The following is a 56,674-nucleotide window of genomic DNA, read 5'->3' as shown; positions in this document are numbered from 1 at the left end:
CACTGGTTATAGCTTCCAACTGGTACTTAATTTCAAGCACCCGCTCATCATCAGACACATCTTCCACCCAGACACCACGGCGACCTGGGACAGAGCTTGTCTTGACTGATTGACCAAGCAAACCCCTACCTGTTACCGTCAAATGGCGGTAGCCCTCAACCAGTTGATTGAGGGGCACACCGTTGATGGACATGTTGTCGGAAGGGATTGATTGAACTAGCTGATTGCCTGTTGTTGTGTCTGTATAATCGTACATATCCCCTCCTAATAATTATCTAAAATCAATTCAAGATTTTGAGTGTTAGTAATATCTTCCGTAAAAGTACGGAAATTATTCGCCCCAAGTCTGAAATGGAACTCCATCGGCTGTTTTGGTCTCGTTGATTGTTCGTTATTCAAACTCAATTGACTAGCAATAGTATGCTTCATCGCACTGAACTGCTCCCTGATATTCAAAGGTTGGATGTCTGGTATAGCAGAAACTGCCAATTTGTCAGCTACCTTGCTAACAGCTGGAATCATCCCTTCCATACCGACTGCCAAGCCCTCACCAGTGTATCCTCCAAGTTTCGCCATTACCCTTGACGGCGAGTGGATACTCAAGGCCCGACGGATTGTAGCAGCAACATTGCTCGCAATCGAATTGGCGACACTGTAGATATAGCCAGCTTGACCGGCTAAGCCATTCGCAAAACCTGCACCTGCAAAACTACCTGCTGATGCCATTTGACCTGCTAACCCTCTAAAAATCGACACAATCTGATTACCAGATGACTGCGAAACACTCACAGATTTACTCATTCCGTTTGAAATAGCGCTAACCAAAGCACTCATGGAACTTGTTGTTTGCGATCTAATTCCATTGAATGTAGTATTGAAAGTATTTTTTAGATTATTCAAGCCATTTTGCGATGTAGACACAATCTTACTAAAACCACTCTGCACGTTCGTAGCCAAGCCTTGCATGGCAGTTGAAGCCGCTGTCTTAGCTTGGTCAAAACCTGTTCGGATAGCATTGGTAATCGCCGTCGACTGAGATTGTGCAGTTGAAGCCGCTTGTGATAATTGGCTAGAAATGTCACTGCTCAAACCTGCAACCGCATTTGAACCAGCTCCCTGCATAGTTTGCAAGTTACTGGAAACATTGCTATTGATAGCCTGTGCCTGACTTGTCGCATTAGCCGAAGCTGTGGCTATATTGGTTCCGATACCGTTCGCTAGTTGCAAAGTCTGATTCACACCATCCAGGTTCATACCGCTGACTGCCCCGGTCACACCCGAAGCCATAGCCTGTGCCTGAGCTGTGGCATCGGTATTGGCAGTAACTAAGTTAGCACCAATAGATGCAGCCAGAGACTGTACATCCGCCGTAGCTTGCATATTGGTCTGGCCTGTTGCGGTTGTTACGCCAAGTTGGAAGTTTTGCATATTCAAGCTTGCGCTTGTTGCCATCTCAGCCGTCTTGGCAGAAACAGTAGCAGCTGTCATATCAGTGTCGGCAGTAACTTGACTGTTGCTCTCTTTGGATTTGCCAGTGATCCAATCAAATGCGGAAGTAAATCCATTTTTAATACCTTCCCAGACACCTGTAAGAGCCTGAGGAATAGCTTCTAACATGGCTTGACCAAGACCGAGTATCAACTGAATACCTGCTACGATAATTTGTGGCAAACCTTGAATCAAAGCACCAGCAAGCTGAACAATCATCTCTATCCCTGTTGAGATAATCGTCGGTAAGGCACTGACTAAACCTTGTATCAAGGACTGGACAATAGAAATAGCCGTTTGTACAATCTGCGGTAGATTTGTGATAATCCCTTGTGCCAAAGTTACGATAATCTGCAAACCACTCTGTAAAATAGTTGGCAGATTCGTAGCTACAGAACTGATAAAACCTGTCACAATGCTCTGAGCAGTTGTTAACAAAGTCGGGATATTCTGCACAACTCCCTGTGCCAACTGAACCAAGAACTGCATACCGACGGACAACAATTGAGGCAGACTGGTCAAAAGCCCATTAACCAATACCCCCACAATCTGAATGGCGGAGTTAATCAACTGACCTGCATTGGCACCGACACCCTGCACCAAGGAAGAAATCAAAGCGACTGCCCCTTGGAATACCGCAGGAGCATTGGCAACAATGACCTGTGTGAATTGTTGGATTAACTGCGTCCCTTGGTTGATTAGCTGAGGGATTTGGCTAACTATCCCATTGACCAGATTGGTGATGATGGTTGGACCTTTTGTGACCGCTACATTGACCAATTCATTGATTTTATCTCCGAATTGCCCCTGCAACAAACCAAGACCAGCTAGAAAGACACCGAAAATCGCCGCTGGCATCAGGGCGTTCATGGCTATTCCAGCAAAAGTTGTCATAATCGAACTCATGCCTGAAAATGCAGTTCCGAAAGTCCCTAAAACACCACTCAAAGCGCCAGAAAAACGAGGGAACAAGGCAGTTACCCCAGATAGTTTGGCAGTTAAGGCTGCAAATGGAGCTGTTAGTTTGGCACCAAGAGGAGCAAATTTTGCACTAAGAGCATCTCCTAAGTACATCCCTTTAATCGCAACAGTTTCCAAGCCACTTCTTACCGTTGCCACTGCAGGTCCAAACGGAGCAAACACCTTACCCAAATGTCCACCAAACGTTGACAAACCAGTTTTGACCTTCGAAAAACCACCCTGCAGAGTATCTAAACCAATTCCTAATTCACCAAACTTAGCATGTAAGCCAGCGATTCCTGCCAAAACACTTGCCCCACCAATAAATGATAAAGCTTGTTTCAAGACAGGGAATTTTTGAGCGATAAAGTCCACCTTTTCACCCAAAGAATCAAATTGATTTAACTCTGTACCAAATGCACGAATTTTTTCGGCTGCATTGTTCGCCCAGGTTGTGATTTGTTTCATCCCTGAAATAGCATCGTCGAAGAAAATACTACCTATAGCAGAGGCAAGGTCTGTCCCACTTTGTTTCAAATTCCCAAGGACATTCTCAAAGCCGTCCGCCTCACGACTAGCTTGCCCAAGAGCACCAGACAACTCGTTCCCTTCTTCCACCATGCGAAGCAAGGTTAGTTGTTTCTGGGCTTCATCCAACTCTTTGAAGGATTTACCATAAAGTTTGTTAGCAGCGGCATTCCGAGTGGTTTCTGTTGCAGAAATACCCAAAGCCGCATCATTCTCATAATTTCCTTTCAAGAAAGACTGCAAACTCTCCGTCACATCCTCGATAGAACGGTCATAAAAAGCTGCACTGTCTGCTGCAACCCTAGTCGCCCGACTGGTCAAATCTAGCGACTGAGCAGTATCCATACCCGCCGTCTTACCAAACGCCGCAATCTTCGTGAACGAATCCTTTAGTCGATTGGAGCTAATATTGGTTTCAGACGAGATAGCCTTCAAAGCACTCGTCGCATCGCTCTCCATTGTGTCAAAGACCTGGCTAAACTGAGCCTGCATAGCTCGGTAAGACCCTTCCGACTTGGTCGCAAAACCAACCAAGGCAGTAGCCGAAGCCCCTGCTGCCGCAATCGCAATCTTAGCCGCATTAGCAAATCCACTGGCGTAAGCACTGGAAGCCTTGGTCGACACCGAACCAAAGTTAGCAATCTGATTCTCTGCATATTTCAGTGTGCTTGTAAATCCCTTATCCACAGCCCTGAGGACTGCTTCAACAGTATATGATTTTGACACTAATTCCCTCCTTCTCTAAATTCACGAAGCCTGTTGACCCGTTGGATAAGCCGTTTGTCTACCGTCTTGGTTCGCTTACCAAACAATTCTTCGTACCGTTTTTGGCGATCATAGAAATCTGACATCTCTTTATACACGTACTCACCTTTTTTATTTGTCGCCTTGGCATTTCGGTTAGCCATTGCCTGCAAGTGAATAAAGTACTCCTTGTCTAAATATGACAAAAAATACCCCCTCATCCTGAGAGAGTATTCTTTCAATGTCATTCTTCTAGCCACATCGTAGTCCGTCACGCCCAACAATCCGAAAATATCCGCCAACAAACTCTCATACTGTTCTTCAGAGCTAGGGGAAGAGATTACTGTTCGACTCCGGCTTTCAACTTGTCGACTTGGAGCTTGGTAGCTGGTGCAGTCTCTAAGCTCTTTAAAAAATCTGTAAACACCGCATCCAAATCAGGCTGTTCAAAAATCCACTTTTCGATGTCCTTCTTGCTAGGAATAGACTTCAAGGTGTGGGTAGCAGATAAGATAATATCCTGCAAAATTACAGGGTTATAGGTCCCAAGATAGTACAAAGCAGACTGGACACCTGCACCAAAATGAATCCCATTGCCTGAAATACCGTATCGCTTATCCATTTCACGAATAAAATCAAGACCATAATGCAATTCATAGGTCTTCTTGCCAATCGTAATCTCTTTCATTTCCTACTCCTTAATCTGTAATTGCAGTCACATCTTGGAAAGCATAAGCAATTTCTTCGGCCTGTTCAGCCGTCAAAGTTGCATAGCCTTCCTGAGGTTTTCCGTCCACCTTGAACTCTGTTGACAAGGTTTCTAAGTCGTTAACGTTCGAAGGTACTTCCCAAGTTGCCAAACTTCCTTGCATATAGAGAGCTGGGTATTTGCTACCATTCTTCTCGCCAGCAAGGTCAATCTCCCACACTTCCAATTTAAAACCTTCAACTACCGAATCCTTCAACATCTTGTTCAATGGGTCGCGAGTTGTCACCGCTTCAATTTCCATTGTAACTTCCAAACCACCGACAGCGTTTACTACACCATCTTTGGTCTTCTTAGCGTCTGATTCACGCTCGTACTTGATTTTATGTTCGATTTGTAGAGCTAATTTTGCAGCTGCAGTCTTATCTCCTAATTTACGAAACATCAGAATCTTATCTTTACCATAGGCTGCCGCCAATTCTTTCAAATCTGTTGTAATTCCTGACATATTTTCTTTCCTTTCTTACAAAAAACGAAATGTGACATCTGCCACACCGTGATAAAGCACCTCAGGGGTACTATTGTCTTTCAAAAGCTGAGTATCACTGGTCAAGTCCATAGACCATTGCCTGCTATCTAGTCGCTTGATACGACTACATACTTCCATCACCCTCGCCAAGGTATCCGATACAAGCCGACGGTCCTTGAAAGACCCCCAGACATGAATATCTACAGCCACCGAACCAATCATTCGCGACTTGGTCGGTCTGGGCAACAAATGTGTATCCCCCATGACAATAAAGGGGTAAGCCGTCCCCAAATCAGGCAAGGTTAGGTAGATTTTCAAACCCAGCTTACTCACTTCTTCCATAATTGCATCATGGATTTGTTGATCTGGTTGCTTCATTCCAACACCTCTCCAAGCGCTTCAATAAACTCTGGCTCTACTTTTTCAAGAGCTGGCTTCATAAACGGCTGAGCTTCCATGAAACGCGTTCCCTTCTCCGGATAGCCTGAATAGTCTGTTTTAGCTTCGACTGCCCCTTCAAGCCCTATTGCTCGAATTTCAGGCGTGATACTTCTCTTGGTCGCTCCTGTGGAATATCCCTTGCTAAAGAATGCTTTTCGCTTAGCAACTGTGTCTAATCGAGCCGTATAGTCCTTCACGACTCCTTTAACAGCCGTTAAATTTGCCAAAGCCTTCAAATCCTGAGCCATTTTCTTATTACCCTTGATTTCAATCAATGCCCTAGCCATATGGATACACCTCGCTAACGTACAAGACAAAGCCCTGTAGACCATGGTTGATTTTCTTCAACACCTTAAAACGTCGCCCATTCACAAAGACCTCCTGTCCATTGGGGAGTTCTCTCTGTACATGAACAGTATGCGTCGCCTCTGCAAGCTTATCCGACACCCGATTAAGCGAACGAACACTAATTGGACCCAAATGACAAGGGATAACGACCTTCTCGCTATCCCCTACCATGCGCCCCAATTCAGTGTCGTATCGTTCCCCAGACACCGTCACAACGGTCATTCTATCCGCGTATCTCATAGCATTTTAAACCCCGCTTGGAAGTCGCTGGCAAACTGACGGTGAATAACCTTGTCGTAGCTAGCAAAATCATCAAGGTCAAACGACATAGACAGCCCTTCGACCCCGTGACTTGACATTCCTTCAGATCCCAGTTTGTTGAAACGCTTCACCATCACTTCAACGATGATAAATTCCAGAGAACTAGGCACAAATGCTTGATTAGTATAAGCCATGAAATGAGCTTCCGTGAGCTCCTGAATTACTTTCAAGAGATCATCTTGCAAGTTATCAGAAATCCCCAACAGAGCCTTTACTTGCTCAATAATCTCCATATCGTTACTCCTTTAAGGCTTCAATCAAGGCTTCTTTGTCAAGGGCAGAATAGCCCTCAACACCTTTTTCTTTCGCTATCGCCTTCAACTCCTTAACGGTCTTATCAGTCAAGTCAACAGACTCTTCTTTGGTATAGTGGCGACGTAACATCATCCCCATTATTCACCTCCGAATTTAACAATCTTAGTAGGGTCGTAGAGGTAAACTCCGTAATGTTCGTCCCCAGTGATAACAGTTGTTTTCTTCAAGATGTCACGGTCTGTTTCAATCGCAACATCACGCTTGAGATTGATTACGAACGCTCCATATTTTGCCACATCTGTTGTATCAGTTGAGTCAGCAGATACTTTCACAAGGTAGCCTTTGCCTTTTTCGACTTTCTTGGAACGCACAATTTGAACTCCGTGTGTCTCGCCAAAAGTACCAGATACAACGATGTTAGCGCCGATTTCTGACCCAGAAATCCATTCTTTTACTGTGTCAGCTCGCAAATCGATAGCATCAGCCGGGTTAATCAATGCTACATAACGAGCGTCCTCTTCATCGTCAAAGATAGCAAGCGCCTTGTCAATCGCTGCGCCAGTTGTCGGGGCATCTGTAATATATTGGGTCGCTTTTTTTGCTTCCGCAATAATGTCGTTGTCAATTTTGTTTGCAATAGCCAAAGCAATCTGATGAGTTGCTTGTCCAAGTGGGTCTCCATAACCAGATAGGACGGCCTCGTCTGTCAATTCAATACCTTTACCGGCTTTCTTGATAGTCATAATTGACTTGTCTGTGGTCAGTTGGTCTGGCTCAATTGCAACACCTTCGGCAATATCTTTAGCGTCACCAGAGTATACCCACTTCGGTACTGTGATTGTGTTACCGGGAAGGCCAACGAGTTTTCGTTCAACGTATGCAAGTGGTGTAAATTTAATCATTTTTGGAAGTTTAGCTGATACCATATCAGCCATAACTTCTGGATTGATCATGGTTGCTAGTTTTGTTTGGGTCATAAAAAATTATCCTTTCAATTTTGCGTAAAGTTCTGGGTCATTTTGGAGCAATTCATTGCGGTCCTTATAGCCCATACGGTTAAATTGCTCTTTGGTAATGCCACCAGATGTTGACTGTTCAACTTTTTTCGGAGTCTTACCTTTGAGCATTTCACTGACTTTCTTGTCAGCGAGGTCATTCACTAGAGCAGAAAAGCTATCTACAGCCTCTTGAGTGGCCTCTGCGGTGTCTTTGACGACAAAACCTAGGATTTTATCATCAACAACCAGACCGCTCTCGGAAAGCATTTTGGACGCTTCTTTTTCGAGACCGCTACGGTTGATTTTAGCTTCAAGTTCAGCGATGTAGTCAGCTTGTTTCTTTGCTTCGTACTCAGCTTTTTGCTCAGCGTTCATCTGACGTAGCTTTTCGGCCTCATCCAGCTTTTCCTGAATACGTTTGTTAAATGATTTTTCTTGTTTAGCCAAACGCTTTTCAATCAATGCGTTCACTTCTTCTTGAGTGAATGATTTTTCAGCAGTTTCTTCCTGTTTCGGAGTGTCGACTGTCTCGTTTTCGGTATCAACTACTGTGTCTTTAATATCTTCTGCCATACGGCACCTCCTTTTTAAGTCCAGAGTGGACTGATTGACCTTGGCTTTTAAAGTCTTCAAAGTTCGGACAAAAAGAAAACCGTATGAAAATCCATACGGTTAGGTTATGCGATTGGTGCAGTCTTTTCCTGCTGTCAAGATGTGGGATTACATCCTAATCTTTGATTGCTCGGTTTGAAACTTTAGCATAGACATCTACATAGGTTTCCGCTTTGTCGCCATTATAAGTGACTTCTGCATAATCACCACATTTCTCATCAGACTGAATCTGACTAGTGCTGACTAATGCTTTCCAGTTTTGCAACGTCTTACTAAACCAGACTACAAAACAGTCTTCTGCTTTAATTTCACGACCAGAGAGACGTGAAAACTCTTGCGACGCTAATTCTTTTGCTTTTTCTAACATACTTTTTCTCCTTTATTTACGACTAAACCAAGACTTCTTAGACACCTTGTCAGCTACTTTCATCTCAAGATAATCAAATCTCGAATTAGTAGCTTGGGCGTTGCGTTTAACGATGTCATACAAATCTCTGATATTATCTGCATGGTTTCGTAGTGCATCGGTTAGCAAAATATTTTCCGCTGTCAATTGAGCGACTTTGTTTTCTAATCTCTCAATCCGCGACCATTTCTTCTTGATACGTTTGTTCATGGCTATACCCTCCCCATAAGTACGTCGAACATTATTTTCGCTTTCTGTTCATCGGTTAGTCCCTCTGGATACTCTACTTTTGCAACTGTTTCACCATTCATTTTAATTTCAGCTTGTACACGCTTGTTCATAGCGACCTCCTTTCTATTTTTTGCAACAAAAAAACACTTAGATTTCTCTAGGTGCTTATTAAACAATTTTATAATCGGCTAAAAATCCATTGGTCAAAGGCATAGTTGGATAAAAATCACGCTTGGCTACTCTGTCAAAGATTTTTCTAACCTTATTCACAGGATCCCAAATAATGAGATTGCCGAAATTATTTCCGTAATCCATAAAGATGTAATTCAAAGGTGTCTTACCGTCAATCGGACTCTTGCCTGGAGTTCCTATCTTACTGATATTTACAAAACATTTCATCCAATCATCATACATTGTTGATCACCTCTTTCTAACTTTATTATACCATACTTCTTCGGCTTTTTGAGCTAATAACTCGTATTTTTCAGGATTATTATAGACTTCCTCAGTACCGTAAGTCAAATACTGTCGAACATGCTCGTTCTCATGAAGTAATGTTTTAACCAGTTGCTCTTCGCTAGTAAAAGCATCGGGGTATAAATAAATTTTTCCGACCTCTTCTGCCGAAGCACCCCCGCAAAAACCTGTTCCAATCAAATCTTTTTGTTTGACAAGGATTATCTTAGAATTGCTTAGGTCGATATCAAAGTCACGGACTAGCCTACGAACGCTTGAAAGTCTCATCGGGATTTTAAGAGCTTTAAACTCGCCCTTCAACGCTCCTTTACGGAATAATTGAGGTTCTTCATTTGACAGAGTATATGTTGATTTCGAAACATGCGCCCCAGTCGAGCAATGGCACCAAGGGTGCATGGGTGCAGCATTCTCTCCAGGCTCCATGTCCTTGACTTTGAATATCTTTCCGTCTAACTTAGCGCAGTCCCTACATGCTGACGGTTCTGCAATAAACTCATATTCATCATACCCATTTGCGATATAGGCCTGTTTCTGAGCTTCTGTCGCCACTCTAGCGCCTTCTGTTACCGCCAGTCGTTTTGCTTCGCTGGTAGTTACATTGAACTCTTTTCGAAGCTGAGCAACCATAGTAGTCGGATTCTTACCTTGCAACAGTAAGCGCTCCGTCATCCGAGCAACAACTTCACGCAAAGCAGTTTGCCTTTTCCAAATATTATCCGACCAATTAGCCCCATGAAAAGGAGTATTTAAAATAGCCTGTGCCGTAGTGCCGACTTGACTAGCTGATAATACAGACTGGCCAAGCAAACCAGACTGCGTTTCGATGGCCTTGATAAATTCATCATTCAAAAAACGCTCCGTCAATTGACGCTCATCTTCTGCCAGTGCGACCAACTCCAGATCTAGTTGATACTGCAATAAAGCAAGCCGATTGGTCTTCATTTTCAAGTTATACAAAGCCAGCTCTGAATTCGCCCGTGCAGAAAAATTCTTCTCAGCCACATACCGCTTCGCTTTTTCCTCAAAAGCCTTGACATCGAAACCATCAACTCGAGCCTTCACTTCGGACAAGGACAAATCTGATGATACAACTTTAACATTAAAATCGTGACACTTAAAGCGGTTTTTGTGTCAACTTTACAAATCTCCTCGAAAATCTGCAAAAATTGTCAAAATCCGCTCTCTTTTGCGATAGATACTCTTGCGAGATACGTTAAGCATAACGGCTATTTCCTCCCAAGTATTTACCGACCGAAGCGACCAGCGTAAATAGAAAATCCTTTTTAGCTCGTCATCCAAAGACTCAATAGTTGCTTCCACAGCTTTTCGGAATTGCTCTAGTCCGTTTATCCTCACATCACTCGACCAACGTGCCACAAGCGACTCTGTTGGTTTAGAGACGATATTCGGCTTGCCTCCACCGATGTTGCAATCGTTGGACACCTCTGTTTGGATTTCAAGCTTGCGGATAGCAATTTTCTTGTCAATCTGTTGGTAGTCAAATAACTTCGAATCTAATGCCCTCAATTCTACATCTGATAACTTATTCACACTCGTACCCCTTCGTGATATAATAGTTTTAGGATTTACTCACAGAGTCAGTACAAGCGTGCTGGCTTTTTTATTTTTCCCACAGCTGTCTCTGATGGCTATAATACGGATACAAAATACGTATCTTGCCACGTTGTGCTAGTACTTTAGGTTTTGTGTCTTTAGTTTGCTCGTATAGCTCGTCTATTTTATCCAACATGCGCTGTCTCGGTGGTCGTCCGTCTAGCCATTTGTAGACAGATAGAGCCGTCACACCCATTTCGGTTGCAAATTGGTCTCTCGTCCACCCTGTCTTTTGCAGGATGCGTTTGATTTTATCTGCTACTGTCATAGGTCCTCCAACGCTACCCATCTGAATTGTGGGTATTTTTCAGCTTCTTCTTGGGTGCATTTGTAGGCATCTAATTCAACCATTTCTTTCCTATTTGCCAAGAAAACAGTGTAAGTTCTATTGCTATATTCTAAGTAGTAATACTTTGCATGTCTCGGCTCTGGCACATCGACCAGTAGCACGCCTAGTTTTTCGTTAGTCATTTAATACCTCCACCATCAATTCTGGGTTTCGATGTATATTTCCGATGATTTCAAGTTGTTCGGATAAAAAGGCGTGTAAAGGTGTTTCTCCAATCAGAATATCTACACAAAAAGCTCCGTCTGAATAATAGATTTTCGACAACTTTTCACCAAAAATATTAACCACATCTCCCTCAAAAATCTCTTTGCCGTTGACATCAAACACCCCTGTGGATTGCATGAGGACGCAATCCTCAAAACCAATCACATCTCCATGCACATGGTCGTCCCCTTCTGCGGTAAATTGACGATAGCTGTAGTAAATAAATCCGTTTTTAAAGTCTATAGTATCAGCCTGAACCATTCGTTCAGTCCCATCATTAACTTTTCCAAAAAATCTAAACTTCGGTATCATTTTCTGACTCCTGTCATTTTTTTGTTGTGATTTTTACATAAATCCATACCGTGAAATCTGTTAGAACAATTATCACAGAGTGGCTTGTCACAGGTAAGAAACCTTGGTTGCTGATTTTTAAATAAACTGGAACTTCGATAGAATGTTATTCCTGTCTGACCAATTATAAAATCACACAGCTTTGTTGCTTTTCTCTTGTAGCACTCGTGGCATATATCATGTTTCGGTATGAATTGAACAACGTTGGTCGTCATTTAACACCTCCTTAATCGTATAAAACGCATTATCTGTTCCACCCTCTCAAAATAAGCTGGGTTGGTAGCTAGACAACATCTGCTCCTTTGCTTTCTTGTAAAAATCCTTCTTGATTTCAAAACCATAAGCATTACGGTTCATTTCAATGGCAGCTCGTAAGGTGCTTCCGCTTCCTGCCACCGGGTCAATCACCACATCGCCCTCATCCGTAAAGATTTCAATCAACCGTTTCAGCACAGGAATTGGCTTCTGTGTCGGATGGATAACAGGGTAAGAGCTATCCTTCTCCCACGGTGCGTGATTGAGTATCATAACACCATTGTTGTTAAATTTTGGTAGCTTATCACGATACAATACCGTAGCCTCTTCCACAGCGCCCACAATCTTCATGTTAGCTTTCAAAACCTGCGGGCTAGATTTCTTGGTAAAGTAGAGCGGGTAAGCATTGTTAAAACCATGCTTCTTGCCACACTCGATAACCATATCTCGTTGTTGCCACGCATGGAAAACGATCATCGCTGGTGCCTTTCCCTTTTCTTTTGGCTCTTTACGCAATAAGCGACTGCAAAAATCAAAGAAATTATTGATCTTGAAGTCATTATCTGTATCAAAGAATGACTTCCCTGCCAACTTACTCTCTCCATTTGAGTTATCGCCGTCCTTGTACCAACGCGGGTCGCTGGCATAAGCATTATTTCCAAGGTTGTACGGTATATCAGCAATAATCAATTGAGCCCTAGGAATGTTGTACCGTTTCGCATTCTCGAAATGGTCATTAAATAACTCAAATTTCACATCAACTCCCCCGTCCTTTCAAAAATTCTGGCATTTCATCGCCGATATTAATACTGTCATACTGTTCCCTGGTCACCAGGAATTTCCCATAAGGGCTAACTTCAACATAGAAGTGTCCGTCAAGCACATCTTTAGCTGTGACTTTGCCGAACATCTCGGCACCAGCGTTGTCTACTTGGTAGATGATTACCGGTTCACGGGATTCCAGGGTGTCAATCTTGCTTCGCATACTATGTACTTCAATCAGTGACACAATCAACGCAAAGCTTAGTGCTACTACTATTAATCCTTCTTTTCGCATTTCTCCTCCAAATCCTCAATCAACCAATCCAAATGCTGTCTGGCCTTCTTCAAGTCCTCAACACCATTCTTTGACTGGAATCGCAATAGATGCTTGATGACATTGCCCCAATAATAAGCATATTCGCCTGCAAGATTACCGATAAAGTTCTTGACCACATCCAAAGCTTCCATACCGTACTTGCCTTGGTAGTGTTTTGGTTTGGTTACGTTGTCAAATTGTTTCATTTACTTTCCCTCCCACAATATTCAACGCATCCTCAACGCTCCTAGCTACACCAGCTAATGCGCCAAATTTACGCATGCGTTCGATAAACTTCTCCTGTTCAGGTCGTACGCGACCTTTATCGTTTTTTACTTCGATAAAAAATATTTGCCCATCAGGTCTAAATCCAAACAGGTCACTAAACCCTCTCGGTAGACCTGTGTCAAAGTATCGTCCGTCAGACGTACGGACCTTACCAACGTTGGCACGAAACGTTGGATAACCACGTTGAGCCAATTCCATGCGGATCTGTGTCTGCGCGTCATGTTCCGATAGTGACATAATTCACCTTCCTTCTTGCTGATTCTATCGTTCGTTCAAATTCCTCTTGCGTAAATACATCTCTGCCCTTGACTGTTCCAATGATGACCATTAAATCTGCAAGGCTCTGATTATTCTCAATCGCCCAGCAACTCGCTTTGAACAGGTCATCATTCCGATTCATGCACGTTCCAGTGATGATTCGGTCATAGGCCTCTTTACCTTCATGGTTGCCATTCAATGTTGTTGGCAACGACTCACTAAAATACTGTGTGATAATCTGTTGTTTTGGCTTGAAGACCATCTGCTCGAATTCACCCTCGTAAAACGGTAACTCTTTGACCGCTTGTAAGACCTCCCTACCTTCAGATGGAAATATCTTCACGTAATTGTTATCGTTAGCCTTGATATCAATTCCAGGCATGACACCAATCTTTTGAGCATACGGGATATCCTCACGTTTTCTAAATAAGACGTGCATCCCACCGCTTGCTGTCAGTTCTAGAAATGTGTTCTTGAAATTCCTGATCAATTCGCTTTTGTATTCGCTACGCAATATTGACGAATACCCATCCAAGCCATAATCATTTTGATCCGTAGATAATACGGACAGCAGGTCCGCTTTCTGCGACCGTAAGAGAAATTTCAATCCTTCTGCTATCGTCGCATCCATATTGTGAGTATCAATATCAATAGCCCACACGCCACGCATCAAGAGAGCATAATCACAATTAAACCAATTGACCGATTTGATAATCTCTTCCGTTATCGGAATGTCCTTAAATTTAATAATCGGATTGCCAGTCTTTCGACTTAACGGAATGACCTGATAGCCTTTTTTGAGAAAAGCTAGTGCTGTTTCGTGGTATGTCACGAGTAAACCTCCTTTGCGTAATTATTGCGTAACGCTTATAAAACTAGTATTATCAAGGGTTTTGGATATCCGCGTTACGCAATTACGCAATTTCGCCCTACCCCACCCTTATATACTATATATATAAATAACTTAAACAATTATTGTCTTTATTGATTTTGGTAGTGATTGCGTAACAGAGAGAAATATAATCTCCAAATCCATTGTGCCACAAGGGATTAAGGGCGTTACGCAAAGATACCAAAATTGCGTAATTTACTCGATACATTGCGTAATGCTAAACGATAAATTTGTCAAATCGCTCTTGATTCTCGATAACATACCCACGAACCGTTTTTCCTTGTACACGTTTAGAAATAGCCTTAACACCTATTTCGGCTATAGCCTTGCCAAGCAGCTTGCTACTACCTCGATACACTGCTGCTGACAAATCAATCACTTCCTTATTCCCTGTCCTCTGCACAAAATCAACCTCTTGCAGAGCATTTATCAGTGCCATCTGGAAATCGTCCAGGTCGATATCGTTAAATACTTCTACATTCTTCCACAGATACATCTCATCCTGTTGCTTGAAATACTCCATAGAATTCAACAGAAAACCAAGACTGCCTGCGACTTTCGGTGACTTATCGCGATTTGTGAAAGCCTGCCAGTATTTCGCAAATATCTCTTCGCGTTCAAAATCCGTCTCACCTTCTGGCCTGTCCTGATACTGTATCAGTATCTTCCGTCCGTTCATTTCATCGGACAGCGCGACCGTCCTGTTTGTATCAATGCACAACACGCTGGACAGACTAACCAGTGACTGGTTATGTCCGATTGAGCGCGCAACGTGAGTCCGTTCGGTTGCGATAATCTTCAGTACCCGCTCCATTGCAAGGCCTTGAATATCACCCTGCTCCGTCGCAAGGGCCATTTCACCGCCTGAAAACATCGCCCAGGCTTGCAAAGCTTCGAAGCCATTTGATTTTAGCGTGTCTAATTCGACATCGATTTTTTTAAATAACCCTGATAGCGCTATGTGCCGAAGCCCCTTCCCCGTTCGTACCCCAGATTTTGAGATGAAGAAATTGGTCTTGGGTCGAACACCGCATGCGACTTGGGCCATGTAGTAGGCTTGGAGCTGTGCATTGTGGAGCGACTGACTGTCTGCGATGACATACTCAAGGAATTCCTGAGCGATTTTCTGCGATGCCTGGGCATCCGATAGTTTCACAGGATAGTGCTTGAAGTAGGATACGTTCTGTTTGGGTGGTTCGATTCGCAGTTCGTTGGATTCCAGATCAATGATGAAGTCCTGCCCTGCAATTTGATAAAGCTGGATATAATTGATTGGTTTAACACCTAGAAAATGATGGATACCTGACAGGATTTCCATGATGTGATTGGCATCCTTGAATCCGTAGCGTGTTTGCAGTGCATATTCGTCCAGAATCCGAAACTGGCGATTGCTGACATCGTAAAGATAGCCGTCAGAAATCGTGTACCTGCCTATCAGATAGTCGATGACTAACTTGGCAAAGGGTGGGAAATTCTTCTCGGAGTTATATTTCACAGTCGCTGGGTTGTCGTCCGTTTCGTTGGACATCCAGACATCTCCGTAGATAAATCGATGTGTTTTGCGTCCGTCACTTGCGAAATAGCCGATGTCCTTGGGTTCAACCGTTGCTGATTCAAAATAGTAATGCACTTGGTTTTTATCGTTCACATAATGAATTTTGTATAGTTGTTTCTTTAATTCCGCTTTTAACACCGATTCGCCAAACAGGCTGGACCCCCAGTCCGTTTGATAAAGTAACCGGTCAAGCGAATCGGATAGTGATTTCATAGATTACCTCTTGAAATTAAAACGGTAAATCATCGTCAGTAATTGGTGCCGCTGTAGTAGTCTGTTCTTTCCAAATGTGGTGTGAATTCGGTACATCCGAAGCGTTGGTGAAACGTACTTTCGGGTATTTCTCACCATTGTATTCCTCCAGTTTCACACGAACCTTCGCAGTGCGCCCCTTGAAATCGTTGAGAAAAGCCTCAAAACTATCGTAATGCTTGCCCTCTGGGATACCGAGCGCCTTGGCTTTACCCATCAAAATACCCATATGGTATTTATTTGTTTGCGTAGAGCGGTACTGTTCATCCCACAAGTGAGAATTCTGCTTCTCTTGCTGGACATCGTTTCGGACAACGTAATCAATGACAACCCGTGGCTTACCATTCTTGTTCTCAGCTTCGTACGCATCGAACACAATCATCTCGTAGTCCTGCTCTTTAAATTCCTGATACTCTTTAACGTCTGAAAAATCTGTTGTAAATCCCATGTTTAATACCTCGTAATAATTTTATTTTTTTGTTTTTCAACCCACTGCAACGCTCGATAGTATTCCTTGCTAGAAACACCCGAGATGCGAATGATGTCATCGTCTGGTACATCTGTACCTGCATAGTAAAATAGTAGTTTGTATAGGGGTTTTCCACCTTTGATGCTGGCCCGAGCTTTGGCGATTTCCCAGTTCTTTGCTAGACTCTTGCCGAATTTTTGCTCTGCCAAACGGGCCTGCCGAAACTCTTTCTGCTTGATTTCGACCAGTTCTGCTTCAATGCGTTCTTTCTCAGCCTGCTCACGCTCACCGAAATCATATCCGCACATGTCACATACCGATTGATTCAATGGCCACATAGCAGAACAGTCTGGACATTGTTTCGCCTGGACGATATTTTCGGTCTTCCGTGTTTTTTTCCAACCGCCCTGAAAATACTCTTTCCAATTGTGATGGGTGTAGGGCAGTCCATGTATCTGCCAATTGACAACACAGTCGATGATAATGGCTATCTTGCCAGGTTGGTAACGCATGGATCGCATGGACTGTTGAAGATACAGTACCAGAGACTTCGTTGGCCTGCATAAAATCGTTACAGAACAGTCTGGCACATCGAACCCTTCACTGATTAAATCTACATTGCACAAGACTTGTATGTCGCCATCACGAAAGGCTTGCATAATGCGCTCGCGTTCGATTTTAGGCGTTTTAGAATCCACATGGACTGAAACTATACCTGCTTGATTAAATTCGTCAGAGAAATTCTTAGAGGACTCAATGGAGTGAGCGTACAAAATAGCTTTTTGACCGTCTGCATGTTGCCGATATTCCTTGACCACATTGCCATAGATAGCCTTGCCGAACGCTTCATCAATCGACTGGTTGGTGTATTCTCCGTTTCTTGTCTTGAGTTTCGAAGTGTCAATCGAAAGCAAACTGTAATACCTGCAATTCGCCAGTCGTTGGTTATCAATCAACCACTGGACAGACTTACCCTCAACCATGACATCGTATGTATCGGTAAATCCAGACCCATTCAGTCGCCACGGAGTTGCTGTGAAGCCTAACCGTGGAACGTCTTCAAAGTATTTGTAGATAGCTTGGTAGGTACTCGCTTTCCCATGGTGCCCTTCGTCTGTGATGATCAGCGTAGGTTTCTGGATAACAGATAGCCTGTTCTTTGCACGGCCGACTGTAAGTAAGTCAACACGACTGAGATTGACCTCGTGTCTCGTTAGACTGCCAGTTATCTGCTCAATCAATTCCTTGCGGTGCACCAGGAACAGTACCCTGCCACCTTTTTCGGTCGCACGTTTGATGATTTCCGATATGACAACGGACTTACCGCTACCAGGTGGGCTGACAATCATAACATTCTTATCAGCTATCTGCTTGCGTGCCCTGTCAATTAAATCTAGTTGGTAGTCGAATAATTTAAACATTAAATGCAAACAACTCCTCAATCGGACATGCTGTCCGCTCATCTAATCGATTCTTGGCATAGGTTCCTTCCGAACCTTCAAGGATAACCCCACGATTCCCACTCTTGACATTGACCATGATTCGGCCAACAACATCTGTCAATCCAAGCAACTGGTTCAACACATTGGACCGAATCTGTGGCACATATTGAGTGATTAACTGCCCTGTATCTAGTGTCAGCTCTCGTGTATCTTCCCATGCTGTCACGTAGATATTAATAGGCTTTGAGTAGATAGCGGTCAGCACACGCAGAAAGTAGTTCGTCCATTGGTTGTAGTGCTGCAATTCATTGGAAATACCATTCTTCGATGACTTCCCTGTTTCAACGAACCAATCCGATTGAAAGCTGGTTAGATTATCAATGACTAGATTGTCATATTCGCTGAGTAGAGAATCGACTTCGGTTAAGAACATTTTCATAAATTCTGTTGGATGCTTCCGGTCGAATTCGATAACATCGATATTATCTGTACCGCCCAAGACTTTGCTAGAATGGTCCATATCCAAGACTAGTGTTCGGCCCGTCAGAGACTTAATAACACTAGTTTTCCCAAGTCCTGGCTTTCCGTACAGTAGGACGCGCCAATTCTTCGTCCGTTCGATTTCACTTGCTTTTGTAATTTTCATTTCACTACCACGCTGCGCCCTTCTGTCAGTTCAGCTCCGAAAACAACTTGACCATTCTTGATAGCTTTCTTGATTTCTGTTTTATTCGGTTCAACTTTCACTTTCAAAAATTCATCTGTCAATTTTGATGCGTCAAAAATAGTAACACTTTCCGTTTTTCGGAGTGACAATTTAAATAATCCAGTATCAACCTTCTGTTGATTAGTTAAGAGCATCGCTTCTTTTACACGTTCCTTAAAACGTTCAGCCCTAGCTTCGGCTTCTTTTTGTTTTTTGGCGAACGCGTCTTTTTCAGCCTTAAACCGTTCTGCATCGGCTTCGGCATTACGTTGCATCTTGATAAACCATTCGCAAGATTGCGCAAAATTTTCTTCAAAGTCAATGCTTTCAAGCGTGTCATTAAACGTTTCATCGTCCAATTCCATAGCTTGAAGCTGGGCATAAATCCCTTCTAATTCATACAAAAACGCCATATTATAAATCCTCCATAAAATGATTTTCCAAAAATTTAACGTATGCTGCGATATACTCCAACCGATCATGGTCATAACCTTGCTTGTGGGTCATCATGCAGGCAACATAGTGGTCATGCATGGCCATAAAATCTTTGACACCTATTGCAGCGTCGCTTTCCATTAGTTCAATTAAATCTTGTCTAGTCATAACTTACTTACCTCGTAAAGCAGATTTCTGATTTCGCGAGAGTTCAGTCGGATTTGGTTGCTATCGCTCTCTCGGCGATTAGCATCGCGTAAAATCTCAATCTGTTCATGTAGAATTTCCTTGGCATACTCACGAAATTCAGCTTGTTGTTCTGTGATTTTAAAATGTTGGGTGTAATCAACTCCGCCGTCTGGTAAACGGACACAAAGATTATGCTTGCAATCTCTAGACACAGTACCCTTGACCGTTGTTTCTTTGATACCCAATGCTTCAGCTACTTCGCTAGATGTAGCGTTAGGGTGTTCCTTGTAATATTCTCTGATTCTTTCTGCGTTAGTCATAAGCCCTCCACTTGCCGATAACTCTCGGCTCTTCATCTGATATACAGAATGGACAAAATATCATTGGCTCTTCTGAGCGTGATTCCCATTGTTCAAGACATTCGTCGCATACGTATTCTCTAAGTACATAGACAAAGAATTTGCTAAACTAGAACAGAAGATAACTGAGGAAAACACTTCAAGTGAAGAGTTCCAGATCACCATCTCAAATCTAAAAGAAGTCATCGACTACTATGGTAAATACCTCAAACAATCATTTGCAAAATGCGATAGCCTACAAACCGTTAGCAAAGATAGGATACTCAAAAAGAACCCCTTAGACCCTGTAGGAAAGATAAAAGTATCACCAGAAACTCTTGACGCCATCAACGCAAAAGTTAAAGAATTGTATTTCTAACCAAAATACTTTACAAAAATCAAAAAAAAGTATAAAATATGACTGTATTAGAGGTAAAGCCTCATAAAGTTTACATTCGGGATTTAGTCCCATACCGTACGGCAGTCATGTTTTTCATGGCTGCTTTTTTGCTATTTTACAAAAAAACAAAAAAATCCCCACACTCTCCGCCGGCAAGCTTGAGTGTAGGGTAACCAAATAAGCAAAGACCAGCTATTCAGCAGGACCTTTTGCGTACTCTAATTATATCACTTTAAGGAGGTGATGCCAATATCCTTTCGAAAAAACCTTGTCCAGATTGGTCTTACAGAAAGGAAAAGAGAATGAAATATACAAAAACAAAATACCCAAATATTTTTACTTACGAAACCCAAAAAGGATTGCGTTACTATGTCCGCAAAGGATACTTTGTTAATGGCGACAAGAAAGAATTTACCAAGAGCGGACTACGAAACTTGAAGGACGCCCAGAAAATTCTAAGGGATGTTGAAGAAAGAATTTATCATGATGAAATGGATGTCAACCTAGAACTGACTTTAAATGAATACTGGGAAATCTACTCAGCAAAGAAAGAAAAAACAGGTCAATGGAATGATACATCCATCTACACTAACGCAGGCATTTATCGTACCATGATAAAAGAAAAGTGGGGAAACCTCCCGCTTAAAAAAATAAATCGCAACGATTATGAAGAACATCTGGCAGCAATGCTTGGCCAGTACCGCAGAAATAGTGTGCTTACCAGTAATCGACTTTTGAATTCCATTTTAAACGATGCTGTCAAAAATGGAAATCTTAGACAAAATAAATTGTCTGGTATTTATCTTGGGGAATCAGAATTAGGACCTCTTAATAAAGAGTTAAAAATCGATGATTTTCAAACGTGGATAAAAACCGCAGAAGAATTACTATCGACCACACATTTTGCATTTGTCTACCTGACTATTTTTGGACTTAGACGCGGGGAAGTCTGTGGTATCAGGTTCATGGACGTTACTTTCGATTCGAATAATCGAGCAGTCTTAAATATAAGAGACTCTCGTTCCAACAGGACAAAAGATGGCGCTGGAAGAACGAAAACAGAAAGTTCTGTGCGTTACATCGTTTTAAATGACAGAGGCAGTGAGCTGTTGTTACAGATCATGGAAACAGCAAAACAAGTCAAAAAGAAAGCAGATGTCATTGTTGAGCAGGAAAAGGATTACCTGAGCATCCGAATAAAGAATAATAAATACTATTTGGAAAGACCTGCTTTTTTAAACAAAATTTTTAAACGAGTAAGTGAGGAATGTAGTATCTATATCACTCCACACATTATGCGTCACTTCTTTACTACTCAATCGCTCATTGCTGGAGCTAGACCAGAAGATGTCATGCACTTCCTGGGACATGCAAGCCTTCAAACAACCAAACAATATACTCACATCAAAGAAGAACGAGCACACAATGTTACCGATCTATTTGACAAGAAAGTTCTATAATTTTCCCCGACTTCTTCCCGACAATTCCCCGACAACTACACCGAGGTATGACAATATCAACAATAAACATTTTTTCAAAAAGCTAGTAGTATCAATGTTTTCAAATTGTTACATAAATACCATGATTGGTTAGGTATAGCTTTTTCTTAACGCTAAGATAGTTTTTTTATATTATACTTTTTAGCTTTTCTGCTATATACTAGTGGTAACATGATTTGGAGGTACCTTATGGCTATTTATCAAAATATTACGCAATTAGTTGGAAAAACTCCGATTATCAAGCTTAACAATATTGTTCCTGAGGGAGCTGCTGATGTCTATGTTAAGTTAGAAGCTTTTAACCCTGGTTCTTCTGTCAAAGACCGGATTGCCTTGGCTATGATTGAAGATGCTGAAAAGGCCGGTACGATTAAGCCTGGCGACACTATCGTTGAGCCGACAAGTGGGAATACTGGTATCGGACTTGCTTGGATCGGTGCAGCTAAGGGCTACAAGGTGATTATCGTTATGCCTGAAACCATGAGTATTGAGCGTCGTAAGATTATTCAGGCTTATGGTGCTGAGCTTGTCTTGACACCTGGTAGTGAAGGTATGAAGGGTGCCATCGCCAAGGCAAAAGAAATTGCCGAAGAGAAAAATGGCTGGGTGCCATTCCAGTTTGCCAATCCATCCAACCCAAAAGTTCATGAAGATACAACAGGACAGGAAATTTTGGAAGACTTTGGTGCAACTGGTCTGGATGCCTTTGTATCTGGTGTCGGTACTGGTGGTACCGTATCAGGTGTTTCTCATGTTTTGAAAACAGCTAATCCAAACATTGCCATCTATGCCGTAGAAGCTGATGAGTCAGCAGTCCTATCCGGTGAAGCTCCTGGGCCTCACAAAATCCAAGGAATTTCAGCTGGTTTCATCCCTGATACACTCGATACGGCAGCCTACGACGGTATTATCCGTGTTAAATCTGATGATGCTCTGGCTACTGGTCGTGCAATCGGTGGACAGGAAGGCTTCCTTGTTGGTATATCATCTGGTGCAGCTATCCACGCAGCTATCGAAGTTGCGAAAGAATTGGGTGCTGGTAAAAAAGTGTTGGCTATTTTGGCAGATAACGGGGAGCGTTACTTGTCTACTGCCCTCTATGAATTTGATAATTAATACAAAGCAAAAGAAGGTCGGGAGTTCTTCCCTAAACCTTCTTTTCTTTTTGTTCTTTGAGATAGTTTTTCGATTCCTTTATCCACTTTGGTAGACTTTTTGACAGGGGGGCAAAACCAATTTTGTTTCGTTCATTGGTAAATCTGTGGTGTCGAGGAATTTTTTGGTGTTCTTCTTCAAGCGTTCGTATAGATAGGCTGGCTTTTTCTGTGTATTCATCAAAATCAACCACCTGTACCAAGACCTCTTGACCAATCTTGACATGGTCGTAGATGTTATCCACAAAACCTGTCTTGATTTCGGAAATATGGATCAAACCTGTCGTGCCATTTTCTAAATCTACAAAGGCTCCGTAGGGTTGAATTCCCGATACCGTTCCTTTGATCTTATCACCAATCCTCATCTTAATCCTCAATTTCGATGGTTTCAATCACCACATCTTCAAGTGGGCGGTCTGCTGAATCTGTATCAACCTCAGCTATTGCATCAAGTACTGTAAATGATGCTTCATTAGCTAGGTGACCGAATACGGTATGGCGTTGGTCTAAATGCGGCGTCCCCCCATTTTCAACATAGGCCGCTGCAATTTCTTTTGGCCAGCCACCACGCTCTAACTCTTTGGCATTGTAAGGGAAGTTTTGATTTTGAACGATAAAGAACTGGCTTCCATTGGTGTTCGGTCCTGCATTGGCCATAGACAAGGCACCACGAAGATTGAAGGCTTCCATTGAAAACTCATCTTCAAAGGACTCTCCATAAATGGACTCTCCACCCATACCTGTACCAGTTGGGTCACCACCTTGAATCATGAAATCCTTGATAATTCGATGGAAAATAATGCCATCATAGTAACCATCCTTAGACAGAGCGATAAAGTTAGCTACTGTCTTAGGAGCAATTTCCGGGAAGAGTTTTAGGGTTAGCTCACCGTGATTGGTCTTAATACGAGCTACCGGTCCTTCAAATTGCTCCAAATCTAATTGTGGGAAGTATTTTTCTTTTTCTACCAAACCTAATTTCTCCAAGGCATCAAAAATGCCATCTTCTTCTACTTTTTTTGTAATATAATCTGCGCGCTTTTGCAATTCTGGATGGGAATGCCCCATAGCAATGCTAATCCCTGCATAGTCAAACAATTCAATGTCATTTAGTCCGTCACCAAAAACGAGGACATTTTCAGGTTTCAAACCAAGTTTTTCAACTACTTTAGCCACACCAGCAGCCTTAGAGGAGTCTTTTAGGACAATATCCGATGAGATAGCATCCCAACGAACCGTACGTAAATCATTTTGCAAGTCTTCTGGTAATTCAACTTCCTGTCCATCCTTCTCAAAGGTCAACATCTGATAAATGGCATTGTCTTTATAAAAGTCTGGGTCTGTTTCCAAGCCTTCGTAAATTAAATCAATCACCTGACTAATTCGTTCTGTACGAGTAGACAAGGTTCCTTTTTGGCTACCCAGTAAACCATATTCGATACCAACTTCCTTGGTCCATGCGATTACTTTTTCTACTAGGTCCTGAGGAATCGGTTGGTGATGAACAAGCTTTCCTTTGGCATCTTCAACATAGGAACCGTTTATCATAGCAAAGAAATCTGGCTGGAGTGCCTTAATTTCTGGCACCAAACCATAGGGTGTCCGACCAGATGCTATTCCGGTTAAAATCCCCTTTTCTTTCAAGGATTTAAAAACTTGTTGAATGGAATCAGGAATATAGCCTGTATTCTTGACACGCAAGGTATCGTCAATATCAAAAAAGACAATCTTTATTTTTTTTGCTTTATATTTTAATTTTGCATCCACTATTTAGGCATCCTTTCTGGAAACTAACTAGTACTCATTATACCATTATTCTTCCTCTTGTGCTACCAGTCCATGTTGGAAGGCATATACAACTGCTTGTGTTCTGTCGCTGACAGCCAGTTTGGATAGGATATTTGAAACGTGGGTTTTTACGGTTTTCAAGGAAATGAAGGACTCATCCGCAATCCGTTGGTTGTCATAGCCCTTGGCTAATAGGGTCAGAATTTCACGTTCACGGGCCGTTAGGTCGTCATGCAAGTCTGGGTGGCGTTTATGGTGCTCCACCTTTTTCTCCACCTCTGTTTCAATAGCAAATTCCCCACGCGCCACCTTGCGAATGGCTGTTAAAATCTCATCCGCACTAGAGGTTTTTAACATATAGCCTTTGGCACCTGCTTCTAGAACTGGATAAATTTTCTCGTTGTCAAGGTAGGAAGTCAAAATGACAATCTGTGCTTGAGGCCATTCCTTAAGAAGAGCTAAGGTAGCTTCTACACCTGTCATCTTTGGCATAACCAAGTCCATGACCACCACATCTGGCTTGACTTCAAGGGCCTTTCTCAGCCCCTCTTCACCATCGCTAGCTTCTGCTACAACTTCCACATCTGCCTGTAAATTTAAATAGCTTTTTAAACCTAGACGAACCATTTCATGATCGTCAACTAGCATCACTCGAATCGTATTCATCTTCTTTTCCTTTCAATAATGGGATACGAATATCAATGGCAACACCCTTATTCAAGGCTGAACGGATCTGAATGCTTCCTGCCATATCTTCCACTCGTTCCCGAATATTTTGCAAGCCATAACTAAGATCGCCGCCTTCCTCTTGCTTGAAACCAACACCATCATCCGTCATTTTTAGCTGTAACTCTGTTTCTTTTTGGATGAGGTAAACATCCAGATGCTTGGCCTTGGCATGACGGAGAGTATTGCTGATAATTTCCTGGGCAATACGGAAGAGGTGCTCTTCTATCAGTTTTGGTAACTCTTCTACTTCGTGTTGAAAATGGACGATGATATTGCTCTTATCACTAACCTCTCGTAAAATGAGTTCGAAGCCTTCTACCAAGTTCTTGCCCTCTAGCTCACTTGGTCGGAGATGAAGTAGCAAGATTCGCAAATCCCTCTGGGCAGACTCAATCATATCCTTGACCAAAACCAACTGCTCCTGCAAGGTTTCCTGGGGCAGATTAGGTAAACTAGAGGACAGACCCGATAAAATCATACTAGTCGCAAACAATTCCTGACTAACCGTATCATGCAAATCTCTGGCAATCCGTTTTCGTTCGCCCTCCACAATTTCCTCTCTCTTAACCAAGTCTTGATTGTCCACCAACTGGACTTGACGGGTCAACGTCCTCACCTTATCAGACAACTGGAGTAAGAGTTGATCATTTTCACTATCTGTTCGGATACTTTTATTTTTCAAAATAGCCTGTAACTTTGCTCGCATAACCTGAGTCGAAGCCAGACTAACCGTTTGAACCATGACTGCTAAAAAGAGGGTCAGTACGATAACCAGAAGAATGAGAGTAAAAACAAGTTGTTCCGTAGATGTCCACAGATTGACATCCAAGAGCGAATGGTTGAGGAGGGGTAGGGTAGAGGAAATAACCACAAATACAATCAGACTGGCAAACCAAGCCAGGAGGAAATAGGTACGTTTTCTCATACGCGAACCACCTCCACATCTCCGAAAATATTATTCGTCACTACCTTAACGCGTTTATGGGATTCTTGATAGTCTGGACTATTGATAGCTATACTCTCATTCCGGAGATCCCATTGGGATTGTCCCAAAAAATTAACCCTACCATAGATACTAGTCGCTGATAAAGAAACCTCTACATCAATAGGAACGATAATTTTTGTCCTGCCAAAAGTTTTTCGAATGACGACAATATTATCACGCCCTACCAAGACTGTCTTATCCAAATCAACTACATCATTGCCAAACAAACGGACAATATTGATATCCTCAAAACCAAAACGATCTTGAGAATGATCATGATTTCCAAACCACCTATTCTTTTCTTTTTGCACCTGTAAGGCATAGTCAGTAAATACTATCTGAGTGTACTGATTGCGTTTCTCATAACGTGAGAAGAAATTGACAAACATATAAACAACCAGAAGCATAACCCCTATGATGAAGTAGGGATTTAAAACAAAGACCAGAAATACCAATGACAGCGAGCTGACTAATAAGACACTATTTAAACGCCGGCCTAGAAAATACCAGGCCAGTAAGAGCAAGGCTGAGAAGAGCAACAAGGTCCGACTGGCCTCATTGGCAACGACATCAAAAGCTGCCATAGTAAAAAGCATACTTTCTATCAACAGAAAAAATTGAACTTTCCTCATAATCGCATCCTTTCCTTACTATTGTAACAAATTTTAGATAAAAGAACTCCGACCAGGGTAGGAAATACTACAAGTTTATCCTATGTTAGCAAAAAGGACCTGAGATCTTCTTACTAGAAGAACCCAAGTCCAAGTGGTTTATTGAATGCAAGAAATCGGTCCAATAAGTCCATCTACACCTTTGAGCAAGGTGAAACAGAAAAACTTGACCATGATTACCAAGTAGTGTGGAACCCTATAAACTACTGCCCACTATCTGATGTAGAAGCAGAAGATGAACTAGAAGGAGATATACTGCTTGCTGTTGAGCTAGTTGAAGAACTCTCTGAGCTAGTAGTAGCTGAGGCTACCGATACATAAAGAGTAACGGTCCCCTCGATAGTACTACCTGCTGCTGGATATTGACCAATAACAATATCACTTGTAGTTGAATAGTAACTCCTATCCTCCTGTTTTTCGATATTGGCAACCTTGACACCCAAGGTTTGCAGTTGGCTACTTGCTTGTGAATAGGTTATGTGACCAGAAGTCAAATCAGGCATAATCAATTCCTTGCCTTTGGATACTTCAAGATTGATGACTGATCCTCTTTCAAGTTCAGTATCAGCTACTGGATCTGTACTAATGACTTGACCAGTCTCGACAGATGAACTATAGACCTGTGTAACAGTTCCGATGTAGAAACCTGCATCTTGAAGCATTTGGGTAGCTGATTCCTGGCTTCTTCCAATCACATTTGGTACCACAACTCCTTTAGAAACGTAGAGTGTGATGCTACTACCTTTTTCAGCTGATGCATTGACTTGTGGATCTGTCTTAATGACTAGGCCTCTATCAACTGTTAGGCTATATTCCTCTTTAACAGAAACCTGTAATCCGAGCGTTTCCAATTCTTGTTGAGCAGTAGCCTGGTCTTTACCACTGACATCTGGAATGACAACCATAGCAGCAGTAGCAATAATCAGGTCAACCTTGCTTCCCTGGCGTTTGGAAGAATTAGCGCCTGGAGAAGTCCGAATAACCAACCCTTCAGCCACTTCATTGGTTGCTTCTTTTGTGACATTACCTACTTCCAATCCAGCTACTTCAATCATCTCTTGTGCCTTTTCAACAGTTTGTCCCGCTACATTCGGCACCGTAACCGTTTTTGGTGAGTTGAAGAATATAAAACCAACTGCCATGAGGGTCAAAAGGAATACACCAAATAAGACTTTGAAACGAGTTCGAACCCCTTGTCTAGCCTTGGCTACTGGTTTAGCAACTGCTTTTTGTTTCAAGTTGTCCTGCTTACCTGTCGGCTGTTTACCAGCCTTAGTTTTGACAGCCTCTGCACTAGCCGTTGGCTTGATATCAACATTTGCCTGAGATAACTTAGGCAAGGTTTTTGTATCAACCTTGTTCTCTTCTAAAACAATTTTTGGTTCATTCCTACGATCCAAGGACAAGGATGAGGCTAGGTCTGTGTACATTTCTGCAACAGACTTATAGCGCTCACTTAATTTTTTAGCTGTCGCTTTTAAGACTACATTTTCCAAAGCCTGAGGGACATTCGCATTCTCTTCCCTAACGGATGGCAGTGGTTTTTGGAAATGCTGGAGAGCAATGGTCACCGCACTATCCCCATCATAAGGGATACGGCCGGTCAACATCTCAAACAAAATAATCCCCATTGCATAGATGTCACTTTGAATAGTTGCTTTAGAACCACGCGCCTGCTCCGGTGAAAGATAGTGGACAGAGCCCAGCATGGAGTTGGTTTGGGTCAAACTGGTTTCCGCAAAGGCAACTGCAATACCGAAGTCCGTTACCTTAGCGGCACCACTTGATGTCAAGATAACATTCTGAGGTTTCAAGTCCCTATGGACAATACCACGAGTATGGGCCATTCGCATAGCTAGGAGAATTTGTCCCATGATACGAACTGCTACATCATTTGAAAGAGGAGCATTCTCCTTGATATAGCGTTTCAAGTCAAGGCCATTGATGTATTCCATGGCTAGATACTGTTGACCATCTTCCTCACCAATGTCCGAAATACGAACAATATTTGGGTGATCCAGGTCCGCCATAGCACGCGCTTCCCGCTGGAAACGCTGGATGGCAATCTGGTCAGTCTGATAGTTGGTGCGAAGGACCTTAACAGCCACTTCTTCTCCATCCAGTATCAAATCCCTAGCCAGGTAGACATCCGCCATCCCGCCTCGACCAATTTGCCGGACAATCCGATACCGTCCAGCAAAGATCTTACCGATTTGAATCATTACCTAGCCTCCTCTGTAATATGAAGTAGACCTACTGTAATATTATCCAAACCTCCTGCATTATTAGCGAAACGTACCAGGGTTTCTGCCTTACTTTCCAGTGAAACACCGCTCACTATAATATCGCGGATATCTTCTGCAGATACCATGTTGGTCAGACCATCGCTGTTAATCAGAACGTAATCACCAACTTCCAGAGTTTTCAAGGCAATATCTGGCTCAATCGGATCTGCCTGTCCAATAGACTGGGTCACAATATTTTTCTGCGGATGCCGAAGAGCTTCTTCTTCTGTCAATTGACCTGCACGAACCAAGGCACCTACCAATGAATGATCATTGGTTAAGCGGGTATATTCCCCATCACGAACCAGACCAATTCGGGAATCGCCAACGTGGGCATAAATCATCTGATTGTCAATCACCACAACTGCTTCTAGCGTCGTTCCCATTCCTCGATATTCTTCCGTTTGCCCAAGTTCATGGATTTTTTGGTTTTCTGCATCAATAATAGCAATCAACCATTCACGGACATCATTCAAGGTTACCAATTGTGTATCGACCCAAGCAGCGCCCAAATCAGTTGCAGCCATTTCACTAGCAATATGACCTGCACGGTGTCCGCCCATACCATCTGCCAAGACCACCAAGTCGATACCTGCACGGTTCTTATAACAGTTGATATAATCTTGGTTGTTCGAACGTTTTTGTCCAACATCAGTAAGTAATGCAATTTCCATAATTTTCTCTCGTTGCTAAGCAACTTCCTCCTCTTATTCTAGGATTTTCTTCTAAATTGACCAATGAAAAATCCATCCGTCTGGTATTGTTCAGGGGTAATCAACAGGCAGCCATCCACCATAATATCTGCTCGCGGATGTTCTAACAGAACCTGCTCAAAATTGGGATGGGTTTGTAAAAACTCGTCAATAACCTCTTGATTTTCCTTAGCAATAATCGTACAGGTGCTATAGGTAATTATACCACCGATTTTTAGGCTTTGACAAACGCTATCCAGTATTTGTAATTGAATGGATTTAAGCGAATCAAAATCCATAGCCGCCTTGTTGTAACGAATATCAGGCTTACGTCGAATGAGTCCAATACCTGAACATGGGGCATCCACTAGGATTTTATCAAAGGTATCTGGACCAAATTCCTCATGAACACGACTGGCATCCAAACGTTTGGTTTCAATCTTATCTACTAGCCCTAATCGTTTGGCATTTGCTTCAATCAAGGTCAGTTTATGCTCGTATAAATCAAGGGCAATAACTTTACCACTTGTTAAATAGCTGGCCATGTGACAGGTTTTTCCACCAGGGGCTGCACAGGCATCCAAGATTGTTTCATCTCCTTGAAGCTTCAAAGTCGGTGCCACCAACTGACTGGTTTCATCTTGAATGGTAATTAGCCCTTCTTTAAAGTAATCCGTAGCCGCAAAATGTCCATGGGATTTAACCAATCCAACTGGCGATAACAGCGAATGTTGGGCACCTAATTCCTCTGCCAATTGCTCCACTTGTTGACCATCCGTCACGCGTACGCTAGCCTTATTCCGAATATGCAGACTTTGGAAAATCTTCTCTGCACGTTCATCGCCATATTCTGCAATCAAGGTTTGGACCAACCAAACTGGCACAGAATACTGAACGGATAGACGTTTGTTCTTTCTTTTAATATCTGCAGGTTTCGGCAAGGAATCCTGACTAAGCTTACGCAAAATGGCATTGACAAATTTGTCAGTTCCAGGCTTTCGCTTGGCAATATTAACCGCCTCGTTGACAACTGCATGAGTTGGAAGTTTATCCAAATAAAGCATCTGGTAGAGGCTCAACATGAGGAGATAGTAGACCCAAGTGTCCAACTTTTCTCTATCTTCGATAAAATGCGCCAAGTACCACTCTAGCGTGATTTTACGAGAAACTGTCCCATAGACTAGCTCCGTCGTCAATCCCCTGTCCTGTACAGATAAACGAGAAGATTCTAGGGCCTTATTGAGAGCGATATTCGAGTAAGCTCCTTGTTCAAAGACGTCTTCCAGTACAGATAAGGCTAGACTTCTGGCTGTTTCATGTTTATTAACCACCAAATTGATCTCCTACTACAATCTCTCGACCTGCACCATTTAAAAAGTCTGCAATGGTCATTTTTGGCTTACCAGCTGGCTGGACAGTTTTCAGTGAAAGGGCTCCCAGACCTGTTGCAACGACCAATTCTTTCTTACTTCGAGCAATCACTTGACCGACTGGACCGGAACCAGCCACTTCAACTGCTTCTTGAATTTTAAACCGTTCGCCTTGCCAATAGGTGTGGGCAACTGGCCATGGGTACATACCGCGAATCTGATTGAAGAGTTGACGGGCTGACTTGTTCCAATCAAGCACTTCTTCTTCTGGCTGAATATTTGGCGAGAAAGTCACTTGTTCTGGATTTTGGGCTACTGGCTTCACATCCCCAGCAATATAGGCTGGCAAGGTTTGCAATAGCAAATCCCGTCCAACAACAGCCAACTTTTCAAACAAGGTGCCAACATTATCTGTTTCTTCAATAGCAATGCTATCGCTAGAAATCATGTCACCAGCATCCATTTCCTTAACCATTTCCATGATGGTTACGCCGGCACGTTTATCACCGTTAATTAGAGCATAATGAATAGGGGCACCGCCACGGTATTTAGGAAGAAGAGAGGCATGAACATTGACCGCAAAGTCAACTGAGTCCAGTAATTTAGTCGGTAAGAATTGTCCAAATGCAGCTGTCACAATCCCGTCTGCACCCAAGTCCATCAGGTCAGCCATTTCATGACTTCCTGATAACTTTTCTGGCTGAAAGACTGGTAAATCATGCTCCAAGGCTACTTCTTTCACAGGTGTCATTTGGATGACTTTTTTACGACCAACAGCTCGATCAGGCTGGGTAACAACAGCCAGGATTTCATACTGGTCATCCGCCAAAAGACCTTTTAAGACTGTTGCTGAAAATGCTGGTGTTCCCATAAAAATCAACTTTGTCATCTTTGCTTTCTCATCTCCTTTACTCTATAAGGTTTCTACTAATTCTATTATCCCTTAATTATACCATTTTTGCTTATTTTTTTCTTAATTTAGGGTGAAACTGCTGAATAAAATCAAAAAATGCAAGGCCTATCCAGACCTTACATCATATTCTGCGGTTCATTATCAATAATCAATCGCAAATCTTGGTTCTCTCTCTCCTGCGTCCAATCCAAAATCTGATTAAGCACCTCTTCCAATCTGTCTTCATAACGGTATTTCAAGATAATCTGGTAATGGTAGAGATTATGTGTTCTAGCAATGGGCTTGGGCGTTGGTCCCAAAATTTGAATAGCATCCGTTAAGTGTTGACGGAGAAAGGCAACTGTCTCATAGGCTTTTTTCACGACAAATTCTTCCGACTTGTGCGAAAAGGTTAGACCAACTGTAAAATAATATGGCGGATAGCCAAGATTTTTCCGAATGCCCATCTCATAGCGATAGAAACCTTCATAGTCCTGCTCTTTGGCAAAAGCAATGGCATAATGATTTGGGTTGTAGGTCTGAATCAGGACCTCTCCTTCCTTATCAGCTCGACCTGCCCGACCAGCTACCTGAGTCAGCAACTGGAAGGTTCGCTCAGAAGACCGAAAATCAGGCAAATTCAGGGCCGTATCAGCATTGAGCACCCCAACCAGCGTTACATTTGGAAAATCCAAGCCCTTGGCAATCATCTGGGTTCCCAGAAGAATATCCGCTTCCCCTCGCCCAAACCGTTCGAGCAAGTCTTCGTGAGCTCCTTTTTTCTTGGTGGTATCTACATCCATCCGCAAAATTCTAGCCTCTGGCAAGAGCTCCTGTAATTCATCGTAGGCCTTTTGCGTACCAGTTCCATAGTAACGAATAGAGGAACTCTGGCAGTTTGGACAAATCTGGGGAATTCCTTTTTGAAAACCACAGTAATGGCAATTCATGGTTTTTGTATCCATGTGAAGCGTTAGGGAAATATCACAGTTAGGACACTGGTCCACAGTCCCACAATCCCGACACATGACAAAAGAAGAATAGCCACGCCGATTTAACATGAGAACAACCTGTTCCTTACGAGCCAACTTTTCTCTAATCTTGTCAATTAAAACAGGGGTAAAATTACTAGCCTCCTGCTGACCGATGTAATCACGGAAATCCACAACTTCTACTTCTGGAATACGAGCCAAGGGATTGGCCCTCTGGTTAAGAGTCAGTCTTCCATAGACTCCTCGACTAGCCCGAGCCCGTGATTCAAGGCTAGGCGTAGCTGACCCCAAAACCAAAGTAGCCCGATTGTAGTCTGCCCGCAACTTTGCCACATCACGCGCATGATAGCGTGGATTGCTGTCCTGCTTGTAGGTCGCCTCATGCTCCTCATCAATGATGATAACACCCAAATTGGTCAGAGGAGCAAAGATAGCCGATCGAGCCCCGACAACCACCTGGGCATTGCCTGCCTCAATCTTTCTCCACTCGTCATACTTCTCTCCATCCGACAGTCCAGAGTGGAGAATGGCGACTTTCTGACCAAAGCGAGAGATGAAGCGATTGGTCATCTGAGGGGTCAAGGAAATTTCAGGTACTAGCATAATAGCGGTTTTTCCCATTTTCAAGACCCGGTCAATGACTTGCAGATAAACCTCCGTCTTCCCAGAACCTGTCACTCCTTGCAGTAGAAATGTCTGACTTTCCTGACCGATAGAGGCCACAATCTCACGAACCGCAATCGCCTGCTCTGGATTCAATTCCAAGGCTTGCGTTTTTTCCACCTTATCAAAAACTCCCTGAGTCCGCGAAACTTCCTCCTCCCTGACTTCAATAAAGCCTTTTTCTTGAAAATAGCGGAGCGTATCAGCTGAATAATCCGATTTTAGATTTAAAAGGAGCTGGTCTTCCGAGTGTTCCAGCAGAAATTCTCTTAATCGCTGCCGTTTTTTAGCCCGATTGCTAATATCTGCATCCTGCAATTTATCTAGACAAACCCGGTACCATTTTTCTGTCTTGATTTGCTTTTTATCCTTGGCCACATAATCCACCAAGATTTTCCCTGACTGGGCCAGACGCATAATTTTCCCTTGCTCTTTCACGTCCAAGTCAGAAAAACGGATTTGCTCCTTATCACCAAACAGACTAATCTGCTCTGCCATTTCCAAGCCATGCCCCGGTCTGAGCAATTTATCATAGGTGGAATTGAGCAAGCTGGGCAACATAGCCTTCAAGAGAGTAATTTTGTAGGAAAAGACTGACTTTCTCATCTGGTCAGCCAACCAAAATTGCTCTTGATTGAGAACAGGACTATAGTCCAAGACTTCCGCAATCTCTTTCAAATCCTGCAAATCAAGTGCATCCTCTTCATCAACCAATGCTACTACAATCCCTTGAATCAGCCGATTTCCCTTACCAAAGGGGACATGGACTCGTACACCAACCATAAGCCCCTCTTCCAACTCAGCAGGAATCCGATAAGAATAAGCTTGATCGGTCTGCATCAAGGGGACATCTACAATAACTTGTGCTAACATAGGACCTCCTTTCTTTCAATGTCCATGAGTGAAAAGAAACCCGGATGGCAAGCCCAACCGAGTTTTTTATTAAATCTTTTCGCCTTCTTCTTTTTCTTTGGCGATTTGTTCTTTGATTTTCTTCTCTTCTTCTTCTGCCAGACGTTTCGCTTCTTCCGCACGGCGACGAACTGCCTCACGTTTTGCTTCTGGATCTGGGTGAATAACCACATTGCCTGATTCAATTTCTTCCAAAGCACGAAGGGTTGACTTTACGGAAGTAAAGTCTTGAGTTGGTTTTGCGCCAGCTTCCAATTCATGGGCACGTTTTGCCTCAAGAATAACCAAGGAATATTTAGATGGTACCTTGTCCAACAAGGTATCGATAGATGGTTTCAACATCATAGTTCTATTCTCTACTTTCTATTAAGGTTCTATTACTTGTTCACATCACGAATCATTTCATCATAACGACCGATTACGCGATCGACACGGAAATGCTCTGCTTCGATAATGCGTTTGACACGTTCTGCTGCCAAAGGAACTTCATCATTGACAACCGCATAGTCATACTCACGCATGAGGGCAATCTCTTCCTTGGCACGTTCGATACGTTGCGCAATGACTTCCTCACTGTCTGTCCCACGACCAACCAAGCGGTCTTGCAATTCTTCTAAATCTGGTGGCGTCAAGAAGATGAAAACTCCATCTGGAACCTTTTTCTTGACTTGAAGAGCTCCCTGTACTTCAATTTCCAAGAAAACATCAATACCCTTATCAAGTGTTTGATTGACATAGGTCAAAGGAGTTCCATAGTAATTGCCAACATACTCAGCATATTCCAACATCTGACCCTGACGAATCAAATCCTCAAACTCCTCACGGCTACGGAAGAAATAATCTACCCCATCAACCTCTCCAGGTCTCTGTGGACGTGTCGTCATGGACACAGAATATTCAAATTTATTATCCGAACTCTCGAAAATTTCCTTTCGAACCGTTCCCTTCCCAACTCCCGACGGGCCGGAAAATACGATGAGTAAGCCTCGCTCTTTCATGATATCTCCTTTAAAATCTTTCATTCTAGTGTAACAAAAATCCCTAGGAATTTCAACTGATTTTAAATGAGCAGGGTATTTTTTCAAACAGAAAGGGAGCTGACTGGGCTCCCTCTGCATTATTTAGCAATATCTGTTGCTCTTGTTTCTCGAATGACCGTGATCTTGATATTTCCTGGATAATCCAAGTTATTCTCAATTTTTTCACGAACATCGTGAGCCAAGATAGTAATTTGATCATCTGAAATTCTATTTGGATGAACAATAATCCGCACTTCACGGCCTGCTTGAATCGCATAAGATTGTTTAATTCCATCAAAGCTATTAGCAATTTCTTCCAGGTCTTGTAGGCGTTTGATATAGGCCTCCATAGACTCACGGCGAGAACCTGGACGAGCTGCACTCAAGGCATCCGCTGCTGCTACAATAACCGCTATAGTACTTGTAGCCTCGACATCACCATGGTGACTGGCGATAGTGTTGACCACAATCGGGTGTTCCTTGTACTTCTTAGCCAACTCTGTACCAATTTCAACGTGGCTACCATCAACCTCACGGTCAATTGCCTTACCAACATCATGGAGGAAACCTGCACGTCGAGCCAAGTTGACATTTTCACCCAACTCAGCGGCGAGGACACCTGCCAATTTAGCCACTTCAATCGAGTGACGGAGGACATTTTGACCATAAGATGTACGGAAGTGCAAACGTCCCATAATTTTAATCAAATCTGGGTGAAGATTCGGTGCGCCCACTTCATAGGCAGCAGCTTCACCATATTCACGAATGCGGTTGTCCATTTCCACGCGGTGTTTTTCAACCAACTCCTCAATACGAGCCGGATGAATCCGACCATCTTGAAGCAAGGTTTCCATGGTCATACGAGCAATCTCACGACGAATGGGGTCAAAACCCGAAAGGACTACGACTTCTGGCGTGTCATCAATGATAACATCGATACCGGTCAAACTTTCAAAGGTACGAATATTACGTCCTTCACGTCCGATAATTCGACCTTTCATGGCATCATCCGGCAGGTGAACAGAGGTAATAGTCTGCTCAGCTACATATTCACCTGAAATCCGTTGCATAGCCTGGGCCAACAAGTCCTTGGCCATCTTATCCGAACGTTCTTTGACCTCACGCTCTGCATCTCGGATTTGAGTTGCAATCTCATATGTCAACTTATCGCGTGTATCTGTCAGGATAATATCTTTCGCTTCTTCCTGACTGAGTGCTGCCACACGTTCCAATTCTAGAGCCTTTTGCTCTTCCAACTTAGCAACTTCTTGCTCACGCTCATCAATGTGTTTAGATTTATCCGTTAGACTTTGTTCTTTTTGCTCCAAAGTCTTTTCTTTAGTCGTCAAATTGTCATCTTTTCGATCCAAATTGCTGGCACGTTCGGTCAAACGCACTTCAATTTGTTTCAATTCTTGACGCTCTGACTTAAATTCTTCTGCGATTTCTTCTCGGTACTTACGAGCCTCCTCCTTAGCTTCCAAGAGTAATTCTTTTTTCAAGGTCTGGCGGTCACGTTCAGCTGTTTTTAAAATAGCTTCTGCTGCTTCTTCCGCACGACCACGAACATTACTAGCTTCTTGTTCTGCATTTAAAAGGGTTAATTCTGCAGTTTCTTTTGCAGATTTCATCTTCAAAGAAATGGCAAAGTAGCCAATTACTAAACCAATGAGAGCAGAAACAAAAGTCACTACAAGTGTAATGATTTCCATATTTCTACCTCTTTTTTAAATTCGATTTTCACAAAATCTGTATCTATTTTACCATAATTGAACCGATTTCACAATTCCAAATTAACAAATATGTTATAATAAATTCATCACATAGTTTGGAGGAACAAATGAAAAAAGAAGTTACTGTTGAAAGTTTTGAATTGGACCACACTATTGTAAAGGCTCCTTATGTCCGCTTGATTTCAGAAGAAGTTGGTCCAAAAGGGGATATTATCACAAACTTTGATATCCGTCTAATTCAGCCCAATGAAAATGCCATGGATACAGCTGGTCTGCATACTATCGAGCATCTCTTGGCCAAACTCATCCGTCAGCGGATTGACGGTCTGATTGACTGCTCACCGTTCGGCTGTCGTACTGGTTTCCACATGATTATGTGGGGCAAGCAAGATCCAGCAGAAATTGCTCAAGTCATCAAGGCAAGTTTGGAAGAAATCGCAGATGGAATTACTTGGGAGGATGTCCCTGGAACAACCATTGAATCGTGTGGCAACTACAAGGACCACAGCCTCCATTCAGCTAAAGAGTGGGCAAAATTGATTGTTTCACAAGGTATTTCAAGCGATGCCTTTGAAAGAAAAACGATTTAAGTAAATAGGGTATAAAAAAAGCGGGTTAACCGCTTTTTTGTTTTACTTAATAATCCAATGCATCCGCATGACCGGAGCCATTACCAACAAAGTAACCTGTCTTACAGTTAATCGAGAAGAGATAGCTACCGTCTGGCGTAAACATATTGTAGTAACCATTTCCGTTAATGATGTTCACTTTTTCCAAGATATATTGGTTGCCTGTGATATAACCACGCTGTTGAGAAATAGCTACAATATTTTCTAGAATACCAGGATTAAATGTCCAAGCTTCGTTATTAACATCGTCAATCATGGCTTGATTGTAAGGAACACGGCTGCGATCACGCTGTAGAACTACCCCTTCTGGTACAGGGATCCCGTAAATAGTTGCTGCTCCACTAATAGCACCAGCAACGCCATCACTGACTACCGCACTCTCGGTTGAGGCTGGAGCAGTGGTTTCTGCTGTTGTCGAATCAGTCTGAGAGTTTTCAGCTGGAGCAGCAACTGCTTCGGTAGAGCTAGCAGCAACTTCCTGTTGAGAACGCCCAAAATTGACCACAGAAGCCAACAAGCTATCCACTGAGCTAATACCCGTGTTGGTAGCTGAAAGACTGGCATCTGCTTTAACAGTAGCAGTAGTATCAATTTCACCATTTACGATAACTTCTTTATCAAATTGCCCATTGATTGCCTGAATAGCTGCAATGGCTTTCTCAAGGTTATCGTACTGTTCCTTGGCTTTTTTATAACTATCCGAATTTTTGTCCATCTTGTCCAAGAGGGCCTTCAACTCCGCCAATTTACCAAACTCAGAATTCTTCAACTTTGTCAAACTACTATCTGTAAAGAAGCTAGCATAAAGTTGTTCAAAGGCTAGGCTATTGGCATCTGCCGAGCTGTTTGCAGAAGTCGAAGTTTGGCTAGTACTTGAACTACTAGCTGTTTCCGTGGTCGATTTATTTACTGAGTTCAACCACATGAAAGCCGTTGCTAAGATAGTGACAAAGAGAGCTGCTAAAGCTGACCAAAAATAGATTTTTTTCTTTCTATCCTTCTCTGCTTCCTCTGCCTGTCCCCAATCATCATCCACTTCTTGTTCTTGGGAAACAGTCGCTATACTGTCAACCACTGCCGCACCTGCAACAATTGTTTCTTCCAAAGGAGCAGTCGGTACTTTTACCTGCTCAGTCATATCCTTGCCAACTACAAGAAGTTCATCGTCCAATGCCGTCGAAAGACTAGCTGTCTGAACCGTATCTACTTTTTCATCAGCAGAAGACTCTACCAGGGGCAAATGATTAACCTTTGTTTCAAATTTTTGAGATTCGATTTCATCACGGTGTTGCTTGATATAACGATCCAAAAGACTGTCATCCTCAGTCACACCTGCTTCGATTTCCTTATGTTTCTTTACGGCTTCTGCAATGGTTAGATCCTTAGCTACTTCAAAATCCAAAACTTTCTCATTTTCCAAGGGTAGCTTATTCTTATTTTCTTCCACGATATCCTCCTATTATTTCTCTTCTACCATTTGACGCTTGACACGTTGACCAAAAAATTGATACAAATCTACTTTTAAGGTACCATTATATAATTTTCTCTTTTTATCAGCCTGCCTACCAAAACGCTTCTCGAATTGCTCATCACTGGTCAAAATAAACTTAGACCAGGTTGCTAAGGGCTCAAAGGTTTGTCCCATCTCACGATAGAGCGTGATGATTGCGTCATCATCCAACAAACGTTCTCCATAAGGTGGGTTTGAAATGATAACACCATTGATTTTATCCGTCCGCAGATCCTGAACTCGCATCTGTTTGAAAACAATGTCCTGATCTACTCCAGCCGCAAAAGCATTTTTCTTGGCAATTTCAACCATACGAGCATCGATGTCTGAACCCGCAATATCCAAGACCAAATCTGATTTAATAGCAGCCCGAGCTTCTTTTCGTACATCTGCCACTAACTGGTCATCAACCCATGGCCATTCTTCAAAAGCAAAGGAGCGTTTCAAGCCAGGAGCCATATTTTTGGCCAGCATGGCCGCCTCAATACAAAAGGTTCCTGAACCACAAGTTGGATCAATCAAGGGTTTATCAGGATACCAGTTAGATAACTGTAAAATAGCAGCCGCCATATTTTCTTTGATCGGTGCTCCACCTTTTTCCACCCGATAGCCACGCTTGAACAAACTTGAACCAGTCGTATCAATCATGATTGTTGCCACATCCTTCAAGATAGACACTTCAATCTTGAACTCTGCCCCAACTTCCTGGAGCGGCACTCCCTCTGGACGAGAGAAGTGTTTTTGTAATTTCTTAACAACTGCTTTTTTCGAAATAGCCTGTACGCTCGGCTCATTGTGTAACTTGGATTTAACACACTTGGCCTTGGAAATTGGAAACTTGCATCCCAAAGGCAGATAATTCTCCCAATCCAAACCAAAGACCCCTTGGAAGAGCTCTTCAAAGGTTCTTGCTGGAAATTGACCAACAATAATTTTTACCCTGTCCGCCGAACGTAGCCAAAGGTTGGTTTCGATAATCGCCTTCACATCACCCTCGAATCGTACACGACCATTTTCCACCTGGCACTCATAACCGAGATTGCGAATTTCACGACCAACAACTGCCTCTAGGCCAGCTGCAGCGGTCGCAATCAATTCAAACTTTTTTTTCATTTTTTTCCTTCTAAAATAAAAGCTAGCAAAGCTAGCTACCTATTTATGCAATTTTCTGTAAGCCATGTTTTGTTCCAGTGGTACTAGGTTCTACCACCTTCGATAATCATCTGTCTACTGTTTTCACAGTCAGGATTTCAGTTCAATTCCATCCATCCCATGCCCCGACCAAAGTTTGGGTTGCTAGCTTGAGGGGTTTACCGCGTTCCATTTTTTACGTTTCCATAAAAACTTCGTCACTGTGGCACTTTCAGGTCTACTTTGGCATATCTGATGACGTAGCCATTTTAACCGCCGTAACGTTACCAACGTCCCTAGGCTTATTGATTCGCCTAGCACAAACACTACCGGCATCGCAGCCAGTGCTAGCATGGACTTTCCTCATGGTAGAAATCTACCACGCGATTATCCAAAAATTGCACGCAATTCCTATATTATTAGTCTTGAACAATTTGTTTGCCGAAGACTTCTTTTTCCAGACGATTTAAGCGACGAAGAATATCAAAGTTTGTAGCCGAAGATGGACGTTCCGTAGGAAGCACATCTTTTACTTCCTCAACAGCAGCAACTTTAGGAGTGTTTGCTACCTGAGCTTTCAAGCGAGCAATCTCGCCTTTCAACTCCTTGATAATAGCTTCGTAGGCATCATAATCCTTCATGATTTCATCTAAAAAGTCATTGACTTCGTCTTGGTCGTAGCCACGGAAACCGACTTTAAAATCTTGTTCAAAAATATCTTTAGTTGTAAATTTAATACTTGCCATTTCTCTCTCCCATATCTAAAACATCACTAGTCCTATTATATTAAAAAAAATAGGGAAAAATCAAGTCAAATCACTCAGAATTTGAAAAATTTTCTGCCACCTCGTTCAGTTGTTCAAAGGTAAGCTTTTTTCTATCATACTCCTCTTTTTTTAAGACTTGATGATATAAATATTTCAAATTAGTTTCATTTTCAGAATCGTAAAACAGATAGATTCCGTCAGTATTATCCACTAAAAATTTATTGTAATCTTTAAACTGACCAGGATTTTCATAACGAGGATAGGCATACTTAATGAAATCAACCTGTTTGAAGCGCTGCAATTTCAGCTGATTACCTTCATTCCAATGTTCTCCATGGTTTTCAAACATGAAAATAGATGCTATTTGAAACTCATAACCTTCTGAACGCAATTCCTCTAAAACTTCCAAGGTCCAATATTCAAATCCCAATTGACCTGTCAGGACAAACCAGGTAACTCCATCCTCCAAAAATCGAACAAGATCCTTCTTGATAGCCAACTTTATAATAGCTAACCGTGGATCCTTTTCCGTAAAAATACCTACATCTGTATGCTTGTAACCTGTTATCAAAAGGCTCTTAGTATCCATTCCTTGTACTCTTTTCACTTATTGTGGTATAATATGCTGATATTATTTTATCAAGAAGGAGTTCTATGGTCAATTATCCTCATAAGATATCTAAAAAAATCAATAGAACCAATTCTGTTTCATCTCAAAAAATTAGCTTCGCAAATCGAGGGATGTCCTTTGAAACTGCTATCAACGATAGCAATCTATACTACCTAGCTCACGAGATTGCGGTTATCCACAAGAAACCGACTCCTGTGCAGATTGTAAAGGTTGATTATCCGAAGAGAAGCCGTGCGAAAATTGTAGAGGCCTATTTTCGACAGGCATCTACAACTGATTACTCAGGGGTTTTCAGGAAACATTATATTGATTTCGAAGCCAAGGAAACGCGACAAAAAGCATCTATGCCTATGAAGAATTTTCATGAGCATCAGATTGAACACATGAAACAGGTTGTAAAGCAGGGTGGCGTATGCTTTGTTCTTCTTCACTTTTCAACGCTAAAAGAAACCTATCTCTTACCTGCCGTTCACTTGATTGAATTCTACCAAGTAGATAAGGGAAGCAAATCCATGCCTCTCTCTTTCATTCGACAATTTGGCTTTGAGATTCAAATGGGACGCTTTCCAAGCGTACCCTATCTGGAAGTGGTTGAAAAAAATTTATTAGGTGGTGACTCTTTTGAAAACTACAAGTATTAAAAAAACTCTCCTAGTAGTTGCAAACGTCTTATTAGCTGGCTTTATTCTTACCTTTCTAGTCGGTTCACTCTTGGTAGGTTACTGGATAGTAACAGCTCCCAAGTTGACCGAGGAAAGCTTGACAGCCACAGTATCCAGTAAGATTTATGACAAAAACGGAAGTCTGATTGCTGACCTGGGAGCAGAAAAGCGTTCTAGCGCCAAAACCGAAGAAATTCCGACTGATTTGGTCAATGCCATCGTTGCGATTGAAGATCAGCGTTTCTTCAACCATCGAGGTGTGGATGTTATCCGTATCGCTGGTTCTTTGGTTAACAACCTGACAGGTGGACGCTTACAAGGTGGTTCAACACTGGACCAGCAGTTCATCAAACTGACCTACTTCTCAACTTCTTCCGAGGACCAAAACATCAAACGGAAAATCCAAGAAGCCTGGTTAGCAACCCAATTGGAAAAAGACAAGACTAAGCAAGAAATCTTGACCTACTATGTCAACAAAGTCTTTATGGCCAATGGAAACTATGGTATGAAAACTGCTGCTAAGTCATATTATGGGAAGGACTTAAAGGACTTAAGCCTGGCTCAACTAGCCTTATTAGCAGGTATGCCGCAAGCTCCTAACCAGTATGACCCTTACACCAATCCAGAGGACGCTAAAACACGGCGGGACTTGGTACTGGCTGAAATGTTGGAAGAAAAGTACATCGATAATGCCCAGTACGAGCAAGCAGTACTGACTCCTGTCACAGATGGTCTACAGGCCCTAACTAATGAAACAGCTTATCCTGCTTACATGGACAACTACCTCAAGCAAGTCATTGAAGAAGTAGAAGCAAAAACAGGCTACAACTTATTGACTACCGGTATGGATGTTTATACAAACGTAGACCCTGCTGCACAACAGCAATTATGGGATATCTACAATACGGATATGTATGTTGCCTATCCTGATGACTTGATGCAGGTAGCCTCTACGGTTGTTGATGTTTCAAATGGTAAGGTTGTCGCACAGTTGGGTGGCCGCCATCAAGCAAGTAACGTTTCCTTTGGTACCAACCAGGCTGTCGAAACCAACCGTGACTTTGGTTCGACCATGAAACCCATTACCGACTATGCTCCTGCTTATGAACACGGCATCTACACTTCAACGGCTGACATTATCGTTGATGGACCTTACAATTTCCCTGGCACAACTATCCCGGTCAATAACTGGGACAAGCAATTCTACGGATCCATTTCAATCAAGACAGCTGTTCAGTATTCACGTAATGTGACAGCAGTCAAGGCTCTTGAAGCAACTGGACTAGAAAACTCCCTGGCATTCTTGAACAGTATCGGCATTGATTATCCAGAAATGCACTACTCAAATGCGATTTCTAGTAACACTTCCGATACAGGTCGTCAATATGGTGCAAGTTCTGAGAAAATGGCTGCAGCCTATGCTGCCTTCGCCAACGGCGGAACTTATTACGCTCCTCAATATGTCAATAAAATCGTCTTCAGCGACGGAACCGTTTCTGAGTTTGCTCCTCAAGGCACCCGTGTTATGACGGAAGAAACAGCCTACATGATGACAGATTTGATGAAATCGGTATTGACCTATGGCTACGGTTATAACGCTACCGTCAGCGGTATCCCAATGGCAGGTAAAACAGGTACGTCCAACTATACCGATAGCGAAACAGATACTATCCTAGCTTCCATCCCTGAGGCAAACTACAGCTATATGGTTGTACCAGATGAGAACTTCGTCGGCTATTCTAGCCAATATGCTATGGCTGTTTGGACTGGCTATACCAATCGTATGACCCCTATCCTAGATAATGGTATGAGGATTGCCACCGACGTTTATCACCATATGATGGCCCATATGCATTCTGACTATACTGCTACCGAGTGGGAAGTGCCAAGTAGACTTGTACGATACGGTTCAAACTACTATTTGAGAGGTAGCCGTTCGCTAAACAATGCTTACAATAGCTACAACAATAGTAACAACAACTACAATACAAGCAGTAGCTCAACAACGCCAAGTTCGAGCTACACTGAAACAACAAGTGAACAGAGTGTTCAAAGCACCACTACGGAAACAGCGAGCACTGTAAACACTACCGAAACTACTGCAGTTGAAGCTAGCGGCGCTGAAACCACAACAGCTTCAACACCAGCTGCTACTACAACATCCTCTGAGCAAACGGATGGACAATAAACAAAAAGAGGTTGGGCCCAAAGTCTTACCTCTTTCTCTATCCCCGATAACTCTAGCCCAACTCTCCACAATTTCAAAAATTTATGGTAAGATAAAACTATGAAACCTGAAGTATTTTATAAGACCTTGGTGGACCAAGGCATCCAGCTAACTGACACCCAGAAACAACAATTCCATCGCTATTTTCAACTCTTGGTAGAATGGAATGAGAAGATCAATTTGACAGCAATAACTGAAGAAGAGGACGTCTATCTCAAGCATTTTTACGATTCCATAGCCCCCATTCTACAAGGACACATTCAAAATGCCCCCCTCCGTTTACTGGATATCGGAGCTGGAGCTGGTTTTCCAAGCTTACCCATGAAAATCATCTATCCTCAATTAGATGTGACCATCATCGACTCCCTCAACAAGCGGATCAATTTCTTGCATCTATTGGCTGAGGATTTGGGTTTGAAGAATGTGCATTTCTATCATGGGCGGGCTGAAGATTTTGCCCAAGATAAGCAATTTCGTGCCCAATTTGACCTGGTTACAGCTCGGGCAGTTGCTCGTATGCAAATCTTGTCAGAATTGACCATCCCATACTTAAAGCTCAATGGCAAACTCATCGCCCTCAAGGCCTCCAGTGCTGAGGACGAATTGGCTCAAGCTAAGAACGCCCTGACTCTCCTTTTTGGTAAGGTCATTGAAAACGTTGACTATCAATTGCCAAACGGCGACCCTCGCACCCTGACCATTGTAGAAAAGAAAAAGGAAACTCCCAATAAGTTTCCACGTAAGGCTGGTATGCCAAATAAACGACCACTGTAAAAGGAGTTTCAGGCGAAACTCCTTTTCTCTATCTCCACGGGTTGTAAAAACGTCCACCATTCACAAATAAAAGTCCGATTGTAATGAGAATTAGCATAAAAATAAGGGCTAGAACCAGATAATCAATACTTTGCAAGGCTTGGTAGCTATACCAGGTTCTTTTTTTATTTTTCCCGAAACGTCGCAATTCCATGGCTGTTGAAATGGTATCAATCCGCTCTAAGGAACCAAAAATCAAGGGGATGACCAGAGCTAGATTGCCCTTAATGCGGTCCATTAACTTACCTTTCTTAGATAACTCCAAACCACGCGCTTCCTGAGACATCCGAATGGTATAAAATTCCTCCTGAATATCTGGGATATAACGCATGGTCAAACTAACCGCATAGGCCACTTTATAGGAAACTCCAATCTGATTTAAGCTTGAAGCAAACTGGCTCGGATGGGTTGTCATCAAAAAGACAAGAGCCAGAGGCACTGTACAAAAATATTTCAAGAGTAAGTTAAACAGATAAAAAAGCTGCTGATTAGTCAAGGAATAGGGACCCCAGCCAGAAATCAAAACCGTTTCCGCACCATAGAGCTCCACTCCATATCTGGGTGCAAATAGATGCACCATCAGGGCATTTAAGAGGGCAAAAACAATTGTAAACAGCAGAACAAGGGACACATCCTTATAGCGAATACCGGATAGTTTGAATAAGGCCAGCGAAAAAAGAGCTATAAAGGCAATCAAACGGGTATCGTAGGTCACCATGGCAAGAATAGTCACAATCAGGAAAAACAAGAGCTTGGTAACAGCAGACAAATCATAAATGATGCCTCTTCCTTTATGGTAACCAATTAAATGTTGTTGGCTCATAGCTCCCTCCTTTCTTCCTGCATATAGAGCATGGTCAATTCCAGTGGGTTTACTGCCAAGCGTTCTGCCAAGTGAAATATAGATGTTTCCTTCAAATTGGCTTCTTCAATGACCTGGCTATCTGACAAGATTTCTGCTGGACTAGCATCTTCGATAATCTGTCCATCCACGACAACAATAGCCCTATCTGAATAATCCAACATCAACTGCATATCGTGGGTAATCATCACAATGGTATGTCCTTGAGCATTTAGTTGATCCAAGAAATCCATCATCTCCTGGTAATGACGTTGGTCCTGACCAGCCGTTGGTTCATCCAAAAGAATAATCTCTGGATTGAGCACCAAGATAGAGGCAATGGTCACCCTCTTCTTCTGACCATAGGATAAGGCTGAAATCGGCCATTTGCGGTACTGATACAAACCGCAAACTTCCAAAATCTTGAATACCCTAGACTCAATTTCTTCTTCCGCCACTCCCCTCATTCGCAAACCAAGGGCTACCTCATCAAAAATCATGGTCTGGCTGATCATCTGATTAGGGTTCTGAAGGACGTAACCAATCCGCTCCGCTCTCTCCTTGACAGAATCATCCTTAATGGATTTACCCTGCCACAATATCTCCCCATCAGGTTGAATAAAGGCACACAAGGCCTTGGCCAAGGTTGATTTACCAGCCCCATTTTTTCCGACGATGGCCAAGCGTTCACCCTTATGTATCTTCAAATGGATATCTGAAAGAATGACTCTATTCGAGTAGGCAAATTGCAAATTGCGGGCTTCAAGTAAGACTTCCTTTTCCACTTCTGTCAAGTTGGCACTTGGGAGTTGACCCATTTCTAAAGAACCTAGTTCAAGTTCCCAGACAGAAGAGAGATGAGTTGCTCTTTCAATTGGATAACCCAAGCCTCGTAAGGTGGAAATATAGAGAGGCTCACGGATGCCGTTTTCTCTTAATAGACTTGTCTGCAATAGCTGATCTGGATGACCATTGAAAAGAATACGTCCATCGTTTATCAGCACAATTCTGTCTACATGTCGATAAAGGACATCTTCCAAGCGGTGTTCAATGATAATGGTCGTCGTTCCTTCCTGTCCATGCAAACGATCAATCAAGTCAATGGTATCCTGCCCAGATTTGGGATCTAAGTTGGCCAAAGGTTCATCGAATAACAAAATAGGACTTTCATCAATCAAGACCCCTGCTAAGCTGACCCGTTGCTTCTGACCTCCCGAAAGATCCTGGGGACGATGGTTGAGCAATTCATTTAGTTCCAAGCGTTCTGCCCAATCATGAACTCGTTCTTTCATGGTCGCCAAGGTTTCCATGTCATTTTCCAGTGCAAATGCCATATCTTCAGCAACAGAAAGCCCAATAAACTGACCATCCGTATCCTGCAAGACAGTGCTGACCAAGAGAGATTTTTGGTAAATGGGCTGGTCAAAAGCAGACTGCCCCATCAACTTGAAATCTCCAGAATGGGTTCCCTTATGGATATTTGGAATAATCCCGTTTAAGACTTGACCGAGAGTGGACTTGCCCGATCCAGATGGTCCAATAATGAGAACCTTTTCCCCCTCGAAAATGGTCAAATCAATCTCATGTAAGGTCGCTTCCGTCTGCGCATTGTATGTAAAAGAAAAATTCTTGAATTCGATGACTTTTTTCATATTCCTATTATATCAGAATCCAGCATGAAAAAAAGGAAGAATTCTCCCTTTCTCTCAATCCATGAGCTATGACGAACGATGAGAAAAATCATCTCTAAGCTCTTCATCTCTCACTCAGCTTTTTCTACAAAAAATTTCAAAAAAGCTTGCTCATTACTTTCTATCTGCTGGCAAAACTCTTTAAAAGAAGATGAGTCTTGAGGAATAACCAAACCTACTTTTTCAACAATAACAGGCTCGCTTCGTTTCCGACCGATGCCTTCTAACAATTCGTATCGCTTATTCTCTTCATTTTTTCCAGCATAAGGAAAGAGATAAAAGCCTTGTTGAGCATTAAATCGATACATATAGGCAACTAGCTGCAGGTAGTCCGCTCCGTTAATATTTTCGAGCGGTTTATACTTAGCATCCGCAACAATTGACCGATCTGATACAGCAACAAAGTCTGGGTATATCCGCCCATTTCCACCTTGAAACATGGAAAAACTGCCACTTTTAGCTTTATTTCTAGGGTGAAGAAAAACTTCCCCCAACAGTTGTGCCAGGTATTCTTCCCAGAGCCAGGCCACATCAAATAGAATACCTTGTATCTTCTGTTCACTTTGACCAATACCATGCATTTGACCCCTTAAAATCATGAGACAGAGTTTCTGTAGGGATCTGTATTCATGAAAATATGCATGACGAACCGGTGTAAGCTGGTTTTGATAGATTGTGTAGCTCCTGTCAGAAAATTGGTAACTTGGTGTTGCTCGAATGACTACCTCAACATTCTCTCGATCTTTTGATTGAAATAATTCAAATGAACGTGATAGCGGATGAGACTTGATAAACTCAATGGTATGCCGTATCAACTGCATTAAATTATTATCAAAAGAAAACTCTCTGGTGTTGTAGGCAATCCTGCCCTCAAACGGTATACTATTCTTCAGTTGACGGGCGACGTCCAAGGCACCTTTCATGTTCGCATCATGATATTGAAATCGACGGTACTCTTTATAGAGGCCTTTTCTCATGGCCGCTTGAAGAAATGAAGGAAACAGGTAAATGTAAAGCTGATAAAATTGTTGCTCAAACGAAAGTGAGGTTTCCAAGTTAGTCACATTCAGGTGGAGAACTTTTTGTAACATATAATGTAAAAAATAATCTTCAGTATCATTTTGAGCAAAGCGGGAATGAATCGTCACTCTTTCTGGACCACATCCAATAAATCCAATGACATTCCCAGTTCGTAAAGTATCATCAACCGTCTCAAATACTTTATCGGATTTTTCAAGATCCGAAATTTCTTGCCAGCTAGTTGGAAATAAGAACAGGCCGTGTTCTTTTGATAAAAAATCCAAACTTCTATCTACCAACTGTTCTGTCAATTGGGGGTACTTATCTTTAAAGGTAGTTTTAGAAATTCCTCGTTGGTTATCCGTTATCCACATAACCTGTATCCTCTAGTTTATCAAAAGCAGCTTTCAACCCTTCTAACACTTCTGCTTCTTGGTAGCTACCACGCAGGTATTCCTCCAATAAAGGCTGTATATAATCCTTCCAAAACAGGTCATAATCATAGTCAAGTTGAGGTAAAACTAAAAAGTATGATGGTCCGATATGGTAGTTTCGGTTGAGATCCGCCACATTTTCAATAGCATTATTCAAATTTGTCAAACGGCGGCTGGCTTCTTCAATCTTACTAGCATCCAACTGATTCTCCCACATACCTAAACTTTCTGCAGCGGTTATTTCCACAAAGCGAAAACGGCGTCGCATGGCGAAATCAAAACTATCTACCGAACGATCAATATCATTCATGGTACCGATAATATAGACATTTTCAGGAATATAAAACTTTTCTTCCCCTTCATGCATATTGGCATACTGAGTCGAAATTTCTCCCTTCTTGCCACGATAACCAGGATCAATAGCATAGAACAACTCACCAAAAATCTTAGAAATTTCTCCACGGTTGATTTCATCGATGATAAAGACGAATTTTTTGTCAGATTTAATATCTTTAGGCGCTTGATAGGGTTTTAGACCAAATTTATCTTGCATTTCTTGGATAATCGCTTTGCGATAGGTATCAAAGCCACCTTTGGGCGTTCCTGGTAGGCCACGGTAAACATTATAACATTGGTTGCGGTTATAGAATCGACTACCCGATTTTTTCTCAGTGACTCCAGGCATGCCCCCTCTTTCATAGGCTTCTAAATTCATCGGTTTGCCTGTGAGTGTCTTCATCTTGTAGCCTTCTGGTTCTTCAGAAACCGCCTCCCAAAACGTTTCCCAAGCCTCGTCAAAATTATCCTGCCCTCCCGATTTTGAGGATGCAATGGCCTTTTGACAAAATTCTTTGAAAATTCCAGGCTTGATGTCAAACTTGATTTCTCCAGAATCATCTTTTACCGGTCTCAATCCTTCCACAAAATCTGTGTAATCATAGGAAGGGTGAAATTGAACAAAGCCAATCTGTTCTGGATTCCCACCCGTTAACTCCTCTGCAATCTGTTTTGCTAAATAGGTCTTCCCAGTACCTGGAGCACCACGGAGGATGAGGTTGTGGGAAGCAAGTAGACTATTCATATACATTTTAAATTGTGGTTTTATTCTTGTTTCAGCCATTTCATCTCCCTCATAAAAACTAAGAAAATCATCGTAAAACTTTTTTAACCTAGCGTCTGGCTCTCGCTCTGAGTGCAAATCTAAATCATCAATCTTATATTCCTTTCCTAAATCACTGATCTGGCCATCTGCATTCCACTTTACCAACTTGAAGCCAGTTACCTTATACTCTTCAAATATAAGACGAATATTGATCCAACTATCTCCTAATTTGGCAGTATACTTATATCCAATATAAGGTGCAGTTTGACAGCCGGTTCCCGTCTTCGGCCCAAATTGCCCCCTCTCCCCCATCTTAATTTTATATGGAATACCACCAATTTCTATCGCTGGATAAATCGCGGCAGTTCCCTCTAAGCGTTCTGTACGCCCCTCTGTCATCCTAATATTCATGTTGGCCTGCTCTACAAAAGCTGATAATAGATCCTTAAACTTTTGATAAGTACCTCCTTGCCAATCTCCATTTTTAACCCCCTCATACGATTTTCGGATAAAGGGAAGGACAGCCACCAAGTCAGCTTCTGATTTTATAATGTAATCTGCATCAATAGCCCACCCATGTTGTTTAGGGGCAATGGTAAAAAATCCCTTCTCCTGACTAGATAGGAATCGAGAAAGAATGACTACCTTTATCCCCACTCTACTCTTGGAGATTTGTATGAAATTACGTTTTTTTCCTTTCTCATTTTTTACGCTAAAGGCTGTGTAACTACCGGTTTCATGCTGAAGGGCATCTGGAAACTCTTCTTTTAGTTTGCTCAACACATCTGATTCATCCATCTCATTTCTTCCTTTCACCTGATTGGCATAAAAAATCCCTACTATGTCATTATATCATAGCAGGAACTTCTTATCTATTATATATTATACCAATACTGGTAACTCTTCACCAATTGCTTCTAAACGCTCTACCCATTCTTGGCGGGTCAAACCGTTTTCAGTGATATAACGGTTGCGTTCGTGGGCACGGCATTCAGCTGAACAGCCACGAACATACTTGTGCTCGTTTTCTTCTGACATGAGGGTACGGCGGTTACAGAATGGGTTGCCACAGTTGACATAGCGTTCACATGGTGTGCCATCAAACCAGTCCTTACCAACAACAACTGGGTCTACATGGTTGACATCAACTGCAATACGCTCGTCAAATACGTACATCTTACCATCCCACAATTCGCCACGGACCTCTGGGTCTTTACCATAGGTTGCAATACCACCGTGAAGCTGACCTACATCCTTGTAGCCTTCACGAACCATCCAACCTGAGAATTTCTCACAGCGAACACCACCAGTACAGTAAACAACCACGCGCTTGTCCATGAATTTCTCTTTGTTATCACGGACCCATTGTGGCAACTCACGGAAGTTGCGGATGTCTGGGCGGATGGCACCGCGGAAGTGACCAAGGTCGTACTCGTAGTCATTACGGGTATCCAAAACAACTGTATCTTCGTCCAAGAGAGCTTCTTTGAACTCTTTTGGTGACAGGTAGGCACCTGTTGTTACAAGTGGGTCGATGTCGCTGTCGAAGTCGTTGTCTTCCAAACCAAGGTGAACAATTTCTTTTTTATAGCGAACAAACATTTTCTTGAAAGCTTGCTCATTTTCTTCGTCAATCTTAAACCACAAATCACTGAACAATGGGTTTGCATGAACATAGTCCATGTATTTTTGTGTTGTTTCGTAGTCACCAGAAACAGTACCGTTGATTCCCTCATCAGCAATCAAGATACGGCCTTTTAGTCCGATAGACTTACAGAAAGCTAAGTGCTCAGCAGCATACTCTTTGGCATTTTCAATTGGAACATACTTATAGTATAACAATACGCGAATGTCTTTTGACATGATTTCTCCTTCTCAATCTTTGCAATAGATGATAGAATTTTGACTTTTCTAGTCAAAGTCACCTTTCATTATATCGCTTACACCGTCAAAAAACAAAAATCTGAACTGAAAATTATTCTTCCAATTCAGATTTGAGTTGTTTTAATCTTTCCAAGGCATCATCACTGATGAGTTGGCCCACCTGGCGCCTGTGGCGCTTGGCAATATTCTTCTTCCACTTGTCCTTTATGGGATCGGTCTGCTTAGCCCTATTTTTCGGCAGCTCCACTTTCTCCTTCTCTTGCCACTCCACATCTTTCACTATCTCTTTCCAATAGTTGACAATAGCAGAGCAGAGATAGGCTTGTAGTAAGCTCAGCCATTTTCCAACAAAAGTCGACGGTGGTCTATCCTCAACCAAGCGATAGGTCCTTTGGAGTTCAATGAGCTGGGATTGATATTTTTCCCACTGAAGCATGGATTTACTCGGTTTTTTACGATAGAGTTGGCTGTGCCTAATGACCTCTATATAGGGAGCTACAAATCGGCTAATCCGTATTTTGAGAGAGGAACGGGAAAGGTAGGTTGCAGTCAATAAACCTGATGCTAGGAGGCGTTCCACCTCCCTAGCCTGATTGTCAGGGAAACGATAGTGGACCAAACAGCTAGCCTCTTCTTCCTCAATGAGCAAACGGACCTGTAACCTGCCCTTATGCCAACTAGCGAAAATATCCTGCTTAGCATCCCAAGCTTTCTGAAAAAATTGTAGCAAGTAGTAGCCTTGTTTGGTCAAGACATACCAACTTCCCTCTTGATAGAGGTAGTTTCGAATAGCCCCCTTCATGTAAAATTCCCCATGAAAATCATAGAAGGTGGGTTGTTTGTAGCTTGAGGTAGATGGATGATTACTGATGCGAAAGACCTTGTAATAAATCGTATTCCATAAAACACATATATAGAGAGAATCTGTCGTTCCAGACTGATAAATGGTTAAAATCTCCTCGCCTGGATTGAGAATAGAATGAATAAGGGGAGCTAGATTTTCTTCTGTCCAAGCCATACATCACTCCTCCCTTCATCTGATAATCTCTGTTCTTTTATATTATTATATCATATCGTTAATATCTTTCTCAAAAAAATCAACCTAGAAATTTTCTAGGTTGATAGTAACATTCGGTTTTTATTCTATTTTTGACAGTCCTGTTCGAGAAAGTTCTTAATCTTTTGACAAACTACCTGTTTTCGTTTGCGAACGAGCATAAACTCCAAGAAGAATTGTACCAGCAATGGCTATTGTAATACTATTGACAATCCCAGCTACCAAACCCTGAGTGAATACCTTATTTGCTGCTTCACTATAGATAACAATATCCAATACTGGAGCGATAATTCCCCAGGCAATAACATTAGCAACTACTTGGAAGATATTGAAAACCACAATATCTTTTCCTTCAAAAATCCCTTCCTCAACACGAAGACGATTTTTTGCAAAGCCTAGCACCAATCCAAAAACTGCTGAAGCTAGTACCCAAGACCACCAAGGTGAACCACCTCTTAGCGCATCAATAAAGGCATGACCAATTAGTCCTACAAAGAAACCAACAATTGGACCAAAAACAATTGACAAGAGCGATTGAACTGCATATTGCAATTGAATATAGGTGTTCGGAACAAAGGTAGGAATGCTAATCAGCAAGCCAATGACAACAAAGAGGGCAGCACCGATACCGGTAGCAACGACTGTTTTGATAGAATTATTTTTCATAAAATTCTCCTTCATTTTCTTTAATTACTAATGCGTTTGATTTCGATATGCCAGTTTTGACCGACACCGACATTATAGGCCTTGGCAAAGGATCCTTGGTTAATGGCCAAGCCCACTCGATAGAGTGAATTGATATAGAGCAGGGGTTGACCGATGCGGACATCCGCAAAAGACTTGCCATAGGTCACTTGGTTTTGATAGACCAACATGTCGTTGTTGTAAATGGTCACTTCAAAACGGTCCTCAAATTGCGGCTTCAAGGTATAAAATTCCTCACGTGTGATAGATGTCCATAGTGAACCAAAGCGAACATCCAAGATGTCGATAGCTCCTTTGACAAAGTCTGGTCCAACTTCTGTCGGAACGGTTGGAATTTCAACAATATCTGCCACCTGCAACTCTGGTCCAACTTCTTCAAAACTGATATGACCTGAGGCTAATTTTGCACCCGTATAAGCATAAACATCACGACCATGGAAAGTATAGGAATGCTCCGTGTTGGCTCTACGATTGGCTACTTCTGAAATTTCACGAACAGCCTTAATGCCCACATGTTTCTTGATGAAAGAAAGCGTTCCGTTATCCGGGGTAACGATATAGTGGTTTTGTTCCGTCAAAGCCACCACACTTTTACGCTTAGAGCCTACTCCTGGGTCAACAACAGATACAAATGTCGTGCCTTCTGGCCAATATTCAACTGTCTGAAAAAGACGGTAAGAGCCTTCGAAAATATTGTAGGGTGTAATATCGTGGGTGAGGTTGTGAACAACTAGGTCACGCGACTCCTGAAGAGCCACACCAATCATAGCTGACACGGCACCATCTACTAGACCAAAGTCCGATTGTAAAACAAGTAAATTATTTGACATAGCTCCTCCTAAAAATGATACTGTTCTATCATATCAGAAAAGTTACAAGCTTTCAAATAGCTATTTTCTAGGGATGGTTATAGTTATCTATTATAACTAGATAATGCTACAAACTTTCTCAGTCACACAAAAAATAAATTTTTTAAAAAAACGCTTGCATTTCAAAAATTATTGTTTTATAATAATTTTACAGATAATATTATCATAAAACAATAATAATCGGAGGTTTGCTATGAAAACCAATCTACTCAAAACAGCTGGCATTGTGGCTGCTTGTGTTCGCTATTTCTTCTATTTAACCATTGCTCTTTATACCATCTTTACATTGGCTGGTCTTGGAGGCGACTCCTTTGCGATAGACTCTTGGGAATACTCCTTTAATAAACCCATTGACCAGATCAGTGTCTGGCTCATTCTTTTAACGACTGGATTGATCTTAGTTGTCTTGGCGGCACTCAGTCATATTGCCCACTTGATTCAAAAGTTATGTAAATTGCTTCTGGAAGAAGATTATTTCGCTTCAGCTAGTCTGGAACTTTATCAGAAGCTCTTCATCAGTTTGCTCGTCCTGACTGTTGGGCAATTTTGCCTAACCAGCTTGATCGCCTTGACAAATGTTGCTGGACCAAACAACTTCCTCAATCTGCGTTGGTCAGATTTCATCCTCAATGCTCTCTTTATCTTCCTGACTTATTTTGTCTGGACCTTAGTACAAAAGGGGCAACAATTAGCAACTGAGAACAGTGAGTTTATCTGATATGGAAATGATTCGCGTAAACTTAGACAAGGTCCTCAAAGACCGACAAATGACTTCCAAGGACTTGGCAGAGCAAGTCGGCATCACCGAAGCCAACCTGTCTATTCTCAAAACAGGCAAGGCCAGAGGCATTCGTTTCAACACCCTGATGAGTATTTGTCGTATTCTAGACTGCCAGCCAGGGGATATTTTGGAATATGTGGATGATGAAGAGTGATAGAGTTCTCCTAGATTTAAGGCTGCAAAGAAAACCAGCTACCGCTAGTTCTCATTTCCAACCTTTTAATAAAAATAACTGTCCCCCGGACTTTTGAGTATAAAGAAAACTGCCTGCCGGCAGTTCCAATCTCCAACCTTTTAATAAAAATGACTGTCCCCCGGACAGTCATTTCAGACTGAAGACAAAGTCCTTAGAATTTATTTTCTAAGGGCTTTTCTTCGTATTTAGGAGTATAATATAATAAAAAGGACTTGTGAGGT

66 protein-coding genes and 1 other RNA gene (1 of these 67 cut by a window edge) are annotated in these 56,674 nt (G+C 42.3%); 8 read left to right on the top strand and 59 right to left on the bottom strand.

The window, feature by feature from the left end; all coding sequences use genetic code 11:
• The 33 genes from RFK25_RS04280 to RFK25_RS04120 form a co-directional block, all read right to left on the bottom strand.
• Positions 1-256 carry the start of a distal tail protein Dit gene (locus RFK25_RS04280; RefSeq protein WP_332411743.1) on the bottom strand. 533 nt of this gene lie to the left of the window's left edge, so 256 of the gene's 789 nt are visible here — the first part of the coding sequence; the start codon lies at positions 254-256; its stop codon lies off the left edge, out of view.
• Between the two features lie 8 nt (positions 257-264).
• Positions 265-3,702, bottom strand: a complete 3,438-nt coding sequence (locus tag RFK25_RS04275) for a hypothetical protein (protein ID WP_332411742.1) — start codon at positions 3,700-3,702, stop codon at positions 265-267.
• On the bottom strand, positions 3,702-4,022 hold the full coding sequence (locus RFK25_RS04270; RefSeq protein ID WP_105100370.1) for a hypothetical protein: 321 nt from the start codon (positions 4,020-4,022) through the stop codon (positions 3,702-3,704). The genes RFK25_RS04275 and RFK25_RS04270 overlap by 1 nt, the downstream gene beginning before the upstream one ends.
• A 38-nt stretch (positions 4,023-4,060) precedes the next feature.
• The gene (locus RFK25_RS04265; RefSeq protein WP_332411740.1) at positions 4,061-4,408 is read right to left on the bottom strand and encodes a tail assembly chaperone; all 348 of its coding nucleotides are present in this window, start codon (positions 4,406-4,408) and stop codon (positions 4,061-4,063) included.
• A gap of 10 nt (positions 4,409-4,418) precedes the next feature.
• Entirely contained in the window at positions 4,419-4,934 is a 516-nt protein-coding gene (locus RFK25_RS04260) for a phage major tail protein, TP901-1 family (protein WP_332411739.1), read from the bottom strand.
• A gap of 15 nt (positions 4,935-4,949) precedes the next feature.
• On the bottom strand, positions 4,950-5,333 hold the full coding sequence (locus RFK25_RS04255; protein WP_332411738.1) for a hypothetical protein: 384 nt from the start codon (positions 5,331-5,333) through the stop codon (positions 4,950-4,952).
• Positions 5,330-5,683 (bottom strand): HK97-gp10 family putative phage morphogenesis protein, encoded by a 354-nt coding sequence (locus tag RFK25_RS04250; protein ID WP_332411736.1) that lies wholly within the window; start codon positions 5,681-5,683, stop codon positions 5,330-5,332. Before RFK25_RS04250 ends, RFK25_RS04255 begins: the two co-directional genes overlap by 4 nt.
• Positions 5,676-5,984 carry a hypothetical protein gene (locus RFK25_RS04245; protein WP_332411734.1) on the bottom strand — a complete coding sequence of 103 codons (309 nt, stop codon included), beginning with the start codon at positions 5,982-5,984 and terminating at the stop codon, positions 5,676-5,678. The genes RFK25_RS04250 and RFK25_RS04245 overlap by 8 nt, the downstream gene beginning before the upstream one ends.
• A complete protein-coding gene (locus RFK25_RS04240) occupies positions 5,981-6,298 on the bottom strand; it encodes a phage head-tail connector protein (RefSeq protein WP_170243862.1) in 318 nt (105 codons plus the stop codon). Before RFK25_RS04240 ends, RFK25_RS04245 begins: the two co-directional genes overlap by 4 nt.
• Before the next feature lie 4 nt (positions 6,299-6,302).
• The gene (locus tag RFK25_RS04235; protein WP_332411730.1) at positions 6,303-6,458 is read right to left on the bottom strand and encodes a Rho termination factor N-terminal domain-containing protein; all 156 of its coding nucleotides are present in this window, start codon (positions 6,456-6,458) and stop codon (positions 6,303-6,305) included.
• On the bottom strand, positions 6,458-7,297 hold the full coding sequence (locus tag RFK25_RS04230; RefSeq protein ID WP_332411728.1) for a N4-gp56 family major capsid protein: 840 nt from the start codon (positions 7,295-7,297) through the stop codon (positions 6,458-6,460). Before RFK25_RS04230 ends, RFK25_RS04235 begins: the two co-directional genes overlap by 1 nt.
• A 6-nt stretch (positions 7,298-7,303) precedes the next feature.
• Positions 7,304-7,891, bottom strand: coding sequence for a DUF4355 domain-containing protein (locus RFK25_RS04225; RefSeq protein ID WP_332411726.1), 588 nt, complete (start codon positions 7,889-7,891; stop codon positions 7,304-7,306).
• Positions 7,892-8,045: 154 nt separating this feature from the next.
• On the bottom strand, positions 8,046-8,297 hold the full coding sequence (locus RFK25_RS04220) for a DUF6275 family protein (RefSeq protein WP_125183253.1): 252 nt from the start codon (positions 8,295-8,297) through the stop codon (positions 8,046-8,048).
• 12 nt (positions 8,298-8,309) lie between these two features.
• Positions 8,310-8,546, bottom strand: a complete 237-nt coding sequence (locus RFK25_RS04215) for a hypothetical protein (RefSeq protein ID WP_332411724.1) — start codon at positions 8,544-8,546, stop codon at positions 8,310-8,312.
• Positions 8,547-8,548: 2 nt separating this feature from the next.
• Positions 8,549-8,677 carry a hypothetical protein gene (locus RFK25_RS04210; RefSeq protein ID WP_260464357.1) on the bottom strand — a complete coding sequence of 43 codons (129 nt, stop codon included), beginning with the start codon at positions 8,675-8,677 and terminating at the stop codon, positions 8,549-8,551.
• Between the two features lie 58 nt (positions 8,678-8,735).
• Positions 8,736-8,966: a hypothetical protein gene (locus RFK25_RS04205; protein ID WP_332411723.1), complete on the bottom strand. Its 231-nt coding sequence runs from the start codon at positions 8,964-8,966 to the stop codon at positions 8,736-8,738.
• A gap of 21 nt (positions 8,967-8,987) precedes the next feature.
• The gene (locus tag RFK25_RS04200) at positions 8,988-10,121 is read right to left on the bottom strand and encodes a minor capsid protein (protein ID WP_332411722.1); all 1,134 of its coding nucleotides are present in this window, start codon (positions 10,119-10,121) and stop codon (positions 8,988-8,990) included.
• A gap of 60 nt (positions 10,122-10,181) precedes the next feature.
• Positions 10,182-10,595 carry a transcriptional regulator gene (locus tag RFK25_RS04195; RefSeq protein WP_332411720.1) on the bottom strand — a complete coding sequence of 138 codons (414 nt, stop codon included), beginning with the start codon at positions 10,593-10,595 and terminating at the stop codon, positions 10,182-10,184.
• Positions 10,596-10,665: 70 nt separating this feature from the next.
• Complete coding sequence (locus RFK25_RS04190; RefSeq protein WP_332411718.1) at positions 10,666-10,926, bottom strand: helix-turn-helix domain-containing protein; 261 nt, start codon at positions 10,924-10,926, stop codon at positions 10,666-10,668.
• Entirely contained in the window at positions 10,923-11,129 is a 207-nt protein-coding gene (locus tag RFK25_RS04185) for a hypothetical protein (protein WP_332411716.1), read from the bottom strand. The genes RFK25_RS04190 and RFK25_RS04185 overlap by 4 nt, the downstream gene beginning before the upstream one ends.
• The gene (locus RFK25_RS04180; protein ID WP_332411715.1) at positions 11,122-11,523 is read right to left on the bottom strand and encodes a YopX family protein; all 402 of its coding nucleotides are present in this window, start codon (positions 11,521-11,523) and stop codon (positions 11,122-11,124) included. Before RFK25_RS04180 ends, RFK25_RS04185 begins: the two co-directional genes overlap by 8 nt.
• Before the next feature lie 300 nt (positions 11,524-11,823).
• Complete coding sequence (locus RFK25_RS04175) at positions 11,824-12,573, bottom strand: DNA-methyltransferase (RefSeq protein ID WP_332411714.1); 750 nt, start codon at positions 12,571-12,573, stop codon at positions 11,824-11,826.
• A 1-nt stretch (position 12,574) separates the two neighbouring features.
• Positions 12,575-12,874, bottom strand: coding sequence for a DUF1372 family protein (locus tag RFK25_RS04170; RefSeq protein WP_332411713.1), 300 nt, complete (start codon positions 12,872-12,874; stop codon positions 12,575-12,577).
• Positions 12,856-13,101, bottom strand: a complete 246-nt coding sequence (locus tag RFK25_RS04165; protein ID WP_332411711.1) for a DUF3310 domain-containing protein — start codon at positions 13,099-13,101, stop codon at positions 12,856-12,858. The genes RFK25_RS04170 and RFK25_RS04165 overlap by 19 nt, the downstream gene beginning before the upstream one ends.
• Positions 13,088-13,381 (bottom strand): VRR-NUC domain-containing protein, encoded by a 294-nt coding sequence (locus RFK25_RS04160; RefSeq protein ID WP_332411764.1) that lies wholly within the window; start codon positions 13,379-13,381, stop codon positions 13,088-13,090. Before RFK25_RS04160 ends, RFK25_RS04165 begins: the two co-directional genes overlap by 14 nt.
• 19 nt (positions 13,382-13,400) lie before the next feature.
• Entirely contained in the window at positions 13,401-14,273 is an 873-nt protein-coding gene (locus RFK25_RS04155; protein WP_332411710.1) for a bifunctional DNA primase/polymerase, read from the bottom strand.
• 277 nt (positions 14,274-14,550) lie between these two features.
• Complete coding sequence (locus RFK25_RS04150; protein ID WP_332411709.1) at positions 14,551-16,101, bottom strand: phage resistance protein; 1,551 nt, start codon at positions 16,099-16,101, stop codon at positions 14,551-14,553.
• A 16-nt stretch (positions 16,102-16,117) separates the two neighbouring features.
• Entirely contained in the window at positions 16,118-16,588 is a 471-nt protein-coding gene (locus RFK25_RS04145; RefSeq protein ID WP_332411707.1) for a DUF669 domain-containing protein, read from the bottom strand.
• Between the two features lie 2 nt (positions 16,589-16,590).
• On the bottom strand, positions 16,591-18,030 hold the full coding sequence (locus RFK25_RS04140; protein ID WP_332411705.1) for a DEAD/DEAH box helicase: 1,440 nt from the start codon (positions 18,028-18,030) through the stop codon (positions 16,591-16,593).
• Positions 18,023-18,697 (bottom strand): AAA family ATPase, encoded by a 675-nt coding sequence (locus tag RFK25_RS04135; RefSeq protein ID WP_332411703.1) that lies wholly within the window; start codon positions 18,695-18,697, stop codon positions 18,023-18,025. Before RFK25_RS04135 ends, RFK25_RS04140 begins: the two co-directional genes overlap by 8 nt.
• Positions 18,694-19,170: a siphovirus Gp157 family protein gene (locus RFK25_RS04130; protein ID WP_332411701.1), complete on the bottom strand. Its 477-nt coding sequence runs from the start codon at positions 19,168-19,170 to the stop codon at positions 18,694-18,696. Before RFK25_RS04130 ends, RFK25_RS04135 begins: the two co-directional genes overlap by 4 nt.
• A gap of 1 nt (position 19,171) precedes the next feature.
• Positions 19,172-19,360 (bottom strand): hypothetical protein, encoded by a 189-nt coding sequence (locus tag RFK25_RS04125; protein WP_332411700.1) that lies wholly within the window; start codon positions 19,358-19,360, stop codon positions 19,172-19,174.
• Entirely contained in the window at positions 19,357-19,701 is a 345-nt protein-coding gene (locus RFK25_RS04120; RefSeq protein WP_332411698.1) for a hypothetical protein, read from the bottom strand. The genes RFK25_RS04125 and RFK25_RS04120 overlap by 4 nt, the downstream gene beginning before the upstream one ends.
• A 720-nt stretch (positions 19,702-20,421) precedes the next feature.
• Here RFK25_RS04120 and RFK25_RS04115 point away from each other — a divergent pair.
• Positions 20,422-21,579: a tyrosine-type recombinase/integrase gene (locus tag RFK25_RS04115; RefSeq protein ID WP_332411696.1), complete on the top strand. Its 1,158-nt coding sequence runs from the start codon at positions 20,422-20,424 to the stop codon at positions 21,577-21,579.
• Between the two features lie 228 nt (positions 21,580-21,807).
• Positions 21,808-22,734, top strand: coding sequence for a cysteine synthase A (gene cysK, locus RFK25_RS04110; protein WP_332411695.1), 927 nt, complete (start codon positions 21,808-21,810; stop codon positions 22,732-22,734).
• Positions 22,735-22,765: 31 nt separating this feature from the next.
• Here cysK and RFK25_RS04105 read toward each other — a convergent pair whose 3' ends face one another.
• From RFK25_RS04105 to RFK25_RS04045, 13 genes are all read right to left on the bottom strand, one after another.
• The gene (locus RFK25_RS04105; RefSeq protein ID WP_332411693.1) at positions 22,766-23,137 is read right to left on the bottom strand and encodes a S1 RNA-binding domain-containing protein; all 372 of its coding nucleotides are present in this window, start codon (positions 23,135-23,137) and stop codon (positions 22,766-22,768) included.
• A gap of 1 nt (position 23,138) precedes the next feature.
• Entirely contained in the window at positions 23,139-24,539 is a 1,401-nt protein-coding gene (locus tag RFK25_RS04100) for a bifunctional Cof-type HAD-IIB family hydrolase/peptidylprolyl isomerase (protein ID WP_332411692.1), read from the bottom strand.
• A gap of 45 nt (positions 24,540-24,584) precedes the next feature.
• A complete protein-coding gene (locus RFK25_RS04095) occupies positions 24,585-25,226 on the bottom strand; it encodes a response regulator transcription factor (protein WP_105124382.1) in 642 nt (213 codons plus the stop codon).
• Positions 25,198-26,214, bottom strand: coding sequence for a sensor histidine kinase (locus RFK25_RS04090; RefSeq protein ID WP_332411691.1), 1,017 nt, complete (start codon positions 26,212-26,214; stop codon positions 25,198-25,200). Before RFK25_RS04090 ends, RFK25_RS04095 begins: the two co-directional genes overlap by 29 nt.
• Positions 26,211-26,906: a cell wall-active antibiotics response protein LiaF gene (gene liaF / locus RFK25_RS04085; protein ID WP_443035549.1), complete on the bottom strand. Its 696-nt coding sequence runs from the start codon at positions 26,904-26,906 to the stop codon at positions 26,211-26,213. The genes RFK25_RS04090 and liaF overlap by 4 nt, the downstream gene beginning before the upstream one ends.
• A gap of 242 nt (positions 26,907-27,148) precedes the next feature.
• A complete protein-coding gene (gene pknB / locus RFK25_RS04080; RefSeq protein ID WP_332411688.1) occupies positions 27,149-29,167 on the bottom strand; it encodes a Stk1 family PASTA domain-containing Ser/Thr kinase in 2,019 nt (672 codons plus the stop codon).
• Positions 29,167-29,904 carry a Stp1/IreP family PP2C-type Ser/Thr phosphatase gene (locus tag RFK25_RS04075; RefSeq protein ID WP_332411686.1) on the bottom strand — a complete coding sequence of 246 codons (738 nt, stop codon included), beginning with the start codon at positions 29,902-29,904 and terminating at the stop codon, positions 29,167-29,169. Before RFK25_RS04075 ends, pknB begins: the two co-directional genes overlap by 1 nt.
• A gap of 38 nt (positions 29,905-29,942) precedes the next feature.
• Positions 29,943-31,256: a 16S rRNA (cytosine(967)-C(5))-methyltransferase RsmB gene (gene rsmB / locus RFK25_RS04070; RefSeq protein WP_332411685.1), complete on the bottom strand. Its 1,314-nt coding sequence runs from the start codon at positions 31,254-31,256 to the stop codon at positions 29,943-29,945.
• A complete protein-coding gene (fmt, locus tag RFK25_RS04065; protein WP_332411682.1) occupies positions 31,246-32,181 on the bottom strand; it encodes a methionyl-tRNA formyltransferase in 936 nt (311 codons plus the stop codon). Before fmt ends, rsmB begins: the two co-directional genes overlap by 11 nt.
• 140 nt (positions 32,182-32,321) lie before the next feature.
• Positions 32,322-34,712: a primosomal protein N' gene (locus RFK25_RS04060; protein WP_332411681.1), complete on the bottom strand. Its 2,391-nt coding sequence runs from the start codon at positions 34,710-34,712 to the stop codon at positions 32,322-32,324.
• Between the two features lie 69 nt (positions 34,713-34,781).
• Entirely contained in the window at positions 34,782-35,096 is a 315-nt protein-coding gene (gene rpoZ, locus RFK25_RS04055) for a DNA-directed RNA polymerase subunit omega (RefSeq protein ID WP_172091773.1), read from the bottom strand.
• Positions 35,097-35,128: 32 nt separating this feature from the next.
• Positions 35,129-35,749, bottom strand: coding sequence for a guanylate kinase (gmk, locus tag RFK25_RS04050; RefSeq protein ID WP_043025413.1), 621 nt, complete (start codon positions 35,747-35,749; stop codon positions 35,129-35,131).
• 119 nt (positions 35,750-35,868) lie between these two features.
• Positions 35,869-37,482: a ribonuclease Y gene (locus tag RFK25_RS04045; RefSeq protein WP_332411674.1), complete on the bottom strand. Its 1,614-nt coding sequence runs from the start codon at positions 37,480-37,482 to the stop codon at positions 35,869-35,871.
• Positions 37,483-37,610: 128 nt separating this feature from the next.
• Here RFK25_RS04045 and RFK25_RS04040 point away from each other — a divergent pair, with 128 nt between their 5' ends.
• On the top strand, positions 37,611-38,093 hold the full coding sequence (locus tag RFK25_RS04040) for an S-ribosylhomocysteine lyase (RefSeq protein WP_172054340.1): 483 nt from the start codon (positions 37,611-37,613) through the stop codon (positions 38,091-38,093).
• 46 nt (positions 38,094-38,139) lie between these two features.
• Here RFK25_RS04040 and RFK25_RS04035 read toward each other — a convergent pair whose 3' ends face one another.
• The 5 genes from RFK25_RS04035 to RFK25_RS04015 form a co-directional block, all read right to left on the bottom strand.
• Positions 38,140-39,579 (bottom strand): cell division site-positioning protein MapZ family protein, encoded by a 1,440-nt coding sequence (locus RFK25_RS04035; RefSeq protein ID WP_332411671.1) that lies wholly within the window; start codon positions 39,577-39,579, stop codon positions 38,140-38,142.
• Positions 39,580-39,591: 12 nt separating this feature from the next.
• Positions 39,592-40,755, bottom strand: a complete 1,164-nt coding sequence (locus RFK25_RS04030; protein ID WP_332411670.1) for a THUMP domain-containing class I SAM-dependent RNA methyltransferase — start codon at positions 40,753-40,755, stop codon at positions 39,592-39,594.
• Positions 40,756-40,808: 53 nt separating this feature from the next.
• Positions 40,809-41,172: RNase P RNA component class B (rnpB, locus tag RFK25_RS04025), an RNA gene on the bottom strand.
• A 20-nt stretch (positions 41,173-41,192) separates the two neighbouring features.
• Entirely contained in the window at positions 41,193-41,519 is a 327-nt protein-coding gene (gene gpsB / locus RFK25_RS04020) for a cell division regulator GpsB (RefSeq protein WP_105118551.1), read from the bottom strand.
• Positions 41,520-41,589: 70 nt separating this feature from the next.
• Complete coding sequence (locus RFK25_RS04015; protein WP_332411669.1) at positions 41,590-42,129, bottom strand: DUF1273 domain-containing protein; 540 nt, start codon at positions 42,127-42,129, stop codon at positions 41,590-41,592.
• A 65-nt stretch (positions 42,130-42,194) separates the two neighbouring features.
• Here RFK25_RS04015 and recU point away from each other — a divergent pair, with 65 nt between their 5' ends.
• The 3 genes from recU to rsmG all read left to right on the top strand — a co-directional run bounded on the left by recU (position 42,195) and on the right by rsmG (position 45,834).
• Positions 42,195-42,812: a Holliday junction resolvase RecU gene (recU, locus tag RFK25_RS04010; protein ID WP_332411667.1), complete on the top strand. Its 618-nt coding sequence runs from the start codon at positions 42,195-42,197 to the stop codon at positions 42,810-42,812.
• Positions 42,793-45,021 (top strand): penicillin-binding protein PBP1A, encoded by a 2,229-nt coding sequence (pbp1a, locus tag RFK25_RS04005; RefSeq protein ID WP_332411666.1) that lies wholly within the window; start codon positions 42,793-42,795, stop codon positions 45,019-45,021. The genes recU and pbp1a overlap by 20 nt, the downstream gene beginning before the upstream one ends.
• A 99-nt stretch (positions 45,022-45,120) precedes the next feature.
• A complete protein-coding gene (rsmG, locus tag RFK25_RS04000; RefSeq protein WP_332411664.1) occupies positions 45,121-45,834 on the top strand; it encodes a 16S rRNA (guanine(527)-N(7))-methyltransferase RsmG in 714 nt (237 codons plus the stop codon).
• A 28-nt stretch (positions 45,835-45,862) separates the two neighbouring features.
• On the opposite strand, the gene RFK25_RS03995 is transcribed toward rsmG, so the two are convergent.
• From RFK25_RS03995 to RFK25_RS03960, 8 genes are all read right to left on the bottom strand, one after another.
• Positions 45,863-46,696, bottom strand: a complete 834-nt coding sequence (locus RFK25_RS03995) for an energy-coupling factor transporter transmembrane component T family protein (RefSeq protein ID WP_332411663.1) — start codon at positions 46,694-46,696, stop codon at positions 45,863-45,865.
• Positions 46,693-48,366 (bottom strand): ABC transporter ATP-binding protein, encoded by a 1,674-nt coding sequence (locus tag RFK25_RS03990; protein WP_332411662.1) that lies wholly within the window; start codon positions 48,364-48,366, stop codon positions 46,693-46,695. The genes RFK25_RS03995 and RFK25_RS03990 overlap by 4 nt, the downstream gene beginning before the upstream one ends.
• Before the next feature lie 110 nt (positions 48,367-48,476).
• The gene (locus RFK25_RS03985; protein WP_332411659.1) at positions 48,477-49,799 is read right to left on the bottom strand and encodes a 5-methylcytosine restriction system specificity protein McrC; all 1,323 of its coding nucleotides are present in this window, start codon (positions 49,797-49,799) and stop codon (positions 48,477-48,479) included.
• Positions 49,783-51,759, bottom strand: coding sequence for an McrB family protein (locus RFK25_RS03980; RefSeq protein WP_332411656.1), 1,977 nt, complete (start codon positions 51,757-51,759; stop codon positions 49,783-49,785). Before RFK25_RS03980 ends, RFK25_RS03985 begins: the two co-directional genes overlap by 17 nt.
• A gap of 84 nt (positions 51,760-51,843) precedes the next feature.
• Entirely contained in the window at positions 51,844-52,824 is a 981-nt protein-coding gene (trhO, locus tag RFK25_RS03975; RefSeq protein WP_332411653.1) for an oxygen-dependent tRNA uridine(34) hydroxylase TrhO, read from the bottom strand.
• 112 nt (positions 52,825-52,936) lie between these two features.
• The gene (locus RFK25_RS03970) at positions 52,937-53,863 is read right to left on the bottom strand and encodes a hypothetical protein (protein ID WP_332411651.1); all 927 of its coding nucleotides are present in this window, start codon (positions 53,861-53,863) and stop codon (positions 52,937-52,939) included.
• Between the two features lie 156 nt (positions 53,864-54,019).
• Positions 54,020-54,568, bottom strand: a complete 549-nt coding sequence (locus tag RFK25_RS03965; RefSeq protein WP_332411649.1) for an ECF-type riboflavin transporter substrate-binding protein — start codon at positions 54,566-54,568, stop codon at positions 54,020-54,022.
• A 20-nt stretch (positions 54,569-54,588) separates the two neighbouring features.
• Complete coding sequence (locus RFK25_RS03960) at positions 54,589-55,437, bottom strand: SAM hydrolase/SAM-dependent halogenase family protein (protein WP_105118561.1); 849 nt, start codon at positions 55,435-55,437, stop codon at positions 54,589-54,591.
• A 232-nt stretch (positions 55,438-55,669) separates the two neighbouring features.
• Between RFK25_RS03960 and RFK25_RS03955 the strand changes: the two genes are divergently transcribed.
• Both RFK25_RS03955 and RFK25_RS03950 read left to right on the top strand, forming a co-directional pair.
• Positions 55,670-56,194 carry a hypothetical protein gene (locus tag RFK25_RS03955; RefSeq protein WP_332411646.1) on the top strand — a complete coding sequence of 175 codons (525 nt, stop codon included), beginning with the start codon at positions 55,670-55,672 and terminating at the stop codon, positions 56,192-56,194.
• A gap of 1 nt (position 56,195) precedes the next feature.
• Positions 56,196-56,411, top strand: a complete 216-nt coding sequence (locus RFK25_RS03950) for a helix-turn-helix domain-containing protein (protein ID WP_332411644.1) — start codon at positions 56,196-56,198, stop codon at positions 56,409-56,411.
• The last annotated feature ends 263 nt before the right edge of the window (positions 56,412-56,674 follow it).

Origin of the sequence: Streptococcus sp. SS-4456, from assembly GCF_036680365.1 — a bacterium.
Taxonomy (GTDB): Bacteria; Bacillota; Bacilli; order Lactobacillales; family Streptococcaceae; genus Streptococcus.
Note: the sequence above shows the minus strand (reverse complement) of the source record. Positions and strands in the feature narration are given on the sequence as shown.

Excerpts from the sequence above, each read along its gene's own strand:
- RFK25_RS04265 (WP_332411740.1), bottom strand. The coding sequence starts at position 4,408 with ATGAAAGAGATTACGATTGGCAAGAAGACCTATGAATTGCATTATGGT.
- RFK25_RS04260 (WP_332411739.1), bottom strand. The coding sequence starts at position 4,934 with ATGTCAGGAATTACAACAGATTTGAAAGAATTGGCGGCAGCCTATGGT.
- RFK25_RS04255 (WP_332411738.1), bottom strand. The coding sequence starts at position 5,333 with ATGAAGCAACCAGATCAACAAATCCATGATGCAATTATGGAAGAAGTG.
- RFK25_RS04250 (WP_332411736.1), bottom strand. The coding sequence starts at position 5,683 with ATGGCTAGGGCATTGATTGAAATCAAGGGTAATAAGAAAATGGCTCAG.
- RFK25_RS04245 (WP_332411734.1), bottom strand. The coding sequence starts at position 5,984 with ATGAGATACGCGGATAGAATGACCGTTGTGACGGTGTCTGGGGAACGA.
- RFK25_RS04240 (WP_170243862.1), bottom strand. The coding sequence starts at position 6,298 with ATGGAGATTATTGAGCAAGTAAAGGCTCTGTTGGGGATTTCTGATAAC.
- RFK25_RS04235 (WP_332411730.1), bottom strand. The coding sequence starts at position 6,458 with ATGGGGATGATGTTACGTCGCCACTATACCAAAGAAGAGTCTGTTGAC.
- RFK25_RS04230 (WP_332411728.1), bottom strand. The coding sequence starts at position 7,297 with ATGACCCAAACAAAACTAGCAACCATGATCAATCCAGAAGTTATGGCT.
- RFK25_RS04225 (WP_332411726.1), bottom strand. The coding sequence starts at position 7,891 with ATGGCAGAAGATATTAAAGACACAGTAGTTGATACCGAAAACGAGACA.
- RFK25_RS04220 (WP_125183253.1), bottom strand. The coding sequence starts at position 8,297 with ATGTTAGAAAAAGCAAAAGAATTAGCGTCGCAAGAGTTTTCACGTCTC.
- RFK25_RS04215 (WP_332411724.1), bottom strand. The coding sequence starts at position 8,546 with ATGAACAAACGTATCAAGAAGAAATGGTCGCGGATTGAGAGATTAGAA.
- RFK25_RS04210 (WP_260464357.1), bottom strand. The coding sequence starts at position 8,677 with ATGAACAAGCGTGTACAAGCTGAAATTAAAATGAATGGTGAAACAGTT.
- RFK25_RS04205 (WP_332411723.1), bottom strand. The coding sequence starts at position 8,966 with ATGAAATGTTTTGTAAATATCAGTAAGATAGGAACTCCAGGCAAGAGT.
- RFK25_RS04190 (WP_332411718.1), bottom strand. The coding sequence starts at position 10,926 with ATGACAGTAGCAGATAAAATCAAACGCATCCTGCAAAAGACAGGGTGG.
- RFK25_RS04185 (WP_332411716.1), bottom strand. The coding sequence starts at position 11,129 with ATGACTAACGAAAAACTAGGCGTGCTACTGGTCGATGTGCCAGAGCCG.
- RFK25_RS04180 (WP_332411715.1), bottom strand. The coding sequence starts at position 11,523 with ATGATACCGAAGTTTAGATTTTTTGGAAAAGTTAATGATGGGACTGAA.
- RFK25_RS04170 (WP_332411713.1), bottom strand. The coding sequence starts at position 12,874 with ATGCGAAAAGAAGGATTAATAGTAGTAGCACTAAGCTTTGCGTTGATT.
- RFK25_RS04165 (WP_332411711.1), bottom strand. The coding sequence starts at position 13,101 with ATGAAACAATTTGACAACGTAACCAAACCAAAACACTACCAAGGCAAG.
- RFK25_RS04160 (WP_332411764.1), bottom strand. The coding sequence starts at position 13,381 with ATGGAATTGGCTCAACGTGGTTATCCAACGTTTCGTGCCAACGTTGGT.
- RFK25_RS04150 (WP_332411709.1), bottom strand. The coding sequence starts at position 16,101 with ATGAAATCACTATCCGATTCGCTTGACCGGTTACTTTATCAAACGGAC.
- RFK25_RS04145 (WP_332411707.1), bottom strand. The coding sequence starts at position 16,588 with ATGGGATTTACAACAGATTTTTCAGACGTTAAAGAGTATCAGGAATTT.
- RFK25_RS04140 (WP_332411705.1), bottom strand. The coding sequence starts at position 18,030 with ATGTTTAAATTATTCGACTACCAACTAGATTTAATTGACAGGGCACGC.
- RFK25_RS04135 (WP_332411703.1), bottom strand. The coding sequence starts at position 18,697 with ATGAAAATTACAAAAGCAAGTGAAATCGAACGGACGAAGAATTGGCGC.
- RFK25_RS04130 (WP_332411701.1), bottom strand. The coding sequence starts at position 19,170 with ATGGCGTTTTTGTATGAATTAGAAGGGATTTATGCCCAGCTTCAAGCT.
- RFK25_RS04125 (WP_332411700.1), bottom strand. The coding sequence starts at position 19,360 with ATGACTAGACAAGATTTAATTGAACTAATGGAAAGCGACGCTGCAATA.
- RFK25_RS04120 (WP_332411698.1), bottom strand. The coding sequence starts at position 19,701 with ATGACTAACGCAGAAAGAATCAGAGAATATTACAAGGAACACCCTAAC.
- RFK25_RS04115 (WP_332411696.1), top strand. The coding sequence starts at position 20,422 with ATGAAATATACAAAAACAAAATACCCAAATATTTTTACTTACGAAACC.
- cysK (WP_332411695.1), top strand. The coding sequence starts at position 21,808 with ATGGCTATTTATCAAAATATTACGCAATTAGTTGGAAAAACTCCGATT.
- RFK25_RS04105 (WP_332411693.1), bottom strand. The coding sequence starts at position 23,137 with ATGAGGATTGGTGATAAGATCAAAGGAACGGTATCGGGAATTCAACCC.
- RFK25_RS04095 (WP_105124382.1), bottom strand. The coding sequence starts at position 25,226 with ATGAATACGATTCGAGTGATGCTAGTTGACGATCATGAAATGGTTCGT.
- RFK25_RS04090 (WP_332411691.1), bottom strand. The coding sequence starts at position 26,214 with ATGAGAAAACGTACCTATTTCCTCCTGGCTTGGTTTGCCAGTCTGATT.
- liaF (WP_443035549.1), bottom strand. The coding sequence starts at position 26,906 with ATGAGGAAAGTTCAATTTTTTCTGTTGATAGAAAGTATGCTTTTTACT.
- pknB (WP_332411688.1), bottom strand. The coding sequence starts at position 29,167 with ATGATTCAAATCGGTAAGATCTTTGCTGGACGGTATCGGATTGTCCGG.
- RFK25_RS04075 (WP_332411686.1), bottom strand. The coding sequence starts at position 29,904 with ATGGAAATTGCATTACTTACTGATGTTGGACAAAAACGTTCGAACAAC.
- fmt (WP_332411682.1), bottom strand. The coding sequence starts at position 32,181 with ATGACAAAGTTGATTTTTATGGGAACACCAGCATTTTCAGCAACAGTC.
- RFK25_RS04060 (WP_332411681.1), bottom strand. The coding sequence starts at position 34,712 with ATGTTAGCACAAGTTATTGTAGATGTCCCCTTGATGCAGACCGATCAA.
- rpoZ (WP_172091773.1), bottom strand. The coding sequence starts at position 35,096 with ATGATGTTGAAACCATCTATCGATACCTTGTTGGACAAGGTACCATCT.
- gmk (WP_043025413.1), bottom strand. The coding sequence starts at position 35,749 with ATGAAAGAGCGAGGCTTACTCATCGTATTTTCCGGCCCGTCGGGAGTT.
- RFK25_RS04045 (WP_332411674.1), bottom strand. The coding sequence starts at position 37,482 with ATGGAAATCATTACACTTGTAGTGACTTTTGTTTCTGCTCTCATTGGT.
- RFK25_RS04040 (WP_172054340.1), top strand. The coding sequence starts at position 37,611 with ATGAAAAAAGAAGTTACTGTTGAAAGTTTTGAATTGGACCACACTATT.
- RFK25_RS04030 (WP_332411670.1), bottom strand. The coding sequence starts at position 40,755 with ATGAAAAAAAAGTTTGAATTGATTGCGACCGCTGCAGCTGGCCTAGAG.
- gpsB (WP_105118551.1), bottom strand. The coding sequence starts at position 41,519 with ATGGCAAGTATTAAATTTACAACTAAAGATATTTTTGAACAAGATTTT.
- RFK25_RS04015 (WP_332411669.1), bottom strand. The coding sequence starts at position 42,129 with ATGGATACTAAGAGCCTTTTGATAACAGGTTACAAGCATACAGATGTA.
- recU (WP_332411667.1), top strand. The coding sequence starts at position 42,195 with ATGGTCAATTATCCTCATAAGATATCTAAAAAAATCAATAGAACCAAT.
- rsmG (WP_332411664.1), top strand. The coding sequence starts at position 45,121 with ATGAAACCTGAAGTATTTTATAAGACCTTGGTGGACCAAGGCATCCAG.
- RFK25_RS03995 (WP_332411663.1), bottom strand. The coding sequence starts at position 46,696 with ATGAGCCAACAACATTTAATTGGTTACCATAAAGGAAGAGGCATCATT.
- RFK25_RS03990 (WP_332411662.1), bottom strand. The coding sequence starts at position 48,366 with ATGAAAAAAGTCATCGAATTCAAGAATTTTTCTTTTACATACAATGCG.
- RFK25_RS03985 (WP_332411659.1), bottom strand. The coding sequence starts at position 49,799 with ATGTGGATAACGGATAACCAACGAGGAATTTCTAAAACTACCTTTAAA.
- RFK25_RS03980 (WP_332411656.1), bottom strand. The coding sequence starts at position 51,759 with ATGGATGAATCAGATGTGTTGAGCAAACTAAAAGAAGAGTTTCCAGAT.
- trhO (WP_332411653.1), bottom strand. The coding sequence starts at position 52,824 with ATGTCAAAAGACATTCGCGTATTGTTATACTATAAGTATGTTCCAATT.
- RFK25_RS03970 (WP_332411651.1), bottom strand. The coding sequence starts at position 53,863 with ATGGCTTGGACAGAAGAAAATCTAGCTCCCCTTATTCATTCTATTCTC.
- RFK25_RS03965 (WP_332411649.1), bottom strand. The coding sequence starts at position 54,568 with ATGAAAAATAATTCTATCAAAACAGTCGTTGCTACCGGTATCGGTGCT.
- RFK25_RS03960 (WP_105118561.1), bottom strand. The coding sequence starts at position 55,437 with ATGTCAAATAATTTACTTGTTTTACAATCGGACTTTGGTCTAGTAGAT.
- RFK25_RS03955 (WP_332411646.1), top strand. The coding sequence starts at position 55,670 with ATGAAAACCAATCTACTCAAAACAGCTGGCATTGTGGCTGCTTGTGTT.
- RFK25_RS03950 (WP_332411644.1), top strand. The coding sequence starts at position 56,196 with ATGGAAATGATTCGCGTAAACTTAGACAAGGTCCTCAAAGACCGACAA.